General features: G+C 35.2%; 64 protein-coding genes and 1 riboswitch (2 of these 65 running past the window's edge). Of the genes, 44 read left to right on the forward strand and 20 right to left on the reverse strand.

The features are described from left to right. From metE to ABH959_RS06890, 3 genes are all read right to left on the reverse strand, one after another. Nucleotides 1-168, reverse strand: partial view of a 5-methyltetrahydropteroyltriglutamate--homocysteine S-methyltransferase gene (gene metE / locus ABH959_RS06880; RefSeq protein WP_113937170.1) — the 5' portion only. The gene continues 2,121 nt to the left of window position 1, outside the view; 168 of the gene's 2,289 nt are visible here — the first part of the coding sequence; it begins with the start codon at nt 166-168; its stop codon lies off the left edge, out of view. Nucleotides 169-298: 130 nt separating this feature from the next. After that, a riboswitch (cobalamin riboswitch) is annotated at nt 299-486 on the reverse strand. A 221-nt stretch (nt 487-707) separates the two neighbouring features. Next, nucleotides 708-1,265, reverse strand: coding sequence for a PadR family transcriptional regulator (locus tag ABH959_RS06885; protein ID WP_404492403.1), 558 nt, complete (start codon nt 1,263-1,265; stop codon nt 708-710). Between the two features lie 91 nt (nt 1,266-1,356). Then, nucleotides 1,357-2,898 carry an MDR family MFS transporter gene (locus ABH959_RS06890; protein ID WP_219303452.1) on the reverse strand — a complete coding sequence of 514 codons (1,542 nt, stop codon included), beginning with the start codon at nt 2,896-2,898 and terminating at the stop codon, nt 1,357-1,359. A gap of 550 nt (nt 2,899-3,448) precedes the next feature. On the opposite strand from ABH959_RS06890, the gene ABH959_RS06895 reads away from it, so the two are divergent. Beyond that, the gene (locus ABH959_RS06895; protein ID WP_002033821.1) at nt 3,449-3,949 is read left to right on the forward strand and encodes a hypothetical protein; all 501 of its coding nucleotides are present in this window, start codon (nt 3,449-3,451) and stop codon (nt 3,947-3,949) included. A gap of 31 nt (nt 3,950-3,980) precedes the next feature. On the opposite strand, the gene ABH959_RS06900 is transcribed toward ABH959_RS06895, so the two are convergent. Continuing rightward, nucleotides 3,981-4,214, reverse strand: coding sequence for a phage holin (locus tag ABH959_RS06900; RefSeq protein ID WP_002014824.1), 234 nt, complete (start codon nt 4,212-4,214; stop codon nt 3,981-3,983). Between the two features lie 162 nt (nt 4,215-4,376). Between ABH959_RS06900 and ABH959_RS06905 the strand changes: the two genes are divergently transcribed. Beyond that, nucleotides 4,377-5,030 (forward strand): diguanylate cyclase domain-containing protein, encoded by a 654-nt coding sequence (locus ABH959_RS06905; protein ID WP_404492404.1) that lies wholly within the window; start codon nt 4,377-4,379, stop codon nt 5,028-5,030. Nucleotides 5,031-5,582: 552 nt separating this feature from the next. Beyond that, nucleotides 5,583-6,245: a YkyA family protein gene (locus ABH959_RS06910; RefSeq protein ID WP_113937175.1), complete on the forward strand. Its 663-nt coding sequence runs from the start codon at nt 5,583-5,585 to the stop codon at nt 6,243-6,245. A 31-nt stretch (nt 6,246-6,276) separates the two neighbouring features. On the opposite strand, the gene ABH959_RS06915 is transcribed toward ABH959_RS06910, so the two are convergent. Continuing rightward, the gene (locus ABH959_RS06915) at nt 6,277-6,735 is read right to left on the reverse strand and encodes a YkyB family protein (protein WP_002066920.1); all 459 of its coding nucleotides are present in this window, start codon (nt 6,733-6,735) and stop codon (nt 6,277-6,279) included. Nucleotides 6,736-6,876: 141 nt separating this feature from the next. Here ABH959_RS06915 and ABH959_RS06920 point away from each other — a divergent pair, with 141 nt between their 5' ends. Continuing rightward, complete coding sequence (locus ABH959_RS06920; protein WP_113937176.1) at nt 6,877-8,451, forward strand: Ppx/GppA family phosphatase; 1,575 nt, start codon at nt 6,877-6,879, stop codon at nt 8,449-8,451. A 108-nt stretch (nt 8,452-8,559) separates the two neighbouring features. Beyond that, on the forward strand, nt 8,560-10,668 hold the full coding sequence (locus ABH959_RS06925; RefSeq protein ID WP_002014829.1) for a polyphosphate kinase: 2,109 nt from the start codon (nt 8,560-8,562) through the stop codon (nt 10,666-10,668). A 166-nt stretch (nt 10,669-10,834) separates the two neighbouring features. On the opposite strand, the gene ABH959_RS06930 is transcribed toward ABH959_RS06925, so the two are convergent. Then, nucleotides 10,835-11,071, reverse strand: a complete 237-nt coding sequence (locus tag ABH959_RS06930) for a hypothetical protein (protein ID WP_002014830.1) — start codon at nt 11,069-11,071, stop codon at nt 10,835-10,837. Nucleotides 11,072-11,168: 97 nt separating this feature from the next. Beyond that, entirely contained in the window at nt 11,169-12,026 is an 858-nt protein-coding gene (locus ABH959_RS06935; RefSeq protein ID WP_002014831.1) for a metallophosphoesterase, read from the reverse strand. A gap of 196 nt (nt 12,027-12,222) precedes the next feature. Between ABH959_RS06935 and fadH the strand changes: the two genes are divergently transcribed. From fadH to ABH959_RS06950, 3 genes are all read left to right on the forward strand, one after another. Next, nucleotides 12,223-12,987, forward strand: a complete 765-nt coding sequence (fadH, locus tag ABH959_RS06940) for a 2,4-dienoyl-CoA reductase (protein ID WP_002128892.1) — start codon at nt 12,223-12,225, stop codon at nt 12,985-12,987. 255 nt (nt 12,988-13,242) lie between these two features. After that, complete coding sequence (locus ABH959_RS06945; protein ID WP_002066923.1) at nt 13,243-14,460, forward strand: EAL domain-containing protein; 1,218 nt, start codon at nt 13,243-13,245, stop codon at nt 14,458-14,460. A 183-nt stretch (nt 14,461-14,643) separates the two neighbouring features. Next, nucleotides 14,644-15,132: a DUF3993 domain-containing protein gene (locus tag ABH959_RS06950; RefSeq protein ID WP_002014834.1), complete on the forward strand. Its 489-nt coding sequence runs from the start codon at nt 14,644-14,646 to the stop codon at nt 15,130-15,132. A 25-nt stretch (nt 15,133-15,157) separates the two neighbouring features. Here ABH959_RS06950 and ABH959_RS06955 read toward each other — a convergent pair whose 3' ends face one another. Beyond that, the gene (locus ABH959_RS06955) at nt 15,158-15,394 is read right to left on the reverse strand and encodes a glutaredoxin domain-containing protein (RefSeq protein WP_002014835.1); all 237 of its coding nucleotides are present in this window, start codon (nt 15,392-15,394) and stop codon (nt 15,158-15,160) included. 232 nt (nt 15,395-15,626) lie between these two features. Between ABH959_RS06955 and ABH959_RS06960 the strand changes: the two genes are divergently transcribed. The 10 genes from ABH959_RS06960 to ABH959_RS07005 all read left to right on the forward strand — a co-directional run bounded on the left by ABH959_RS06960 (nt 15,627) and on the right by ABH959_RS07005 (nt 22,658). Then, entirely contained in the window at nt 15,627-15,863 is a 237-nt protein-coding gene (locus ABH959_RS06960) for a YkuJ family protein (RefSeq protein WP_000055151.1), read from the forward strand. Between the two features lie 185 nt (nt 15,864-16,048). After that, complete coding sequence (locus ABH959_RS06965) at nt 16,049-16,198, forward strand: hypothetical protein (RefSeq protein ID WP_002033828.1); 150 nt, start codon at nt 16,049-16,051, stop codon at nt 16,196-16,198. Between the two features lie 74 nt (nt 16,199-16,272). After that, a complete protein-coding gene (locus tag ABH959_RS06970) occupies nt 16,273-16,791 on the forward strand; it encodes a ribonuclease H-like YkuK family protein (RefSeq protein WP_113937177.1) in 519 nt (172 codons plus the stop codon). A 125-nt stretch (nt 16,792-16,916) separates the two neighbouring features. Beyond that, on the forward strand, nt 16,917-17,108 hold the full coding sequence (gene abbA / locus ABH959_RS06975; RefSeq protein ID WP_002145987.1) for an antirepressor AbbA: 192 nt from the start codon (nt 16,917-16,919) through the stop codon (nt 17,106-17,108). 169 nt (nt 17,109-17,277) lie between these two features. Beyond that, complete coding sequence (gene cbpB, locus ABH959_RS06980; RefSeq protein ID WP_002066926.1) at nt 17,278-17,721, forward strand: cyclic-di-AMP-binding protein CbpB; 444 nt, start codon at nt 17,278-17,280, stop codon at nt 17,719-17,721. Nucleotides 17,722-17,898: 177 nt separating this feature from the next. Beyond that, nucleotides 17,899-18,783 carry a transcriptional regulator CcpC gene (locus tag ABH959_RS06985; protein WP_002014840.1) on the forward strand — a complete coding sequence of 295 codons (885 nt, stop codon included), beginning with the start codon at nt 17,899-17,901 and terminating at the stop codon, nt 18,781-18,783. Nucleotides 18,784-18,854: 71 nt separating this feature from the next. Beyond that, on the forward strand, nt 18,855-19,577 hold the full coding sequence (gene dapD, locus ABH959_RS06990; protein ID WP_002014841.1) for a 2,3,4,5-tetrahydropyridine-2,6-dicarboxylate N-acetyltransferase: 723 nt from the start codon (nt 18,855-18,857) through the stop codon (nt 19,575-19,577). 61 nt (nt 19,578-19,638) lie between these two features. Beyond that, nucleotides 19,639-20,769 carry an N-acetyldiaminopimelate deacetylase gene (locus ABH959_RS06995; protein WP_002033831.1) on the forward strand — a complete coding sequence of 377 codons (1,131 nt, stop codon included), beginning with the start codon at nt 19,639-19,641 and terminating at the stop codon, nt 20,767-20,769. Nucleotides 20,770-21,042: 273 nt separating this feature from the next. Continuing rightward, nucleotides 21,043-21,909 (forward strand): hypothetical protein, encoded by an 867-nt coding sequence (locus tag ABH959_RS07000; RefSeq protein WP_002014843.1) that lies wholly within the window; start codon nt 21,043-21,045, stop codon nt 21,907-21,909. A gap of 83 nt (nt 21,910-21,992) precedes the next feature. Then, the gene (locus ABH959_RS07005) at nt 21,993-22,658 is read left to right on the forward strand and encodes a potassium channel family protein (protein WP_000504033.1); all 666 of its coding nucleotides are present in this window, start codon (nt 21,993-21,995) and stop codon (nt 22,656-22,658) included. Between the two features lie 38 nt (nt 22,659-22,696). Here ABH959_RS07005 and rnjA read toward each other — a convergent pair whose 3' ends face one another. Further along, on the reverse strand, nt 22,697-24,364 hold the full coding sequence (gene rnjA, locus ABH959_RS07010; protein ID WP_002033834.1) for a ribonuclease J1: 1,668 nt from the start codon (nt 24,362-24,364) through the stop codon (nt 22,697-22,699). A 4-nt stretch (nt 24,365-24,368) separates the two neighbouring features. After that, nucleotides 24,369-24,581, reverse strand: coding sequence for a DNA-dependent RNA polymerase subunit epsilon (locus ABH959_RS07015; protein WP_000576436.1), 213 nt, complete (start codon nt 24,579-24,581; stop codon nt 24,369-24,371). Nucleotides 24,582-25,129: 548 nt separating this feature from the next. Between ABH959_RS07015 and ABH959_RS07020 the strand changes: the two genes are divergently transcribed. After that, a complete protein-coding gene (locus ABH959_RS07020) occupies nt 25,130-25,903 on the forward strand; it encodes a Cof-type HAD-IIB family hydrolase (protein ID WP_002014845.1) in 774 nt (257 codons plus the stop codon). A 62-nt stretch (nt 25,904-25,965) separates the two neighbouring features. Here the strand turns inward: ABH959_RS07020 and def are convergent, their stop codons facing one another. Both def and ABH959_RS07030 read right to left on the reverse strand, forming a co-directional pair. Further along, entirely contained in the window at nt 25,966-26,520 is a 555-nt protein-coding gene (def, locus tag ABH959_RS07025; RefSeq protein WP_002014846.1) for a peptide deformylase, read from the reverse strand. A 167-nt stretch (nt 26,521-26,687) separates the two neighbouring features. After that, entirely contained in the window at nt 26,688-26,837 is a 150-nt protein-coding gene (locus ABH959_RS07030) for a YjcZ family sporulation protein (RefSeq protein ID WP_002014847.1), read from the reverse strand. Between the two features lie 513 nt (nt 26,838-27,350). On the opposite strand from ABH959_RS07030, the gene pdhA reads away from it, so the two are divergent. The 5 genes from pdhA to ABH959_RS07055 all read left to right on the forward strand — a co-directional run bounded on the left by pdhA (nt 27,351) and on the right by ABH959_RS07055 (nt 32,688). Continuing rightward, entirely contained in the window at nt 27,351-28,466 is a 1,116-nt protein-coding gene (gene pdhA / locus ABH959_RS07035; protein ID WP_000536893.1) for a pyruvate dehydrogenase E1 component subunit alpha, read from the forward strand. A 3-nt stretch (nt 28,467-28,469) separates the two neighbouring features. Next, on the forward strand, nt 28,470-29,447 hold the full coding sequence (gene pdhB / locus ABH959_RS07040; protein ID WP_000068162.1) for a pyruvate dehydrogenase complex E1 component subunit beta: 978 nt from the start codon (nt 28,470-28,472) through the stop codon (nt 29,445-29,447). A gap of 93 nt (nt 29,448-29,540) precedes the next feature. After that, a complete protein-coding gene (gene pdhC / locus ABH959_RS07045) occupies nt 29,541-30,830 on the forward strand; it encodes a pyruvate dehydrogenase complex dihydrolipoyllysine-residue acetyltransferase (RefSeq protein WP_113937181.1) in 1,290 nt (429 codons plus the stop codon). 5 nt (nt 30,831-30,835) lie between these two features. Beyond that, entirely contained in the window at nt 30,836-32,248 is a 1,413-nt protein-coding gene (gene lpdA, locus ABH959_RS07050; protein ID WP_002014851.1) for a dihydrolipoyl dehydrogenase, read from the forward strand. 212 nt (nt 32,249-32,460) lie between these two features. Further along, the gene (locus ABH959_RS07055) at nt 32,461-32,688 is read left to right on the forward strand and encodes a hypothetical protein (RefSeq protein ID WP_002088334.1); all 228 of its coding nucleotides are present in this window, start codon (nt 32,461-32,463) and stop codon (nt 32,686-32,688) included. Nucleotide 32,689: 1 nt separating this feature from the next. Here the strand turns inward: ABH959_RS07055 and ABH959_RS07060 are convergent, their stop codons facing one another. Further along, entirely contained in the window at nt 32,690-33,082 is a 393-nt protein-coding gene (locus ABH959_RS07060) for a DUF1885 family protein (RefSeq protein ID WP_002014853.1), read from the reverse strand. Between the two features lie 134 nt (nt 33,083-33,216). Here ABH959_RS07060 and ABH959_RS07065 point away from each other — a divergent pair, with 134 nt between their 5' ends. From ABH959_RS07065 to ABH959_RS07080, 4 genes are all read left to right on the forward strand, one after another. Further along, nucleotides 33,217-33,513: a DUF3055 domain-containing protein gene (locus tag ABH959_RS07065; protein WP_000462037.1), complete on the forward strand. Its 297-nt coding sequence runs from the start codon at nt 33,217-33,219 to the stop codon at nt 33,511-33,513. A 195-nt stretch (nt 33,514-33,708) separates the two neighbouring features. Beyond that, entirely contained in the window at nt 33,709-33,837 is a 129-nt protein-coding gene (locus ABH959_RS07070) for a GapA-binding peptide SR1P (RefSeq protein ID WP_000536778.1), read from the forward strand. 59 nt (nt 33,838-33,896) lie between these two features. Then, complete coding sequence (locus ABH959_RS07075) at nt 33,897-34,025, forward strand: GapA-binding peptide SR1P (protein ID WP_404492405.1); 129 nt, start codon at nt 33,897-33,899, stop codon at nt 34,023-34,025. A gap of 44 nt (nt 34,026-34,069) precedes the next feature. Next, nucleotides 34,070-34,198: a GapA-binding peptide SR1P gene (locus ABH959_RS07080; RefSeq protein WP_000536785.1), complete on the forward strand. Its 129-nt coding sequence runs from the start codon at nt 34,070-34,072 to the stop codon at nt 34,196-34,198. A gap of 37 nt (nt 34,199-34,235) precedes the next feature. On the opposite strand, the gene ABH959_RS07085 is transcribed toward ABH959_RS07080, so the two are convergent. Together ABH959_RS07085 and speA are read right to left on the reverse strand one after the other, a co-directional pair. Beyond that, entirely contained in the window at nt 34,236-35,066 is an 831-nt protein-coding gene (locus ABH959_RS07085; protein WP_002066931.1) for a protein-glutamine gamma-glutamyltransferase, read from the reverse strand. A 629-nt stretch (nt 35,067-35,695) separates the two neighbouring features. Then, entirely contained in the window at nt 35,696-37,168 is a 1,473-nt protein-coding gene (gene speA, locus ABH959_RS07090) for an arginine decarboxylase (protein ID WP_002128878.1), read from the reverse strand. 383 nt (nt 37,169-37,551) lie between these two features. Here speA and ABH959_RS07095 point away from each other — a divergent pair, with 383 nt between their 5' ends. Further along, on the forward strand, nt 37,552-37,821 hold the full coding sequence (locus ABH959_RS07095; protein WP_113937184.1) for a UPF0223 family protein: 270 nt from the start codon (nt 37,552-37,554) through the stop codon (nt 37,819-37,821). Between the two features lie 80 nt (nt 37,822-37,901). Here ABH959_RS07095 and ABH959_RS07100 read toward each other — a convergent pair whose 3' ends face one another. Continuing rightward, nucleotides 37,902-38,528, reverse strand: coding sequence for a YktB family protein (locus tag ABH959_RS07100; protein WP_002014864.1), 627 nt, complete (start codon nt 38,526-38,528; stop codon nt 37,902-37,904). A gap of 205 nt (nt 38,529-38,733) precedes the next feature. Here ABH959_RS07100 and ABH959_RS07105 point away from each other — a divergent pair, with 205 nt between their 5' ends. Beyond that, complete coding sequence (locus tag ABH959_RS07105) at nt 38,734-38,922, forward strand: hypothetical protein (RefSeq protein ID WP_002121995.1); 189 nt, start codon at nt 38,734-38,736, stop codon at nt 38,920-38,922. Between the two features lie 88 nt (nt 38,923-39,010). Continuing rightward, nucleotides 39,011-39,802: an inositol monophosphatase family protein gene (locus tag ABH959_RS07110; protein ID WP_002138115.1), complete on the forward strand. Its 792-nt coding sequence runs from the start codon at nt 39,011-39,013 to the stop codon at nt 39,800-39,802. Between the two features lie 44 nt (nt 39,803-39,846). Here ABH959_RS07110 and ABH959_RS07115 read toward each other — a convergent pair whose 3' ends face one another. Then, complete coding sequence (locus ABH959_RS07115) at nt 39,847-40,026, reverse strand: DUF5325 family protein (protein WP_000400129.1); 180 nt, start codon at nt 40,024-40,026, stop codon at nt 39,847-39,849. 140 nt (nt 40,027-40,166) lie between these two features. Here ABH959_RS07115 and typA point away from each other — a divergent pair, with 140 nt between their 5' ends. From typA to ABH959_RS07130, 3 genes are all read left to right on the forward strand, one after another. After that, on the forward strand, nt 40,167-42,011 hold the full coding sequence (typA, locus tag ABH959_RS07120) for a translational GTPase TypA (RefSeq protein ID WP_002066916.1): 1,845 nt from the start codon (nt 40,167-40,169) through the stop codon (nt 42,009-42,011). 169 nt (nt 42,012-42,180) lie between these two features. Then, nucleotides 42,181-42,483, forward strand: coding sequence for a YlaH-like family protein (locus ABH959_RS07125; protein ID WP_002014795.1), 303 nt, complete (start codon nt 42,181-42,183; stop codon nt 42,481-42,483). A 17-nt stretch (nt 42,484-42,500) separates the two neighbouring features. After that, nucleotides 42,501-42,776: a hypothetical protein gene (locus ABH959_RS07130; RefSeq protein ID WP_002014793.1), complete on the forward strand. Its 276-nt coding sequence runs from the start codon at nt 42,501-42,503 to the stop codon at nt 42,774-42,776. Between the two features lie 35 nt (nt 42,777-42,811). On the opposite strand, the gene ABH959_RS07135 is transcribed toward ABH959_RS07130, so the two are convergent. Next, on the reverse strand, nt 42,812-43,012 hold the full coding sequence (locus tag ABH959_RS07135) for a YlaI family protein (protein WP_002088318.1): 201 nt from the start codon (nt 43,010-43,012) through the stop codon (nt 42,812-42,814). A 145-nt stretch (nt 43,013-43,157) separates the two neighbouring features. On the opposite strand from ABH959_RS07135, the gene ABH959_RS07140 reads away from it, so the two are divergent. Then, the gene (locus ABH959_RS07140; RefSeq protein WP_002014791.1) at nt 43,158-43,613 is read left to right on the forward strand and encodes a PNPOx family protein; all 456 of its coding nucleotides are present in this window, start codon (nt 43,158-43,160) and stop codon (nt 43,611-43,613) included. A 246-nt stretch (nt 43,614-43,859) separates the two neighbouring features. Further along, a complete protein-coding gene (locus ABH959_RS07145; RefSeq protein ID WP_002088317.1) occupies nt 43,860-45,188 on the forward strand; it encodes a PhoH family protein in 1,329 nt (442 codons plus the stop codon). 49 nt (nt 45,189-45,237) lie between these two features. Here ABH959_RS07145 and ABH959_RS07150 read toward each other — a convergent pair whose 3' ends face one another. Further along, nucleotides 45,238-45,735, reverse strand: a complete 498-nt coding sequence (locus tag ABH959_RS07150) for a peptidyl-prolyl cis-trans isomerase (protein WP_113937186.1) — start codon at nt 45,733-45,735, stop codon at nt 45,238-45,240. A 150-nt stretch (nt 45,736-45,885) separates the two neighbouring features. Here ABH959_RS07150 and ABH959_RS07155 point away from each other — a divergent pair, with 150 nt between their 5' ends. From ABH959_RS07155 to pyc, 3 genes are all read left to right on the forward strand, one after another. After that, entirely contained in the window at nt 45,886-46,173 is a 288-nt protein-coding gene (locus ABH959_RS07155; RefSeq protein ID WP_002088314.1) for an Fpa/YlaN family protein, read from the forward strand. A 125-nt stretch (nt 46,174-46,298) separates the two neighbouring features. Continuing rightward, nucleotides 46,299-47,477, forward strand: a complete 1,179-nt coding sequence (locus tag ABH959_RS07160) for an FtsW/RodA/SpoVE family cell cycle protein (protein WP_113937187.1) — start codon at nt 46,299-46,301, stop codon at nt 47,475-47,477. A gap of 333 nt (nt 47,478-47,810) precedes the next feature. Beyond that, complete coding sequence (gene pyc / locus ABH959_RS07165) at nt 47,811-51,257, forward strand: pyruvate carboxylase (protein WP_404492406.1); 3,447 nt, start codon at nt 47,811-47,813, stop codon at nt 51,255-51,257. An 86-nt stretch (nt 51,258-51,343) separates the two neighbouring features. On the opposite strand, the gene ctaA is transcribed toward pyc, so the two are convergent. After that, nucleotides 51,344-52,279 (reverse strand): heme A synthase, encoded by a 936-nt coding sequence (gene ctaA, locus ABH959_RS07170; RefSeq protein WP_002014781.1) that lies wholly within the window; start codon nt 52,277-52,279, stop codon nt 51,344-51,346. 497 nt (nt 52,280-52,776) lie between these two features. On the opposite strand from ctaA, the gene cyoE reads away from it, so the two are divergent. The 5 genes from cyoE to ctaF all read left to right on the forward strand — a co-directional run. Continuing rightward, complete coding sequence (gene cyoE / locus ABH959_RS07175) at nt 52,777-53,700, forward strand: heme o synthase (RefSeq protein WP_002066903.1); 924 nt, start codon at nt 52,777-52,779, stop codon at nt 53,698-53,700. A gap of 93 nt (nt 53,701-53,793) precedes the next feature. Continuing rightward, complete coding sequence (coxB, locus tag ABH959_RS07180) at nt 53,794-54,843, forward strand: cytochrome c oxidase subunit II (protein WP_002088304.1); 1,050 nt, start codon at nt 53,794-53,796, stop codon at nt 54,841-54,843. Between the two features lie 60 nt (nt 54,844-54,903). Further along, the gene (ctaD, locus tag ABH959_RS07185) at nt 54,904-56,739 is read left to right on the forward strand and encodes a cytochrome c oxidase subunit I (protein WP_181777920.1); all 1,836 of its coding nucleotides are present in this window, start codon (nt 54,904-54,906) and stop codon (nt 56,737-56,739) included. Further along, entirely contained in the window at nt 56,739-57,362 is a 624-nt protein-coding gene (gene ctaE, locus ABH959_RS07190) for a cytochrome c oxidase subunit III (RefSeq protein WP_002121963.1), read from the forward strand. The genes ctaD and ctaE overlap by 1 nt, the downstream gene beginning before the upstream one ends. A gap of 3 nt (nt 57,363-57,365) precedes the next feature. Further along, a protein-coding gene (gene ctaF / locus ABH959_RS07195; protein ID WP_002014776.1) for a cytochrome c oxidase subunit IVB crosses the window boundary here: on the forward strand, nt 57,366-57,538 show its 5' portion. It continues 160 nt past the right edge of the window; 173 of the gene's 333 nt are visible here — the first part of the coding sequence; its start codon is at nt 57,366-57,368; the stop codon falls past the right edge of the window.

The raw sequence follows: 57,538 nt of genomic DNA on the forward strand, positions 1-57,538 counted from the left end.
AATTCCCTTTTCTTGCTGTACTTTGACGTGTTGAAGGCGAATTTCTTTCATTGTCGTTAAAAATTGTTCTTCATCAATTTTATTGGACCAAAAAGCTTCCAATGTTTTTTTCCACTCTCGTTGTAGTCCGATACGTGGATAACCTAAGTTACTTGTTTGAATTGCCATTTTAAATTCCTCCCTAATTGAAAGTAAGCATTTCCGTTTACTCGGAAATACCTATAACAAAAAGCATAAAGGCATAGAAAAATAAGCCTTCCTTTTTGTTCTTAACACCTCATCATCATCCGTGAGTCTATCAGTGTTGTTAAAATAGGCAGGTATCCTGACTTATGCTTCATATAATTTCTTTCACCTTCCCGTTTTCACAGTGGCACAAAAAAGAAATCTCAGCATTTACAGTGGCGGGACCGTGTTGGAGTTTCACCAAACTTCCCTTTTAAACACGAAGTGAAATATTCGTGTACCTATTTTCCTTTTGAAAGGAATTTAACAAGCGATATGATATTGAAACAAATTCTAACACAATTTTCGGAATTTTGTCCACTGTTTTAAAATAAGAAAATTCTAAAGTTTTTATTTCTTTTTATTCGGAAGATTAAGTTTTTTGGTGTTTATTTATTATTAAAATGAGGGTATTTTGAGTTGCGAGGAATAATTATAGTGTTAAGTTTTTCTAGAAGAGGAGGCACCTCTTCTAGAAAAACTTAATCATTATCTACACCTATTTCTGAAAGACGACCTACAGCAGCATCTTGTAAGAGTGTGTTTAGCCAACGTAACTCAACGTTAATATGCTCAATTACGCTTTGTAGAATATATAGTTGAGCACGAGGGACTAGTTGTTTGTTATGATCGTATATCGTTTGCATTGTATGTAAATATAGCATTGTATCATCTCTCTTTTTTTCCAAAATAGGAACTAGTTCTTGTTCGTCGCTAAAGTGAGCGAAAGAGAGCGCAGAATAAATAGGTTTATATATTTGATTTTTCGCTTCAAATTGTTTTAATAATAAAGTGTGGAAAAGGGATTTTCCTTCTCCTGTTATATGGAAGATTTTTTTATCTGGTCTATTCGTATCTCGAACAATATGGGTAACGCTAATCGCACCTTGTTTTTCTAATTGCTCGAAGGCATAGTATAGCGATCCTTTGGCATATTTAATATAACAATCCATTTGTCGTTCTTTCATTATATGTTGAACTTCATATGGATGCTTATCTCCTTCGAGTAACAAGCCGAGAATGACTAACTTCATGCTCATGCTGTCTCAACTCCTGTATATAGAAACTTTATATATATTATAAACGGTATATCCTCTTTCATAAAGGGATATACCGTTTCATTTTTCTGTATTAGCTTACTTGTTTTTGTTTTTGCTTCGTTTTCGGACCTGTTAAAAGACGTTCATTTCCCATAAATAAAATACAAATTATACTTAGTACAGCTGGGATAAGTGCCCAGAAAAATGTATTGGCAATAGATGTTGCAAGAGCATCCTTAATACCACTCAGTACTTCAGGAGGTAGTTTGTCAGCGGCATTTGGTGATAATAAAAAGCTTGTGTCTCCACCTTTAGGAGCCATTTTTGCTAGTTCAGGTGGGAAGACTGCTTTTAATTTATCAGTGAAAACATGATTTTGAATTGTACCGAAAATCGTTACACCAAGGGTCATTCCAAGTGAACGGAAGAATGAGTTCGTTGATGTAGCAGAACCGCGATCTCTCATTTCTAGTTTGTGGATAGATGCCATACTTAAAACTGAGAAGGAGAATCCAACTCCAAGTCCAGCAAGCACCATAAACGTTGTTACAAGTGTACGAGGTGTTTCCATTGTTAAAGTACTTAGTAAATAAATACCAAGAACGAAGAACACTCCGGATGCTATCATGATGTTACGATAACTTGTTCGTGAAGCTAATTGTCCGCCAGCTTGACTTCCGATTACAGATCCTACCATCATAGGTGTCAAAATCAATCCAGCATTTGAGGCTGAACCACCGAGAACACCTTGAACGAAGATTGGAATATAAACTGTACAGATGATAAAAGCGGCACCATAGAAAAAGGCAACACCTTGGCTAGCTGCAAATAAAGGTTTTTTAAATAAATGGAAAGAAATAATAGGCTCTGTTGCGTTTCTTTCTACGAAGAAGAAGATAATAAGCGTAGTAACAACAGTTGAAAATAAACCAATAATCACATTAGAGTCCCATGCATATTCTTTACCGCCAAGTTCCAGGGCAAACATTAAGCAAACGATACTAACGACAAGTGTAATAGCACCAGCCCAGTCAATTTTTTGTTTTCGGTATTCTAGAGACTCGTTGTAGTATTTAGTAATGAAGAAGAAGGAAATAAGTCCTAATGGAATATTAATATAGAAGACCCAGTGCCAGCTTATATAATCTGTAATGTAAGCACCTAATAAAGGCCCGAAAACACTGGATGTTCCGAAAACAGCACCAAATAGACCTGTCATTTTCCCTCGTTTTTCAGGTGGGAATATATCATACATAATTGTAAATGCGATAGGCATCAGAGCGCCACCGCCAATTCCTTGAATGGCTCTATAAATACTTAGTTGTTCAATACTTGTTGCTGTCCCGCAAAGTGCAGAACCGAATAAGAAAAGAATTAGTCCACCAATAAAAAAGCGTTTCCGTCCGTACATATCAGATAGCTTACCGAAAATAGGCATACCGGCCATTGTTGCTACCATATATGCAGATGTGACCCAAACGAATTTGTCGAACCCTCCTAAGTCTCCAACGATTGTTGCCATCGCAGTTGCGACTATTGTGTTATCCATTGCTGCCATGAGAATACCAAGTAGTAAACCAGCAACAACAAATTTTGTTTTACTTGCTTCGTTTTTTGATAGTTGTGCTTCCAAAAGTAGCCCTCCTTTAATAAAAATTACACTAACTTAAGTTTTTAGATGCAGTGCATGAAAAATCTTTGTGTGTAGTTTGTTTCATTTCCTCTTTATTTATAAAAATTGAGCCTACATGATATAAAGAATGGAAATCATAGATTATATTATAGTCAAATTTGACTAAAAGGCAAATGTTTTCTATCGCCAAATTATTTTATCCCGCTTTAACTGCCCGTTAAAGCTCGATTGGTGAAAGCTAATAATCAGTGGGGGATGGACACCCCACTGATTAAAGTTTCACTTTATTATATTGACCAAAAGAGAGAGGTAAGACTTTATTTTGTTATGTAGTCAAGGAAGGAAATTGTAAAAAAATATTTAATAAAGTATAACCTGTGTCAACCTATTAAAAATGGTTTTTTCTTTATATTGTCGAATAGGATAAAAGGAAAAGAAAAATTTAATATGGTTTGTAACAAGCTAAATATTTTTTCTAAGTGTAGTTTATTGCATCGAGAGGCAGAATACAGTTGTATAGATGATATATCTGGAATGAGGTGAATATATTATGAAAATATGGAAACGAATTTCGGATCAAGGAAGGTATTCTATACCGTTACAGCCAGTTTTGTGGATTGATGGTTCTAAAAAGGACACGGAAGCATCCGATGTAGCAGTCACATTGCAAATCCGTAGTATGTATAAAGAAAAATTTTCGTATGAGATGATCTATGATGTTAATGACATACTAATTATTCGACTTGAAGTTGAAAATAAAGGCGTTGAAATGATTTCGCGAGTAGTTGTAAGTCATATGATTCGTGATTATTTCGCGTATATCCCAAACTCTTTAAAAGCAGATAAGGGAATAAGTGAGTTTTTATTTCAGCTTGTAAGGTGGCGAATCGATAATTTATCACCGAATGAAAAGGTAGAATTAATTTGTCAAATAAAAGCAAATAAAGATAAAGCTCCTCCCAATTCATTATTTCAGGCTACATATACATTTCAATATAAAGGTGTATCATATGGACCGCTACAAACAAATGAAGTGGTTGTGAGAAAATGATAAGAAGGAACCTGTGCGAAAGGTTCCTTCTTTAATGAAGATTGTGCTTCTTGAGTAATTTCTTTTGTTCCACTCCCTTTTTTCCAATATAGTTATTTTTGTATCCAAAATATAGAATGAATAGAAATGAAATAACATTTACTATAGCGTCAATTTGATCGTTTGTAATGAAGTTTATTCCGAAAGAGTTAAATAGTAATTTTAATGATAACAAAAAGCCAGCTAGTAAGCGCATAATATCTAATAGATTTTCTTTTTGAGGCATATAGGTCACTCCTTCCTAAAAACGATATATAGTATATATATGAAATAAAATAGAAAAGGTATACAAGCTTAAGTAGAAATGTACATTAAATATGTACATTTTTTATTTTATAGAAAAACATTATTGTTATAGAAACATATATTGGTATAAAAGGGGGAGAGTATGAAACATAAAGGGAAAATTAGTGGATTATTACTTGGGAACACAGTTGCGGTTACAGAATGGATTGCACTTCAGGATGTAATTGCTAAGCTAGATTCGCGATCATTTTTAACCGTCTTTATTATTTATATATTGCAAATGATACTAAGCTATTATTTTGGACATTGGTACGATAAAAGAACGAATACGCGTGTAAATATTGAAATAGGAGGAATGACAAATAACGATTTTGTCGTTGATTTTTTTGGAAAAGTAGCTGCTTTATCAGAAAGAGATTCTCGTAATATTACAGTGTATATTCTTTCCGTAAAAGAATGGGATGTATTAAAAGACACAGTGCAAGAAAAAAAGTTAGATGAGCTAGTCCAAAGAGTAGAACGTACAATTGTAAAGACAGTTCGAAAAGGTGATGTAGTTACGAGGTGGGATGAAAATAAATATGTTATCGTAGCTGTTGATAATGGCTATGAAAAGTCAACAATAACAAGTCGATTGATCAAAAATATTCAAAATGCAATAGCGAATGATTTATTAAGTGTCACACTATTATTTGGGGCTGCAAGTTATCCTATAGAAGGGAAAACTTTTGAAGATTTGTTTAGAAAGGCACAAAATCAATTGTATAATTATAGAAACTTGCAAAGTCATGAATGAAACTTTGATTTGAAGAAGTATGATATAAAGAATTTTTTGTAACATTTTTTTGTCTTTTGTTACAAGAAAACTTTTTTTTGTAACAAAAGTCTTTAAAAATATATGAAATCAGCATATAATTGTGTGTGGATGTGTCAATGCATTTTGCACAATGTTTTCAGTTTAAAAGTGTAGAGGAAAACATGCTCTACACTTTTCCTTTTTAAGAAATTAAAAGAATCTTTGTAAGAGTTGCGAGGTCCCCTTTGCAATATGTAAAATGGACAAAGAGGTTATTTGATAGAAAGTGAGAAAGGGAATGATAGACGTGAGAGGTCAACGATCATCTTTTATCAGGTGAAACATTATAGTGTTTCTTGCAGTAGGTAAGATTAAGGTAAATACCTTTATGTTTTAAGACATTACATAATTTCAAGTGCGAAAATTGTACAAGCAGTATAAATAATTATTGATGATCTTCGTAAAAAAGATGCGAGCGTGAAATAGATAAAGAAGTTACATGTTTTTCATGGGATTTTTGGCACGATGGTCGTTTATTAATAGGAGGAAAAGATGTTGAAATATAATAAATTAGCAATTGTAACTGCATTATCAATGACTTTACTAGCTGGTTGTTTCGGCCCAAAACCAGAAGAGGAGCTATATGTTGCATTTGAAAATGCTGCCAAGCAAGAAAAAACAATGTTTGAAGATGCGAAAAAATTAGAGTCATTAGAGAAAGAGGGGCAAGTATTATATAATCAAATTGTCCAAGAAGGAAAAGATAATAATCAGGCTGTTAAGGATAAGCTTGATCAAGCGGTGAAAAATACAGCTGAGCGAGAAAAAGTTATTATTAAAGAAAAAGAGGCGTTAAATAAAGCGCAAGAAGAAGTGAAGTCAGCTGATAAGCATGTGAAGAAAATTGAAGATAATAAATTAAAAGACCAGGCGGATAAAGTAAAGAGTACTTATGAGAAACGACATGATTCATTCCAAAAGATGTACGATAGCTATAATAAATCTTTAAAGCAAGAAAAAGAATTATATACAATGCTACAAGATAAAGGTACAAAATTAAAAGATATTAGCGAGAAAGTAAAGTTAGTAAACCAAGCATATAAAGATATTGAGACAGAAAAAGATAAGTTTAATGAATATACGAAATCATATAATACAGAAAAAGTTGCATTCTATAAACAAGCGAATATTAAAATTAAGGAAGATAAAAAATAAAACAGTTTGGCCTAATATGGGCCAAACTGTTTTATTTTTTTGTATAGGTACGGCTATACCATGGAACTGCTTCGCTTAATTTTTTTTCTTGTTTTAATGCTTCAGGACCAATATAATCTTGAAGTGTTTTTTTTGCTATTGTTAAAGATAAGGTTGTTTTCGGATTTCGATAGGAGGATTCAAGGTGACCAAGATGCGGTAGGGTGCGAAAATCATCTTTCGTAGGAGGGATATGGAAAAAATAATCACCTAAACGTATAAGAACATCGGATTGTTGTTGACTAAAACGTGGATTTCTAGAAAAATGTAATCCTTCTTTGATAGCCTTTTTTTCAGTAATTAAGCGTTCTAAAGCAGTCTTTTTTAACCAATATAAGTACTTAGGGTTAGTTGCAGCTTTAGCATGACGATTCACAACGAAAATAGATTGAGCTAGTCTATTAATAGAATGTTGATTATGTAATTGAGATTGGGGTTGTGAAGGTTTCATATTGAATCTCCTTTCAATTTTTCCTTATTATAGCATAAATAAAATGGGTTTTTATTATATGCAAAAAGTAATTGTATATATTTTCAATATTAAAGCAATATTGTTATAAAAAACAACTATTTTGTATAATAGTGATAGAATATGTTTCAGAAATTTGATAATGAAAGAGTGAGAAGTTTGAAAGAAATATTAAAACTACAATATGCCATTATAGACATTGGTTCTAATACAATGCGCTTAGTTATTTATGAAAAACAAAGCGGGGGTTTTTATAAAGAGATTGAAAATACGAAAGTGGTCGCTAGGTTAAGAAATTATTTAGTAAATGGTGTATTAAGTGAAGAAGGAATAGAAGTATTATTACAAACATTATTTCAATTTCAAGAAAGTACACGATTCCATAAGCTGCATCATGTACTTTGTGTTGCAACGGCAACAATTAGACAGGCTGAGAATCAAGAGGAAATTAAAAAACTTGTTGAAGGGCAAACAGATTTTACTCTTAGAGTTTTATCAGAATATGAAGAAGCACGTTACGGTTATTTAGCAGTTATGAATTCCACTTCATTTTCAGAAGGAATTACAGTTGATATTGGTGGGGGGAGTACAGAAGTTACATACTTTCGAAATAGAGAAATTTTAGAATACTATAGCTTTCCTTTTGGAGCACTTTCTTTAAAGCAACAATTTATTCAAGATGATATTCCTACTACAGAGGAGTTAGATGAGATTAGAAGGTATTTATGGTATCAATTCCGAACGCTACCATGGTTAATTGATAAAAAATTGCCTCTTATCGCAATTGGGGGTAGTGCGAGGAACATGGCGAAAATCCACCAAAATTTAATTTGTTATCCTATAGCTGGATTACACTTATACAAAATGAAAGAAGACGATATTAAAAATGTAAAAGATGAATTAAAACAATTATCATTCATAGACCTTCAAAAATTAGAAGGGTTAGCAAAAGATCGAGCAGACACAATTATCCCAGCGGTCGAAGTATTTCATATGCTTGTTAACGTTATAGAGGCATCGGCTTTTGTATTGAGTAAAAAAGGATTAAGAGAAGGTGTTTTCTATGAAGAATTAACGAAAGATTTGGGGATCTCATATTATCCGAACGTAGTAGAAGAGAGTTTGCATTTATTGTCATATGAATACGAATTAGACATGGGATTTGTCATTCAACTTATTAAACAAGGGACATTAATCTGCAAACAACTTGAAGGAGCTGGACTTATTTCTATGTCAGCGAAAGACTGGAGAATATTCCATCAAGCAGCGAAAGTATTTAATATTGGAAAATATATAGATGAAGAAGCGAGCCGCTTACATACATTTTACTTACTAGCGAACAAAACAATTGATGGTATGATGCATAAAGATCGAGTTAGATTAGCGCTTATAGCTTCTTATAAATCAAAAATGTTATTTAAACAACATTTGGCACTGTTTGAAGGATGGTTTGATAAAAGTGAACAAAAGAAAATTCGATTATTAGGGGCTGTATTACAATTTTCGGCTGCTTTAAATATACGACAAAGATCGCTTGTTGAAACAATATATATAACGGAAAGTAAAGAAGGTTTAACATTCAGGATTTTATGTGAAGAATCGGCATTGGCGGAAAAAGTTCAAGCGGAAAAACAAAAAAAACAACTTGAAAGAGTATTAAAAACGAATATTAACTTAGTATTCGAATTGAAATGTTAGGTTGTACGGATGTCTTTACAAAAAATTAACACTTTGGAATATTGTAATTTGATAAAATAAAAGTAATTAAATTATATTAAAAAAGTTTCAAAGGGAAGTGTGAAGCGAATGGAATTACTAAAGGGGAATTTAGTAAATTTAAATGATACAGCGTATTATAATAATCGTGAATTAAGCTGGCTAGCATTTAATGAACGTGTACTACAAGAAGCGCAAGATGAAAATAATCCACTATTAGAAAGACTAAAGTTTATTAGTATTTTTAGTTCGAATTTAGATGAATTTTTTATGGTGCGCGTAGCAGGTTTGAAAGATCAAGTAAGTGCGGGATTTAATCAGCCAGAAAATAAAGCAGGTTTAACACCAAAGAAACAGTTAAATAAGATTGCGATAAAATCGCATGAGTTGATGACTGTGCAGTATGAAACGTTTAAAAATTATGTATTGCCAGCGCTTGAACTAGAGGGGATTGAGCGTTTAACATTCCATGATTTGACGAAAGAGCAAAGGGAATTTATCGAGGAGTATTTTGATGAACAAATATTTCCGGTTTTAACCCCTGTATCTATTGATGCGTATCGTCCATTTCCAATGTTATTAAATAAAAGTTTGAATTTAGCTACTATTTTATATGATGAGCAACAGGCTGAGGAAGAAAATCGTACGAAGTTAGGAATTGTACAAGTGCCTTCATTACTGGAGCGTTTCATATTTTTACCGAGTGAAGGGCAAAAACATAAATTTATTTTATTAGAAGATGTAATTAGTGGTTTTACTCATAAACTATTCACAGGATATAACGTATCACCTGTTACTCGTTTCCGTATTACACGTAATGCGGATTTAACGATCCATGAAGAAGGTGCACGCGATTTATTAAAAGTAATTGAAAAAGAATTGAAAAAGCGTAAGTGGGGAGCTGCCGTTCGTTTAGAAGTTGGTAAAGAACACATTGATGAAAGAGTGTTAGCGTTATTGTATGATGTGTTAGAAGTAAAAGATGAAGATGTGTACATGATGGATGGACCGTTAGATTTAACATGTTTATTCTCCTTATATAAAAAATTAGCGCCTTTATATGAACATCTAGTATATCCGGCTCTTATTCCTCAACCTCCTCAAGATTTAGGTGATGAGGAAGATGTATTTGAAAAAGCGATAGAACATGATATTTTATTACACCATCCCTTTGAGTCGTTTCAGCCAGTCGTTGATTTTGTCCGTGATGCGGCAGATGACTCGAATGTACTTGCGATCAAACAAACATTATATCGTGTAAGTGGAGATTCTCCAATAATTCAGGCGCTGAAGGTAGCAGCTGAAAAAGGAAAACAAGTGACGGTATTGGTTGAGTTAAAGGCAAGGTTTGATGAAGAGAATAATGTTCATTGGGCTAAAGAATTGGAACAGGCCGGATGTCACGTTATTTACGGAGTAAGTCACTTGAAAACGCATAGTAAAATTACGTTAGTTGTAAGAAGAAGAAACGGAAAAATTGAAAGGTTTGTACATCTTGGAACCGGAAATTATAATGATGCAACAGCGAAGTTGTATACCGATTTTGGATATATTACATCGCGAAAAGACTTTGGTGTAGATGCAACAAATTTCTTTAATTATTTGAGTGGTTATACAAAAAAACCGCATTTTCATCATTTATCTGTTGCTCCGTTTGATATAAGAGAGCAGTTTATGGAGTTAATAGATGAGGAAATCCGTTATCATAGACAATATGGAAATGGATATATTATCGCTAAAATGAATTCGTTAACAGATAAACCGTTAATAAAAAAAATGTATGAAGCATCACAAGCTGGGGTAAGGGTAGAGCTCATCGTTAGAGGGACATGTTGTTTAAGACCTGGGATTCCGAATGTAAGTGAAAATATCCGTGTAGTTAGTGTTGTTGGAAGATATTTAGAACATAGTCGTATTTATTATTTCCATCATAATGGAGATGAAAAAATATATTTATCTTCAGCTGATTTGATGACGCGAAATATGGAAAAACGAGTAGAAATATCTTTCCCAATTTTAGATATTGAAATGAAAGCGAGAATAAAGGCAATTTTACAGCTGGTTTTAGCTGATAATGTGAAAACACGTGAACAAAATAAAGATGGTGACTATTATTATATAATTAATAGTAGTATAGAAGAAATTGATAGCCAAGTGAATTTATTTAAGATGGCGTATCAAAATACAGACGCTGAATAGTGTGAAAAAAGTAAAAACCTCTTATTGAATTTAAGAGGTTTTTACTTTTTTTCTCTACTCATATATTCTCAAAATGGAAGGATGAGTAGAGAGAATAGTTTTTATTATAGGCGTGTGATGAGTCGGTTCGTTGAGAGAAAAACGTTAGAAGAATGGTTGGTTTAAATTAATAATAGTATGGTTGTTGACAAGGCCCTCCGTAACAAGGAAAAGGTGCTGGTGGTGGGAAAGGCGGTGGATAAGGCGGATAAAACGGTCTAGGCCCGAAAGCTAATGCTCCGCCTAGCAATCCTCCAGCAATTCCAGCTAGAAATGGAACACCGAAAAATGGAAAGAAGCGTGAGTCGCCTGCTGGGCCAAAAGGTGCTGAACGAACTGGGATCGGTTGATAATATGGATACATGAACAAACCTCCTTTACTGGACTCATTTTTATCATATGGTGGACCAAGCGTGGATGAGCGCGTACAAGGAAGGATATGTAAGGAAATAGGCGAATTGTTACGAATGTTGTAGGATGAAGAGTGTAATTTCAGGTTTTGACATAAAGCGGAATGGGACACGTGTTCTTCCAATACCTCGATTGACATAGAGAGTCAAACCTTGAATGTTATAGAAACCTTCAATGTATTCTTTTGCAAGCGACGGGGTAATAATAGCACCTAAAAAAGGAATTTGTACTTGTCCGCCATGGCTATGACCAGAAAGTTGAAGATTGATTGGATATGTAGCGATTTGTGGCGCGATATCTGGTTCGTGAACGAGAACAATTGTATAAATATTTTGTTTTGCATGTTGTAAAGTTTCCGCTATTTTTGGTTTACCCAGTAGCATATCATCGAGTCCGAAAATAGAAATTTCACTATTATCCAGTAAACGAATTCGCTTTTCGCTATTTTGCAAAAGTTCAAATCCAGATTCGCGCATGATGTGATCATAGTATTCAGTTCCATATCCGCCATGGTCGTGGTTACCATAAATAGAAAATTTACCGAAGGGTGCCTGTATATTCTTTAAAATGGATGCAACAAAAGAAGCCTCGGTATATGTTTGGTAATCATCAATGAGATCACCAGTAAAAAGGACAATATCTGGCTTTTCAGCATTAATCTTGGAAACGATTTGAGATAAATGTTGGAGAGAGAAATAGTATCCTAGATGTAAATCGCTAAATTGAAGGATCTTCATACCATGAAAACCTTTTGGTATGAGCGGTGATTTAAGTGTGTGTTGCGTAAAAGAAAGCAAATAGGGCTCTATATATTTAGCATAATAATAGCCGATACTTGCGGTTATAAATGAATATAGACAAGTGCGTATTCCAGATTTCAAAAAATTTCTTCTTGTAATTTTCTTCATATACAGGTTACTCAAATCTCCCTTCAGTTTTTTTAAAATATATTTTAAATACTAAAAAAGTAGTATAGATTACGAAAAAAATGAACGAAAAGAAACCCCTTTACGTTAAAATATCAGAAAAATTGAAAAATATAAAGATTTCTATCAAATAAAGTGATAAAATGAATGTGTATTCATTTTTTTGGAGGGGATGTATGTGAAAGAGAAGGTAGTTATTATAACAGGTGGATCAAGTGGAATGGGAAAAGGGATGGCGATTCGTTTTGCGAAAGAAGGGGCACGTGTTGTTATTACAGGGCGTACAAAAGAAAAGCTAGAAGAAGCAAAGTTAGAAATTGAACAGTTTCCAGGGCAAGTATTATCTGTACAAATGGATGTACGAAATACTGATGATATTCAAAAAATGATTGAACATATTGATGAGAAGTTTGGAAGAATTGATATTTTAATAAATAATGCAGCTGGAAACTTTATTTGTCCAGCAGAGGACTTATCTGTGAATGGCTGGAATTCGGTAATTAATATTGTATTAAATGGTACATTTTATTGTAGTCAGGCTATTGGGAAATATTGGATTGAAAAAGGTATAAAAGGAAATATTATTAACATGGTGGCAACATATGCATGGGATGCAGGCCCAGGGGTTATCCATTCGGCAGCAGCTAAAGCTGGTGTATTAGCGATGACAAAAACTCTTGCTGTTGAATGGGGACGTAAATATGGAATACGAGTTAACGCTATCGCACCAGGACCAATTGAACGTACAGGTGGTGCCGATAAATTATGGATTTCAGAAGAAATGGCTAAGCGTACATTGCAAAGTGTTCCACTTGGTAGAATGGGTACACCAGAAGAAATTGCGGGTCTAGCTTATTATTTATGTTCAGATGAAGCTGCATACATAAATGGAACTTGTATGACAATGGATGGTGGCCAGCATTTGCATCAATATCCATTTTAAAAGGGATGAAAAAACGAATGATTTATTCATTTCTTTGTGGTAAAATATGACGAAATTGTGACACTTAAAAGAAATGTGTTTACAAGAGGGGATATATACGTTATATTTAAGACCTCTTTTTTCTTCATAGTAGAATTGCTAATTCCCCTTAGCATTTTACCCCTCTAATCCCTTCAGGAAAACTGAAGGGATTTTTTATTATTTTTCCGTAAATATCGTGTTATAATTTTTGAAAAGTAAAGGGAGGGAAGCACGTTGATAGATGCATTAGATGTAATGAGTAACTTGGATAAAGTCCTTCCTTATTATCAAGCTATTTTTAGTGCTGATGAGCATACAGTAATTGGATATGAAGTTGTAGGACGTATTCAAACAGAAGAGGGCATACAAAGTTTAGCATCTTTCTTCCATGATGATTCTATTCCGAGTGAGTTCCAACTTGAAGCGGATAACATCATCGTAGAAAAAGCGTTAAATAGGTATTTAGAAACGGATCAAAAATTATTATTATTTATACATCGGAATGCTAATGTATTAATGAATGATGAAGATGAAAGTTTACTTCAACTTTTGCTGATGTATGAAGAACAAGGTTTGAACTTACAACGCATTGTTCTGGAAATAACAGAACATGAATGTAAAGAAGATATAGAACAATTTAATCATTTACTCATGTATTATCGTACATATGGTATTCAAATTTCGATTAATAAAGTCGGAACGGGTACAAGTAATTTAGAGCGTATTAGCGTGTTAGCACCGGATATTTTAAAAGTAGATTTAACAAATTTAAGGCAAACTGCACTTTTACAATCTTATCAAGATATTTTATATTCCTTATCTTTACTTGCTAGAAGAATTGGTGCGACATTGTTATATGAAGAAATTGATGCTTTTTATCAACTACAATATGCTTGGAAAAACGGTGGTAGATATTATCAAGGTAATTATTTGAAAGAATGTTTACCTGATTTTATTGAAACGAATGTTTTAAAAGAGCGACTTGGTAATGAATGTCATCAATTTATTCTGCATGAGAAGAAGAAGTTGCAAAAAATTTATAATTTAACAGAGATGTTACGTGATCGAATTGGTGATGTTCTGTCAAAACAAAAAAAGAATGAAGATATAAATGATTGGTTATTACAATTTAGCCAAAGCATATCACAATATAGTTTTCGGATATTTATTTGTAATGAAGATGGTTTTCAACAATCGGGTAATGTTATGAAAAAAGATGGTGGATGGATCATTATGCCAGAGTATTATATGAAGAACTGGAGCTGGCGCCCGTATTTTCTAGAAAATATAATGAAAATGCGTTTTGAGAATAAGGCAAGACTTTCAGATTTATATGCTGATATCGAAACTGGTGAAATGGTACGAACATTTTCATTCCCGATTGATGATGAAAACTTTTTATTTATAGATTTATCGTACGAATATTTATATGAAGAAGATGTTTTATTTTAATGCACGAAGAGATTCGTGTATTTTTTTGTTTGTTTTTATCATAAATTGGTAATAGTGAAAATGATGATGAAAATGCTGTCTATCGTTGTAAAGATTTTACGAACGAAATGATCCCTTTCTTTGCATAATCATTGTTACAATGAATACTACAAAGACAAGCTCTTTTAAAAGGAAGGTGAAAAAATGAAGAAATATGGAATATGGTTTGTTCTATTTATATGTGTTGCCTTTCTAGTTGGCTATAGTGTCACAACTGTTTTAGGAAAAGAAGAAGTGAAGGTGGATCGGAAAGAAGTGTTTACAACGATACAAAAAGGTTATGAGACGCAATTTTCAATCCGCGGGAAGCAAATACCTATGAATAAGATGATAGAGACGTTATCACCATATTTTACAAATAATTTCCTTCAAGTTTTTACAGATGAAAACAGTAGAAATGAAAAACAAAGTGGTGAATATTTACTTCCAGCAAAAGAAGCTCCGTTTTCTTTTAATTCAGAAACAAAAATGTCTTATGATGAAGAACATAAAAATTTATATGTCTATGAGCGGACAAAGAGTGGACAATATCAAATTGTGACATTGCAAAAGGATAATGGAAAATGGAAATTAGCAGGGTATCATGAAAGTCAGGAACTGTTGACTGAAATAAAAAGGTTACAACAATTATGAGAATAGGAATAGGTGTCGCCTATTCCTATTCTATACCGAGTAGCTGTTGTAATTTTTCAATTTGAAAACCTGCCACAACTTCTTCGTCAATTACAACTGTTGGAGTTGAATAGGATTCATAGTCATATAAAAGACGATTGCGTGCAGCAGCGTCTTTTTTTATGTCAAATTCTTCATATACAACGTTATTATGTTTTAAAAATTCTTTTACAATGGTACAAGGTGGACAATCAGGTTGTGTATAAACCTCAATTTTTTTCATTGTAATTCCTCCCTTTTTCTGTTGTTTATTATATTCTGCCAGTATAAAAAGCGCAATAAAGAAGTAAAAAGATGCTCTTTCATCTTTTTACTTCTTATTTCGACAAATTTTAGTTGAGTTTCTTGCCAAGAACCTTTATCCTAGATTGTGGAACGTTTTTTCTGTTATGACGGATAGAATGAGTATAGCTGTAAAACCTATTGGTAGGAAGATCAGAGAAAGGAGAGATTTCATGTCTCTACTCCAAGGAATTTTAACTCGACTTGTTAGTCTACAAGAACAAGCTGAAAGCGGTGAAGTAGCACAACGCTATTTTGAAGTGAACGGTGAGCGCAAATGTAGCGTGAAATTTTTCGATAAAAGTGAAATGTATGAGTTAGAAGTGTATCAACAAGGTGAAAAACCTCAAGTGTATCAATTCGATAACATCGATATGGTTGCAATTGAGATTTACGATATCATTTCTTGATACATATAAAAAAGGTACTGCCAAATGGCGGTACCTTTTTTAGTTATATTAATTAATGGGCTATATAGGTAGTAGAAGTTGTAATTTAAGTCGCGATTAAATAAAAGAGTTTTTACAAATGTATATGTATAGGAATTTTTTATTTTTCCTACAATGATAGTAAATATTAATAGGAGGTGCAAAGGATGGAACGCTTACCGATTGTTATTTGTCCTAATTGTCACAGTCATGCTGAAATTAATCACGTATTAACCGCCCAGTCTAATCAAAATGTAATTTATACATGTAGGTTTTGTAATTATGTAATTCGAAATATTGAAACGAATAAAGGGTAGTAAGTTATAATTTTTGTTTTTGTCCCATACAATGAGAATACGAAAAGTCTGTCTAATTGAAAGGACGTGACTATGTGGACGGTGAGTATACATTTTATAATGTTTCAGAGAGACATTTGAATTTTGATATGGTATTTAACCGTATTTGTAGTTTCATTGAAAAGGATCCGCGAAATTTATATCGATTATCTATTGGGACAGACTCACAAGCGCATCAAAAGGATACGAGGTTTATTACAGCGATACATATTCATCGTGTTGGAAAAGGAGCATGGGGATGTTTGCATCATAAATCAGTGAAAAATAAGCCAGCAACGTTGCGAGAGAAAATATATTTAGAAACACAGTTTAGTCAAGAAATCGCCTATCTATTTACTCCCAATCATATACAATCGATATGGGATTTATTGCACCCATACGCTCAAGATGGAGCAGGATTCATAATGGAAATTCATTTAGATATCGGGAATGATGGTTTAACAAAAGAATTTATTTTAGATATGACGATGAAAATTCAAGCAATGGGATTAACAGCAAAAATTAAACCAGATGCTTATGCGGCATTTAGTTACGCAAACAGATATACAAAATAATGTGAAATGATGTCTATATTCGCAGTCGTTAAGTATTTCTAACAAAAACTGAATATTACATCTGTTAAATAGACTGAAAAATTTATATAATGAGAGTGATGATGCGAGTGCAAGGAGAGGAGCATATGGAAAAGGAATTTGTTTTAACAAGAGAAGAAGAAAATTTATTGTTGGATATTCTGTTTCAGCAAAATTACGCGAGCGAAATTTTAGCGGTGGAGCTTACAGACATTGAGAATGGTTTAAAACAGACAGATGTGACGCAATATAAAAAAATCACAAGATTGTTTTACCGATTAAAAAATAAAGGGTATTAAGCACTACCGGAATGGTAGTCTTTTTTTTATGTTATATGCTAAAATAGTTATGTATTTTTATTTTTATTAGAAGAATGTCAGGACAAAATAATAATATGAAAACGCTATCATAAAATGTGAATAGGATCGGAGAATATTAGCAGGAAAAAGGGAAAATGGGGGATGTAACATGATTAGTATTCCGAAAGACGAGTTTCAACAAATTCTTGTGAAGGATTTAATGATTTCATCAGATAAAGTAGCACATGTACAAATAGGGAATGGTCTAGAACATGCTTTACTCGTTCTTGTGAAATCTGGATATTCGGCGATTCCTGTTTTAGACCCTATGTATAAACTACATGGGTTAATTAGTACTGCTATGATTTTAGATGGTATTTTAGGATTAGAGCGCATTGAGTTTGAAAGACTTGAGAATATGAAAGTGGAACAAGTGATGAAGGAAGAGATTCCAGTTCTTATGTTAGAAGATTCTTTTGCAAAAGCTTTAGAAATGACAATTGATCATCCTTTTATTTGCGCTGTCAATGAAGAAGGTTACTTCGAGGGTATTTTAACACGGCGGGCTATTTTAAAATTGTTGAATAAAAAAGTGAGACAGCATAATCGATAACGTAGGGAAAGTGACTTCACAGAAAAGGCGAAGTCACTTTTTTTCGTGCATATCAGTTGTGTATGTATTATATTTAAAAAGACATAAAGCATAAGAAAAGTTTGAACTAACAAACCGTTCTAATGTATAAAAGTATGCAATTAAATTAAGGATGAAATGCTTATTAAAATTAGGTGTATGGAAGCTAAGGAAAGAGGGAGAAAGTTGCAAATTGATGATTTTCAAATGATGGTTGTGTTAGCTCAGGAATCAAATATGAGAAAAGCGGCGGAACGTTTATTTGTTTCCCAACCTGCGCTTAGTCAACGATTACAATCTATGGAGAAACAATGGGGAATGAAATTTTTTATTCGTTCACAAAAAGGATTAACAATTACACCTGAAGGGGAAAAAGTTGCAAATTATGCAAAAGAAATGTTACAACGGGAAGAGGGTATTAAAAGTGAACTGGCTCTTTTTAGAACCGAAACATACGGTACGTTAAAAATAGCTGTTGCATCAGTCATTGGGCAATATTGGCTTCCACCTGTTTTGAAAAAATTTGTGCATAAGTATCCTTCTGTGAAGATATCTCTGTTTACTGGCTGGAGTAGTGAAGTGCAAAAGCAATTTTATGAAGGAGACGTTCATGTTGCTATACTGAGAGGATCACAAGAATACAAAGGGCAGAAACAACAATTATTTGAAGATGAATTATATTTAGTCGATAAAGAAATAAAAGATATTTCGATGTTAAAAGAGACAAATAGACCATTTATTCAATTTAAAAGTGATTCGACCTACTATGGACAAATACAAAATTGGTGGTATGGATTATTTTCAAATCCACCTAAGCGAACGATTGTAGTTGACCAAATTGAAACGTGCAAACAGCTTGTTTTAAATGGAATAGGTTATGCTCTTTTACCTTCGACTGTTTTAAAAGAAGTGCAGGAAAATATGTATAAAACACCTGTTCAATTAACGAGAGAAACATGGTTATTGACGAGTGACTCGGCAAGGCAGTTGAAGCAAGTACAAGCATTTTTAGAAATTATAGAAGAAATTCAAATGGAAAAATAAGATTATTGTCTTGCTACTGGCTCTATCGTTTGGTAGAGTAACATTATAAATGGATTTAGGAGGCAACAAGAATGAAAATGATGGACGCTAACGAAATTATTTCGTTTATTCAAAACAGTGAAAAGAAAACTCCTGTAAAGGTATACATAAAAGGGGATTTAAAAGAGGTAACATTCCCTGAAACAGTACAAGCATTTGTAAATAAAAAATCTGGTGTATTATTCGGAGAATGGTCTGAAATTAAGACAATTCTTGATGAAAATAACAAGCACATTGTTGACTATGTAGTTGAGAATGACCGTCGTAATTCTGCAATTCCAATGCTTGATTTAAAAGGTATTAAAGCTCGTATTGAGCCAGGCGCGATTATTCGTGACCATGTAGAAATTGGTGACAACGCTGTTATCATGATGAATGCAACAATTAACATCGGTGCTGTAATTGGTGAAGGTACTATGATCGACATGAATGCAGTGCTTGGTGGACGTGCAACAGTTGGTAAGAACTGTCACGTAGGTGCAGGTGCTGTACTTGCCGGTGTTATTGAGCCACCTTCTGCAAAACCAGTTATCGTTGAAGATGATGTTGTAATTGGTGCAAATGTAGTTGTTCTAGAAGGCGTTACAGTAGGTAAAGGTGCAGTTGTAGCAGCAGGAGCTGTTGTAACAGAAGATGTACCTCCATATACAGTTGTTGCGGGGACTCCGGCACGTGTAATTAAAGAAATTGATGAGAAGACAAAAGCAAAAACTGAAATTAAACAAGAGCTTCGTCAATTAAACCCAGAGAAATAAAAAATAAAAAGCGTAAGAGCATGAATGTGCTCTTACGCTTTTTATAGATAGAGGTGCAAAAATGACAGTAAGCAAATTTGTCCAAGTTCGTAGAGATTTACATAAAATTCCGGAGATCGGATTTAAAGAGTGGAAAACACAACAGTATATTTTAGATTATATAGGAACGCTTCCTAATGAATATTTGGAAGTGAAAACATGGAAAACAGGTGTAATTGTTAAAGTAAATGGAAAAAATCCAGAAAAAATAATAGGTTATCGTGCAGATATAGACGGCCTACCAATTACAGAGGAAACTGGATATGAATTCTCTTCTGTCCATGAAGGAATGATGCATGCATGTGGACATGATTTGCATGCAACAATCGGTTTAGGACTTCTAACAGCGGCTGTAAGCGAAAGAATAGATGATGATCTTGTGTTTATATTCCAACCAGCTGAAGAAGGTCCAGGTGGTGCACTTCCTATGTTAGAAAGCGATGAGTTAAAAGAATGGAAGCCGAATATGATTCTTGGACTTCATATTGCGCCTGAATACTCTGTGGGAACAATTGCGACAAAAGAAGGTTTATTATTTGCGAATACATCAGAGCTATACGTTGATTTAAAAGGAAAAGGTGGACATGCTGCATATCCGCATACAGCAAATGATATGATTGTTGCAGCGAGTCATCTCGTTACACAACTTCAATCAGTTATTAGTCGTAATGTGAACCCTCTTGACAGTGCGGTAATTACAATTGGGAAAATTACAGGCGGTACAGTTCAAAACATTATCGCAGAAAAGTCTCGTTTAGAAGGAACAATTCGAACGCTATCAGTGGAATCAATGAAACGTGTTAAAAGCCGAATTGAGGCAATTGTTGCGGGAATAGAAGCTTCTTTTCAATGTGAAGCTGTTATTGACTACGGAGCGATGTATCATCAAGTGTATAACCATGAGGAGCTAACGAGAGAGTTTATGCAATTTACACGTGAACAAACGACTATGGACGTAATTACGTGTACGGAGGCAATGACAGGTGAAGACTTTGGTTATATGCTTCGAGAGATACCTGGATTTATGTTTTGGCTTGGAGTAAATTCAGAATATGGTTTACATCATGCGAAATTAAAACCAGACGAAGAGGTTATTGAGAAAGCAATTGTATTTTTAAATCAATATGTGAAGTGGAAGGGAAATAGAAAGTGAACTTACTCGCTAATTGTGCAATAGTTTAGAGTGGGGACTTCTTAGTTCAGAGACGAAAACATCTTTCGTATTCGTTAGTGTTAGACATCTTCATACAAATGAGTAAAGTTAAATTTGACGTCTTAATAATGAGCAGGGGGTTTTTAGCCACTGCTCATTATTAATTATTGCTAATAGGGAAGATAATTATTTAACTACCCTATATATGTTTACTTTTAGTATGAAAAGTGTGTAAAATCAATGTGATACATAGAAAAAAGGGTGGGGAATTACGTGCAAATTAGCAGTGCGATTTTATGTTTCGTCTTATATGCATATGTTATTATTGCGGCGGTTTATTTTGGGATAAGTTTTTACGCCTATCGTTTAGCAAATAATAGTGAATATGAAGAAACATACAAATGGGTGAAAAGATATTTGTCACCTGTACTAGAAATTATGAATGGATTTGTTCTTTTTTTATTTATTGGATTAATTGCTTTCTCAACGAGTTTAGTAGGGAATAAGACTACGTTATTTGTACTAGGTATCATTATTTTTATGCTATTAGGAATTCGGATTGGTAATACGGTGTTTTGGAACGAAAGAAAAATAGATGGTTGGACAGGGATGTTTATTCCATGTATGTTAGCTGCAATTGTGACGAATATAGAACATGAATATTATCAATTACATTTTTGGCTTATCATTGTTTTAACAATCCTCTCTGTTTTGTATATAAGTACTGTCGTGCTAACATACATCGCAAATGAAAAAGGAGATGCAAAAGGTGCGCACTTCTTTAGAGGGCGTGCATTATTATGGAGTGTGCCGACGATGGCAGTTATAGGAATTATTGCGATATTAGTAAATGGATATCAATTTACTAATTGGCAATTGTTTTTAGAAACTTGGTGGATCTTCATTGTTTCGCTTGTAGCTTTTTTAGGCGCAACACATTACTTATTCCATCAACATCATTACATATTGGCACTGTTATTCGCATTTACACAACTTTTATTTGCTTTTTTCGGACAAGAAACGCTATTGTTCGTTTTTGAAACATTTAGTTCATTTGGAAATATATTTGTATTTGGTATGTTAATTTTCGGTATCGCGTTTTATTTACAACAGTATTTTTATATGCAAAAACAAAAATAAGAAGTATATACAGGTTTTTGTAGCGAATTTAAAGTATGTTACAATAAAAGTACATAGTATTTGATGTTATTGGAGGAATTCCTGTGGGCGAAAAAGAGAAAGAATTTGCTGTTATTGGGCTTGGCCGTTTTGGTGGAAGTATTTGCCGTGAATTAGCTCAATTAGGTATGGAAGTAATGGCAATTGACTCAGATGAGGATAAAATTAATGAGTTTGCAAATATAGCTTCGCATGCTGTAATTGCAGATTCAACAGATGAGATGGTATTAAAAAGTCTTGGTATTCGTAATTTTGATCATGTAGTCGTTGCTATTGGAGATAATTTGAATTCAAGTATTTTAACAACGTTAATTTTGAAAGAATTAGGTGTGAAAAATATTACTGTAAAAGCTCAAAATGACTATCATGAAAAAGTGTTAAGTAAAATAGGGGCAGATCATATTGTGCATCCAGAACGAGATATGGGAAAAAGGATTGCTAATAATATCGCATCAAGTAATGTGTTAGATTACCTAGAGCTTTCAGATGAGCATAGTATTGTAGAGATTATCGCAAATAAAAAAATTGATGGGCACTCTTTAATTGAATTAGATATTCGTGCGAAGTTTGGTTTGAACATTGTAGCAATTAAACGTGGAAAAGAAGTTATCGTATCTCCTCGAGCTACAGAAAACGTTCAGGCGGGAGATATATTAATTGTAATTGGTCATGACGATGAAGTAGATCGTTTTAAGCATTTTTTAAGATAAGAGAAAAGGACAATGCCGAGGAGGCATTGTCCTTTTTCTTATATTTCCATAATGATTGGTAAAATCATTGGACGACGTTTCGTTTTTTCGTATAGGAATGGTGCTAATGTGTCTGTAATCTCATTTTTAATTTCAGACCATTGTGTTGTTTTTCGCTCCATTACTTTTTCTAAATGTGTTGTAATTAATGTTTGAGCATCGTTGATTAAATCGCTGCTTTCACGCATATAAACGAAACCACGCGAGATGATATCAGGTCCTGCTGCAACTTTAAATTCTTTCATATCAATGCTTACAACTACAATAACAAGTCCTTCTTCAGAAAGAATGCGACGATCACGTAATACGATATTACCGATATCTCCAATACCATTTCCATCGATATAGACAGAGCCAGATGGGATTTTCCCAGCTACACTTGCTTCATCAGAACGTAAAGCAAGAACATCTCCATTATCCATAATGAAACAATTTTCTTCTGGAATACCACAATCATTCGCTAATTTCATATGCATACGTTGCATACGATATTCACCATGAATTGGCATGAAATATTTCGGCTTAATAAGACGTAGCATTAACTTTTGTTCTTCTTGTCCACCGTGTCCGCTCGTATGAATATTTGAGAGTTTACCATGGATTACATCAGCACCAGCGCGGTACAACATGTTAATTGTACGACTTACACTAATTGTATTGCCTGGGATTGGTGAAGAAGAGAAAACAACTGTATCGCCAGGGATAATTTGAATTTGACGATGTGTACCATTGGCAATACGTGAAAGTGCTGCCATCGGCTCCCCTTGACTACCTGTACATAACATAACAACTTTATTAGCTGGTAGGCGGTTTAGCTGAGCTGTGTCTATGAATGTATCCTTTGGACACCGGATATAACCAAGGTTTTGTCCGATTTCAATAGCCGCTTCCATACTTCGACCGAATACAGCTACTTTACGATTGTTTTCAACAGCAGCCTCAACAACTTGTTGTAAGCGATGGATATTCGATGCAAAGGTTGCGAATATAATACGACCGTCTACTTTGCGGAATATATCTTGAATACTATCACCAACGCGGCGCTCAGACATCGTAAAGTTTGGCACTTCACTGTTTGTACTATCAGATAAGAGACAAAGTACACCGTCTTTTCCGATTTCGGCCATTTTTGTTAAATCTGCTGGCTCACCTACTGGTGTGAAATCAAATTTGAAATCACCTGTATGAACGACTTGTCCTTGAGGTGTTTTCACAACAACTCCGTATGAATCCGGAATACTGTGAGTTGTACGGAAGAAGGAAACAGATGTCTTTTTAAATTTAATAACATCATCTTCTTGAATTTCATAAAGTTTTGCTTTACGAAGTAATCCGTGCTCTTCTAATTTGTTTTTTATTAGGGCAATTGCTAATTTTCCGCCGTAAATTGGAATGTTTACTTGACGTAATAGATAGGGAATTCCACCGATATGATCTTCGTGACCATGTGTAATGAATAACCCTTTAATTTTATCTTCGTTTCGCACAAAATAAGTGTAATCTGGTATTACATAATCGATCCCTAGGAGTTCGTCTTCTGGAAATTTAATTCCAGCATCAATTATAATAATTTCATCTTGAAATTGAACAGCATATGTATTTTTACCGATTTCACCAAGACCACCGAGGGCAAAAACGGCAGCTTGATCATTTTTTAGGAATTTCATATGACTATACGATCTCCGCTAATATTAAATCAGCGTTTTGTTTTTCATATTCAAGATGAGCACCAGTAACAGACTGAACGAACTCGATATTATATGCGAACTTATTTAATTTTTTACGAACATCCTTTTGAGACGTAGCCTCTAAATATAAAACTTTTGTATTTTCACGTACTGGGACCTCAGTTAATTTTTCTTGATAAAATACTTTAAAAATCATTGGGAAAACCTCTCCTTGTCTATGTTTTGCATTATCTGTTACTTATTATAAAGCAAACAGTCATGATTTTCATGTTTTTTCGAATGAGAATGAAGAAAAAGCCCGAAATGGGCACAATTTAAGCGATTGTCTTCTTACGGACTAAATCGTTTAAATAACGCTTGAGCTTTTTCTTCAGCTTCTTCAGCATGATTACTCCTTCCTTTCCTTATTTTAAACATGCATATTACTAATGATAACTCCGTCTCTCATACAAGAAAGAAGATTAGAAGTGAATAGTGAATCTTGTTCTTTTTAGTATAGTGTAAGTTATCTTGTAGTAACGATTAGTAGCCGTTAGTTATAGATATAGTATGAGGAAGAATAGAAAAGAAAATTCATCCGAACAAGTATTCACATTTTTTCACTAATAGTATATGCACATTTCATAAATAAGGTCAGAAAGTGAACGCTTTCTTCACAGATGTTTAATATGTTATACTTTTTTTTGAAATTTGAAAAGTGATAATCAAAATAGGAATATAGAGTGCCAGAAAGGATTTTGACAAATGAATGATAAAATTGTCTTTTTTGATATTGATGGAACATTATTAGATCATGATAAGAAAATTCCGCAATCTACAAGAGATGCAGTAAGAGATTTACAAGAAAAAGGTGTGCATGTAGCGATTGCGACAGGGCGTGCGCCATTTATGTTTGAAGATATTCGTGAGGAACTCAATATACATAATTATGTTAGTTTTAACGGGCAGTATGTTGTATTTGAGGATGAGGTATTATTTAATAATCCATTACATCCGGATGCTCTACATAAGTTTACTCAGTTTGCAAAACAAGAAGGATATCCACTTGTATATCTTGACCATCAAGAAATGAGAGCGTCAGTGGAATATCATGATTATGTAAAAGAAGGTTTTGGAAGCTTACAATTCGAGCATCCGGCATATGAACCTGATTTTTATGAGAAACGCGATATTTATCAAACGCTTCTTTTTTGTGAAGTAAACGAAGAAGAAAAGTTTATTCATCATTATCCAGATTTTCATTTTATACGCTGGCATGCATATTCAATGGATATTATTCCTAATGGTGGTTCTAAGGCAAAAGGGATTGAGAAGTTTATTGAGAAAATAGGATTTAATCGTGAACAAGTATATGCATTTGGGGACGGATTAAATGATTTAGAAATGATTGAAGCAGTAGGAACGGGCATTGTGATGGGGAATGGTCATGAGGATTTGAAAAAACTTGCTAATTATGTGACAAAAGATGTTAATGAAGACGGTATTTATCACGGATTAAAGTGGGCTGGCTTGTTATAAGTAAGTGTGGAACCCATTTCATATAATAAAAAGGCGGAAGGTTAACTTCCGCCTTTTTACTATTATCGCTCGAGAGGTTTTGAATCATCGGGAGCCACAAATGGATTGTCTTTATTAATATGGTCATAGAACATAACACCGTTTAAATGGTCGATTTCATGTTGGAATACAATTGCTGGTAAACCTTTTAATCGCAGTTTTACGTCTTCACCGTTAATCGTTGTTGCCTTTACTGTAATTCTTGTGTAACGAGGGACATAACCAGGTACTTCACGGTCTACAGATAGACAGCCTTCACCATTTTGTAAATATGTACGTTCAACAGAATGACTAATGATTTTTGGGTTAAATAATGCGTAGCTATATAACGTATCGTTCGTATCAGTTACATGAACCGCAATCATTTTCTTTGAAATACCGATTTGCGGAGCCGCTAATCCGATTCCGGGGCGTAAATTATATTTTTCAGCCATTTCAGGGTCCTGGCTATTTATTACAAATTCAATCATTTCTTTAAGAGTATTTGTATCTTCCTCGCTAGCAGGTAAGGAGACCTCTTCTGCGACGTCGCGCAAAATAGGATTTCCTTCACGAATTACCTCATTCATTGTAAGCATATGTAATCTCTCCTTTCTCCTTTAGTCTACCAAAGGAGATAAAAAAAGTCATCGGCAAGTAAGGAAGAGCTACTTGGAAACAAATCTTCTACAGATAAGTTATGTAATAAAAAGAAAAGACGGCAAAGCCGTCTGTTTCTTTCCATAGTTGTTTCATTTTACATTAATTAGCGAATGCAAGCAGCGCCAACGATAATTAAAAGGATAAACAACACAACGATTAAGGCGAAGCCGCTTCCAGATCCGCCACAAGAACCGCCATAACCGTAGGAAGGATATGAACAAGTTGTTGGATAGCAATATGAGTATCCGTACATGAGATGACCTCCTTTATCATTTCCCGCTAATACTGCGGTTACTATAATGTATGGAGGAATGATCAGAAATGTATAGGTATTTACCTATAAAAGGAAGAAGTGTTTGTATAATTTTCTTGAGAAGAGAGAAAAACTAAGGAGAATTAAATCGTTTACATATTATTCTAAGAGAAAAAATAAGTTAAAAAGGGAATAATATAACAGCAGGTTATTGCTTACTAATACAGATGTGAAAAATAAAAACACGTTTGTGTAGAGGAAACCGGCATATTATTTATAAAAAAACGTATTCAAAGTAATTGACATCGTAATTAGAATAGTTGTAAACTAAAAAACGTGATCAAGATTGTATTAATATGTTTTTGAAAAAACATTAGTACAGATTGTTAGGTACACAAAATTATTCTCAACCGACAAACAAATTTGTTGGTTTACATTGTTGCGCTTTCAGTCTAGCTAATAGATAGTGAAAGCGTTTCAGAATATGGTTCAAGAGAGGAAGAGGTGAACGGAATGGGTACTAAAACAAAAAAGACCCTATTTAATGTTGATGAGCAAATGAAAGCTATCGCAGCTCAATTTGAAACATTACAAATTTTAAATGAAAAAGGCGAAGTTGTGAATGAAGCAGCTATGCCTGAATTATCTGATGATCAATTAAAAGAATTAATGCGCCGTATGGTGTATACTCGCGTACTAGATCAACGTTCTATTTCTTTAAACCGTCAAGGACGTTTAGGTTTCTACGCACCAACTGCTGGACAAGAGGCTTCTCAATTAGCAAGTCATTTCGCACTTGAAGCAGAAGATTTCATCTTACCAGGATATCGTGACGTTCCACAATTAGTGTGGCACGGTCTACCATTATACCAAGCATTCTTATTCTCTCGTGGACATTTCATGGGTAACCAAATGCCTGAGAATGTAAATGCACTTGCTCCACAAATCATTATCGGTGCGCAAATCATCCAAACTGCTGGTGTTGCGTTAGGTATGAAATTACGTGGTAAAAAATCTGTTGCAATTACTTACACTGGTGACGGTGGTGCTTCACAAGGTGACTTCTACGAAGGTATGAACTTTGCGGGTGCATTCAAAGCTCCAGCAATCTTCGTTGTACAAAACAACCGTTATGCAATCTCTACTCCAGTAGAAAAGCAATCTGCAGCTAAAACTGTAGCACAAAAAGCAGTAGCAGCAGGTATTTACGGAATTCAAGTAGACGGTATGGATCCATTAGCTGTATACGCAGCAACTGCTTTCGCTCGTGAGCGCGCAGTAAATGGCGAAGGTCCTACTTTAATCGAGACTTTAACATTCCGTTATGGTCCACATACAATGGCTGGTGATGACCCAACTCGTTACCGTACAAAAGATATCGAAAACGAATGGGAACAAAAAGATCCAATCGTACGCTTCCGTGCATTCTTAGAAAACAAAGGCCTATGGTCTCAAGAAGTTGAAGAGAAAGTTATCGAAGAAGCAAAAGAAGATATCAAACAAGCAATTGCTAAGGCTGACCAAGCTCCAAAACAAAAAGTTACTGATTTAATGGAAATCATGTACGAAAAAATGCCTTACAACTTAGCTGAACAATATGAAATTTACAAAGAAAAGGAGTCGAAGTAAGCCATGGCTCAAATGACAATGATTCAAGCAATCACTGATGCTTTACGCGTTGAAATGAAAAATGATCCTAACGTACTTGTGTTTGGTGAAGACGTTGGTGTAAACGGCGGAGTATTCCGTGCTACTGAAGGTTTACAAGCTGAATTCGGTGAAGATCGTGTAATGGATACTCCACTTGCAGAGTCTGGTATTGGTGGACTTGCAGTTGGACTTGCACTTGAAGGCTTCCGTCCAGTTCCAGAAATCCAATTCTTCGGTTTCATTTATGAAGTAATGGATTCAGTTTCTGGTCAATTAGCTCGTATGCGTTACCGTTCTGGTGGACGTTGGACTGCTCCAGTAACAATTCGTTCTCCATTCGGTGGTGGTGTTCATACTCCTGAACTACATGCTGATAGCTTAGAAGGATTAGTGGCACAACAACCTGGTCTAAAAGTTGTTATTCCATCTACTCCATACGATGCAAAAGGTCTTTTAATCTCTGCGATTCGTGACAACGATCCAGTTATCTACTTAGAGCATATGAAATTGTACCGTTCATTCCGTCAAGATGTACCAGAAGGTGATTACACAATTGATTTAGGCAAAGCTGACATCAAACGTGAAGGTACAGATGTATCTGTTATCGCTTATGGTGCTATGGTTCATGCTGCATTAAAAGCTGCTGAAGAACTTGAAAAAGAAGGTATCTCTTTAGAGGTTGTTGACTTACGTACAGTTCAACCATTAGATATCGAAACAATCATCGCTTCTGTTGAAAAAACAGGCCGCGTAGTTGTAGTTCAAGAAGCTCAAAAACAAGCTGGTATTGCAGCTAACGTTGTAGCGGAAATTAACGACCGTGCAATCTTAAACTTAGAAGCTCCAGTTGTACGTGTTGCAGCTGCTGATACAGTATTCCCATTCTCTCAAGCTGAGAGCGTATGGTTACCAAACCATAAAGATATTGTTGAAGCTGTTAACAAAGTAATGAACTTCTAATTTTTAGTTTTTCATGTGCAAAAGAAATCAGCACATGCTGGTTTCTTTTGTACATATTCCATAATAATGAAATGAATCAGGGGGCTGAATTCCGTGGCATTTGAATTTAAACTACCAGATATCGGTGAAGGTATCCACGAAGGTGAAATCGTAAAATGGTTTATTAAACCAGGCGATGAAGTAAATGAAGACGATGTACTTCTTGAAGTACAAAATGATAAAGCAGTAGTAGAAATCCCTTCTCCTGTTAAAGGTAAAGTACTTGAAGTACTTGTAGAAGAAGGAACAGTTGCAATTGTAGGAGATACATTAATTAAATTTGATGCTCCTGGATACGAAAACCTTAAATTTAAAGGTGACGATCATGATGAAGCTCCAAAAGCTGAAGAAGCAGCAGTAGAAGCTCCAGCAGCGGAAACTACTCCAGCAGCAACTGCAGAAGTAGTAAATGAGCGTGTAATCGCTATGCCATCTGTTCGTAAATATGCTCGTGAAAAAGGTGTAGATATTCATAAAGTAGCTGGTTCTGGTAAGAACGGCCGTGTTGTGAAAACTGACATCGAGGCATTTGCAAATGGTGGACAAACTGTAGCAGCAACTGAGGCTCCAGCAGCAGTAGAAGCTACGCCAGCAGCAGCGAAAGAAGAAGCACCAAAAGCACAACCAATCCCAGCTGGTGAATATCCAGAAACTCGTGAGAAAATGAGTGGTATCCGTAAAGCGATTGCGAAAGCAATGGTTAACTCTAAGCATACAGCTCCTCACGTAACATTAATGGATGAAGTAGATGTAACAGAACTTGTTGCTCACCGTAAGAAGTTCAAAGCTGTTGCAGCTGACAAAGGTATTAAATTAACTTACCTTCCATACGTTGTAAAAGCTTTAACATCTGCATTACGTGAATTCCCAATGTTGAATACTGCTTTAGACGATGCTTCTCAAGAAATCGTTCATAAACATTACTTCAACATCGGTATCGCAGCTGATACAGACAAAGGTCTATTAGTACCAGTTGTTAAAGATACAGATCGTAAATCTATCTTTACTATCTCTAACGAGATCAATGAACTTGCTGGTAAAGCACGTGATGGTCGTTTAGCTCCAACTGAAATGAAAGGTGCTTCTTGCACAATTACAAACATTGGTTCTGCAGGTGGACAATGGTTCACTCCAGTTATCAATCACCCAGAAGTAGCAATCCTTGGTATCGGCCGTATCGCTGAGAAACCAGTTGTGAAAAACGGTGAAATCGTTGCAGCTCCAGTATTAGCATTATCTCTAAGCTTTGACCATCGTTTAATTGACGGCGCAACTGCTCAAAAAGCATTAAACCAAATTAAACGTCTATTGAATGACCCACAATTATTAGTAATGGAGGCGTAATAACAATGGTAGTAGGAGATTTCCCAATTGAATTAGATACAGTCGTTGTTGGTGCAGGTCCTGGTGGATACGTTGCGGCAATTCGTGCAGCACAATTAGGTCAAAAGGTAGCGATTATTGAAAAATCTAACCTTGGTGGCGTATGCTTAAACGTTGGATGTATTCCTTCAAAAGCGTTAATCAATGCAGGTCATCGTTATGAGAATGCAATGCATTCTGATGATATGGGTATCACTGCAGAGAACGTAAAAGTTGACTTTACAAAAGTTCAAGAATGGAAAAACGGCGTAGTTAAGAAATTAACTGGCGGTGTTGAAGGCCTTCTTAAAGGTAACAAAGTTGAAATCATTCGCGGTGAAGCTTACTTCGTAGATGCTAACACATTACGCGTAATGACTGAAGATGCAGCACAAACTTATACGTTTAAAAATGCTGTTCTTGCAACTGGTTCTACACCAATCGAAATTCCAGGATTCAAATACTCTAAACGTGTTATCAACTCTACAGGCGCTTTAAGCTTACCTGAAATTCCTAAAAAACTTGTTGTAATCGGCGGCGGTTACATCGGTATGGAATTAGGTACTGCATATGCTAACTTCGGTACAGAAGTTACTGTAGTAGAAGCTGGCGACGAAATCTTAGCTGGTTTCGAAAAAGCTATGAGCTCTGTTGTTAAACGTGCTCTACAGAAAAAAGGTAACGTAAATATCCATACAAAAGCTATGGCTAAAGGCGTTGAAGAAACAGAAACTGGCGTAAAAGTTAGCTTTGAAGTTAACGGTGAAATCCAAACTGTAGAAGCAGATTACGTATTAGTAACTGTAGGTCGTCGTCCAAACACTCAAGAAATCGGTCTTGAGCAAGTTGGAATTAAAATGACTGACCGTGGCATTATCGAAATTGATGAGCAATGCCGTACAAATATTTCAAACATCTATGCAATCGGTGATATCGTTCCTGGACCACCATTAGCTCACAAAGCTTCTTACGAAGGTAAAGTAGCTGTTGAAGTAATTAGTGGCCATGCATCAGCAATCGATTACATCGGAATTCCTGCAGTATGCTTCACTGATCCAGAATTAGCATCTGTTGGTTACACTAAGAAACAAGCTGAAGAAGCAGGAATGACAGTAGCTGTATCTAAGTTCCCATTCGCTGCAAACGGTCGTGCGTTATCATTAAACAGCACTGACGGTTTCTTACAACTTGTAACGCGTAAAGAAGATGGTCTTCTTGTAGGTGCACAAGTTGCAGGTGCAGGTGCTTCTGATATTATCTCTGAGATTGGTTTAGCTATCGAAGCTGGAATGACAGCTGAAGATATCGCTCAAACAATCCATGCTCACCCAACATTAGGTGAGATCACAATGGAAGCAGCTGAAGTTGCTCTTGGAATGCCAATTCACATTGTAAAATAATTTAAGTAATGTAAATACCCCATCTCTTATTTAAAGAGATGGGGTATTTTTATTTTCATGAAATGACTTGCAAGGTCTTTATATGTACTTGTCGAATGAATATATAATACTTTAAATGAACCGTTAGCATATATGCCGTTATATAATATGTAATTGATTCAAACTTAATCCCATATATTAATAAAATAGAGCATGTCAAAGGAGAAGGTTCCATGAGAATATTACATGTTATATTTTATCATTTTCTATTATGGAGTGGTTTTTCCATTGTATTAACATTATCGAATGGTGATAAGTTTCATTATAAAGTAATTCTCTTTTTTGTATTTCTTTATTTGGCATATGTGATTGCATGTTTTGTATTACACGTAAGAAAGCAGGCGTTATTCCTTACGTGTTCAAATTGCATACTTTTTTTAATCATATTCTCTATTTTTTAAATTAACGTTTATAGAAATACATTGTTCTTCCATTAAATAGTTGTAACTCTCCTTCTAATTTCTTCGCTAGAAAACGGCTAAATTCATTTGCTTTTCCTTTATCACCAAATGTTGCTGTAGTAGGCAAAGAAACCTGAATAAAAGATTGTTCCTTTTCTATTCCAATCCCAACATAAATAGAATCATATCGATCGTGACTCGATTGGAGTTTTAATGTTGTTGCTGATGTATCTAATATTTCATAAGGAAAAGCTGTATTTGTATAAGCATAATTAATTTGATCACCAGTCTTGGAAGTAACGGTTTTATAGTTATGAAAAAGGTGTTTAACATCTTCTATTGAAACAGATTGTTGATTGGATTTAGGTACAAGTGTGATAAAGGCGTGTTGCATACAAATTCCCCCTTAACTTAGTAGAATAATATCATTCTACATCCTACTGAATTTTTTGACAATTAAAAGGAGTATTACTTTTTTTGTTTAATATATTAATGAGTAGGAAGTGTTATTTAGAAAGGTGGAAACTCATGTTTGAAAAATTGTATGATGAGCATGAAAGTGTGAAGGTACGATTTTTAGGATTTATGACGCATGATACACGTTATGATTTTGGAGTTATTTATACAAATATGTTTTTTGGAAAGCCACTTATTGTTTGTATGCAAACAGGGAGATCTACTTTGCTTGGGAGAGATGATGTAGAAAATGTTCCATATATACAGGAAACTTTTAAGTTAGGATCGGAAGAGGAGGCGGAGGAGTTAGCTCAGTTTTTTAAATTTCTTGTTCCGTCTACTTCTTTGCATGCGGAGTATGAAGAATAATTAACAAGAAACAGTCGTACGTATGAGATATGGCTGTTTTTTTGTGTTAATATCGCATACTAATTTAATTTTAAAATATTTAATGTGTTATACTAAAAACCTATTGACGTAAAAAGTATAACATATTAAAATAAAGACAGAAAGTTAAGCGGTTACAAAAGTTTTTGGGATTATAAACTTAGGGGGAAATGAAAAATGGGAACAATCGTATGTCAAGATTGTGAAGGTACAATTGCACACTTCGAGGATGAGAAAGTAACGGTACTTTACGGGAAATGTGGATCTTGCGGATGTGATCACACAGAACATACAAAAGCCCAATAATTGATAGGAAATTGACAGCTAAAAGTTTTTAGGACCATAAACTTAGGGGGAAATGAAAAATGGGAACAATCGTATGTCAAGTTTGCGAAGGAACAATCGGACATTTTGAGGATGAGAAAACGACAGTACTTTATGGGAAATGTGGTTCCAATTGTGACTGTGCTAATAGAGACAATGCGAAAGCTTAATCATATATAAGTAGATTATTCTTAAAAATCAGGGGGAAATGAAGATGGGAACAATCGTATGCCAAGTTTGTGAAGGAACAATCGCACATTTTGAAGATGAAAAATCAACAGTACTTTATGGGAAATGTGGATCTCATTGCGAATGTGACCATAAAGAACATACAAAAGCTTAATAATTAAGAAAAAACGCCTACACATGTAGGCGTTTTTTTAATAGATTGTAGTTGTATGTCCGACTGTTGCAACAATTGCATCATCTCTAATAGGAATAAATCCTATTGATGTTTGTGGCGTGTTAGGAGGGGCATATTGGCTCATCATACGGCTATCAATACGAGTAATAAAATCGGTTAAATAAGCTGAAATAAAAGCATAAGGAATCCTTCGTTCATTTAATGAATAAATAATTTCCTCTTTCGTTTTTACGCCTACGCCATGTCCGTAAAAAAAGAAGTTTCCTAGATAGATTGTATTTTCTCCTTGCCACTCAATCGTAGCTGGATTAACTTGTGGGTTTTTAAAGTAAACGAGGTCACCTGGAACGATATCGCCACTCGTTTTTGTTATGAGCTTTAAGTCGCGATCGTAGTCCCATGTATAAAGTAAGAGGTTTGCGAATAGACGGTTGAAAGTTTTTTCCTCATATAATGATAGTAATGCTTTGTAAAAAATGATAATCATTGCGGTGGCACATTCAGTTCCATATAGTTTTCCGTTTTTAAAAATATCTTGGATGGCAATAGAAGGGGCTATGTTTGGGAGTAGTTGAAATCCGCCAAGTGATGTTCTTTCCCAAAACTGAGGGTTGCAAAAAGATTGTTGAAACGTACGAAACTGAAATCCACTTTGAAAAAGTTCTAGCGCGGAAGTAATAATATTAACTCGTAAATTAAGATCAAAGCTGAGTTCATCGGCTGTTCGGAAGGAATAAACTTCTTGATTTCCCGCCATTATGGATAAAATCTGTTGTTTTTCAGCTGCAAATGGCTCATATTCATTTGTGATATAAGGGTGTACAATAGAACGGCCTATCACAATCATAATGGTATCCCCACCTATACGTTACAGATTTCGCGATACGGGAAAGTCTATATTGGACTTTAGTCCGCCTTTAGACATAGGATGAAAGTATCGCTTTTTCATAGAAAAACATTTATCCCGCTATTTGCGGGCAGTAAGAATTCCGCCTCAAAATTCGGCTGGAGCCCTGCTGCCCGTAAACGCCCGATTGGTGAAGGCTAATAATCAGTGGGGATGAACAAAACCCCACTGATTAAAGTTTCACTTTATATTTTGGTAGACTTTAACTACAGACAAGTACAAGTCTTTAAAACGCCAATGTGTTCTTTGAATAAAGATAGCATAGGGAGTTCGATAGCCGAATTCAAGCTATCGGTAAAATGATATGTGTCGTCAAGAACAAGACGCTAAAACACCTGAACACGAATCTGTACGGTATGGTATAGTACCGTAGCTCACGAACCTATACGATCTGTTGTGAGAGTGGTGATGGCACACCGCAATCTTGCACGTCAGCGATACCAGAAATGGATTTCGCCTTAGGTAGCAAGAATCCCACTGATGTTAGTCAGCTTGCCCCATTAGGGTGGGAATGTCAAATTCTTTAGTATCGTATGAAAAAAAGAGAAAAAAGGTGAAAGAAAAGCCTATCAACTGATAGGCTTGTACTCTTTAATAACACGTAATGTTTGTAATGTCATATCTTCAGGACCTTGTACAGGTAACCCAGCTTCTAAATTTTTAAGAATATACTCTAAGTTATCTTGTGTAATAATTTCCCCCGGAGTAAAGATTGGAATCCCTGGCGGATAAACCATAACAAAATCAGCTATAATACGACCTGCTGCGTTTTCAAATGGAATGACTTCTGTTTCTGAATAAAAAGCATCTCTAGGAGAAAGTGCTAGCACAGGTATTTCTGGTATTTCTACTTGTACTTGCACACCTTTGTCTGCTCTATTTCTATATGTTGCTGCTAAATCTTGTAATGCTGTGATAAGTGTATCTGTTTCACTTTCTGTATCTCCAAATGTGATAAGACAAAGTATGTTATATAAATCAGAGAGTTCTACTTCAATGTTGTAATGTTCTCTAAGCCATACTTCAGCCTGATGGCCTGTAATACCTAAATCTTTTACAGATACAATTATCTTTGTAGGATCATAGTTAAAAGTAGCATCTGTTCCTAGCATTTCTTTTCCGGGACAATAAAGATGCTCAATAGCATTAATAGCATCACGAACATGCTCAGCTAATTGTATTGTTTGTTCTATGAGAGCTGTTCCTTCGGTAGCAAGACGTTTTCTGGCAACATCAAGAGATGCTAACAAAATGTAAGAAGTTGATGTAGTCGTAAGCATGCTAATAATGGATTGAACATGTTTTACGTTAACAAGACCCTCTTTTACATTAAGAATAGAGCTTTGGGTTAAAGACCCTCCTAATTTGTGAACACTTGTTGCTGCCATATCTGCACCCGCTTGCATAGCTGATATCGGCAGTTCATCATGAAAATGGATATGAACACCGTGAGCTTCATCAACAAGTACAGGAATATCGTAAGAATGAGCTAATTCTACAATTTGCTCTAAGTCTGCAGCAAACCCAAAATATGTCGGATTTATAACAAGTAAGCCTTTCGCATCTGAGTGCTCTTCAAGAGCCTTTTTGACAGATTGAATTGTGATTCCATGTGAAATACCGAGCTTCGGATCAATCTCAGGATGCATGAAAATTGGTTTTGCACCTGAGAAAATAATAGCGGACATTACTGATTTATGCACATTCCGTGGCACAAGGATTTTATCCCCAGGACCGCAAACGCTCATCACCATTGTCATAATTGCACCACTTGTACCTTGAATAGAAAAGAACGTATGATCTGCACCGAAAGCAGCGGCTGCTAAATCCTGTGCTTCTTTAATCATACCCTTTGGATGATGTAAATCATCGAGCGGCGCAATATTAATTAAATCAATTGCTAATGCATTATGCCCAATAAACTCGCGAAATGTAGGATCCATGCCCTGTCCTTTTTTATGACCAGGAATATGGAATTGAACTGGATTTCGCTTACTGTGCTCAACTAAAGCGGTAAACAATGGTGTTTCGTATTGGGACAATCTATACACCCCTTCTTCTTCGTAATATTTATTAGAGTTTGTTTTATATGATTTCATCTCATTCTAAAAGCAAATTAAGATGGCAAACTTTTAGAACGTGACTTGTTTTTCTGCCATTCGCAAAAGCCTTTTTGGGGATGGTAGTCTCACTTTATTCTCTATAAAACAAAAGCATTATATCACCAATAATTATAGATGTATAGAAAAATCGCATTTTCAAGGTGAGTATGTTTAATAGTTATATTTTAAATACTGCAAAGAGGAAGACAATTCCATTGAAATGGATAAATGGTGTATAATGCAGAGTGGCTATAGTGAAGAATAAAAGGTTGTCTTAAAGGTAGCATAATGGAAAAAGAAAGAATACTGAATGAGGTGCAAAAATGGAATATCAATATCCACTTGATTACAATTGGTCAAATGAAGAAATGGTAGCAGTTGTAAAGTTTTATGAAGCGATTGAAAAGGTATATGAAAAAGGAGTTTTGAGAGAAGATTTGATGGAATCATATCGTCGTTTTAAAGAGATTGTGCCATCGAAGGCAGCGGAGAAAAAAATTGATAAAGAATTTCAAGAAGTAAGTGGATATTCTATATATCGTACGATTCAAAAAGCAAAGGAAGTAGCAGAAAAAAAGATTGTTAAAATGTAAAAATATTTTGAAAAATAAAATATGAAGTGCTATAATGTGATAACAACTAAAAACGGACAATATAAATTGTCCGTTTTCTACTATCGATTACAAAGTGCATATAAAGGAAGGAGTGGTTGCATCGTAGATTCAATCTTAGCAAGGAATTGTTCGTTGGTCATTGCTGAAAACTCCTCTGGTGATATATGAATACCGACTAATAACTCTGCTTTTTTCACAGTAGCTAAACGTTCAATCATCTTTTGTAAGTCTTCCGTTTCAAGCGTTTTATGTAGTTTTACACCTGGTTTAGTATGGTCAATGGACCAAACGAAGTCATTTGGAATATTTGTTTTTAAATCATTTAAATGTTCTAAGAAGGCGTGAGCCGTCTCCACTTTTTGTGGACACTCATAGATTAAACCAAAGTATATGAAGGCGTGAGTACCCCATAAACCAATTTGAAAGTGTGGTAACATTTTATATCCACGTTTATTTGTTGAAAAAGCAACCCAAGTATCGTTTGGTGGATTGACTTTGCGGCGTGCATGTTTTGCTACATGGTAGAAAAAGTTTTCATCAGTTTGTTGTGATAAATATTCTGCAAATTGTTCCCCTAAAGCTTCTAGCTTAGGATGAATATTCGTTTTAATTGCGCTCATTCGTTCTTCAAGACCATCAACAGTAAAGACTTCAAAATCAGTTGATGTGAATGTTTGTAGTGTCATGATTGTTCCTCCAACTCCTATTTTGTTTTAATTTTAGCATAGCTTGTACTATTCATAAAAAAAACAGCACAAAAAAATTTAAATAAAAAAATATAATTTTGTTGCATAGATGATTTATCCAACATAGTATAGTATAAAACAAAAAATCAGAAAATTGAATCAATTCTAGTCCGAGGGCAGACGAATATTGGGAGGAGGCAAAAAAATGAGACAGGTGATTAATGCGTTAAAGAGAACAGATGCTGAAAAGAGAATTCCGGTGCTACGTTTGGAGCTAGATTATGAATTAGCAACTTTATATGATGCGATGATGGATAACGACAAACAGAAAAAAGAAGAGTGCGTACAAAAATTAGAAGTGTTAAGACTTGAAATGATCCGTTTAGAAGCGTAATAATAGTATATGTATAAATAATTAGTTGGTGCGAACCTTATAAAGGGTTCGTTTTTTCTGTGAACAGTATAGATCGGAGTGTTTAAACATGCAAGAAGTATGGAAAGACATCGATACACACGCGAAACAGTGGATTCGAGAAGCTGGAGAACATTTAATGGCGTCACTGAAAAAAACACTTATTATAGAAACAAAGTCAAATGCAGCTGATCTAGTAACAAATATGGATCGAGAAACGGAGCAGTTTTTAATTGGGAAAATTAAAGAAACATTCCCACATCATAATATTTTAGGAGAAGAAGGCTACGGAGATGAGATTACCTCTTCTAATGGGGTTGTTTGGTTAATTGATCCAATTGACGGCACGATGAACTTTGTTCATCAAAAAAGAAATTTCGCAATCTCAATCGGGATTTATGAGAACGGTATCGGAAAGATTGGTCTTATTTATGATCCAGTTCATGACGAACTATATCATGCGGTAAAGGGAGAAGGGGCTTTTTGCAATGATTTAGCTATTCCCATGTTGGAAAAAGGAACGGTAGAGCATGGAGTTATAGCTTTGAATGCGATATGGCTTACTGATAATCCATTGCTTAATATGGAAAAAATGATGATGCTCGTTAAGAAGGCGAGAGGTACGAGGTCATATGGTTGTGCAGCGTTAGAAATGGTATATGTTGCAACCGGAAGATTAGATGCATATGTGACACCGCGCTTATCACCATGGGACTTTGGCGGGGGACAGATTATTGTAGAAGAAGTTGGCGGTAAAGTGACAACGTTCTTGGGAACGCCTCTTTCTATTGTAGAGAAAAGCAGTGTGTTAGTTGCAAAACCAGGAGTATACGAAGAATTATTACCATTTGTATCGCAATAATGAAAAAAAGTAAGAGGCATAAAGAAGCTTCTTACTTTTTAATGTTATTGCGATTTACGCATTTTTCTTTTTGTTACAAAACCGTATCCAACTGTAACAAATGTGCCGATAATGCAAATAATAATGCCGATGGGACTATTTTCAGCAACCATAATTCCGATACCAATTAAGAAGATAACACCGATAATTGCTGTTAATAAAAAGCGATATTGAATGTGTTCCATTTCTTCACCCTCCAATCTTATTTTACTTTCACAAAAGTAAGAATACAACTATATTTTCATTCTTGATTTTATTTTGATTGCCATTGTATCCCCTTCGCTCTTATAATAGAGAAGGATTAAAAAGACATTAGGAGTTGGACATGTTGAAAAAACGACAAGATTTACGAAATATAGCAATTATTGCCCACGTTGACCATGGTAAAACAACACTTGTTGACCAGTTATTACGTCAAGCGGGGACGTTCCGTGCGAATGAACATATTGAAGAACGCGCAATGGACTCAAATGATCTAGAAAGAGAACGTGGTATTACAATTTTAGCGAAGAATACTGCGATTCACTATGAAGATAAAAGAATTAACATTTTAGATACACCTGGTCACGCTGACTTCGGTGGAGAAGTAGAACGTATCATGAAAATGGTTGATGGTGTTCTACTTGTTGTTGATGCATATGAAGGTTGTATGCCACAAACACGATTTGTTTTAAAGAAAGCTCTTGAGCAAAACTTAACTCCAATCGTTGTTGTAAACAAAATTGACCGTGACTTCGCTCGCCCTGATGAAGTAGTTGATGAAGTAGTCGACTTATTCATCGAACTTGGTGCAAACGAAGATCAATTAGAGTTCCCAGTTGTATTTGCATCAGCAATGAACGGAACAGCAAGCTTAGATTCAAATCCAGCAAATCAAGAAGAGAATATGAAATCATTGTTTGACACAATTATTGAACATATTCCAGCACCAATTGATAACAGCGAAGAGCCACTTCAATTCCAAGTAGCACTTCTTGATTACAATGACTATGTTGGTCGTATCGGAGTTGGACGCATATTCCGTGGTACAATGAAAGTAGGACAACAAGTTGCATTAATGAAAGTTGACGGAAGTGTAAAACAATTCCGTGTAACTAAATTATTTGGTTACATTGGATTAAAACGTCAAGAAATTGAAGAAGCAAAAGCTGGAGATTTAGTAGCTGTTTCAGGTATGGAAGACATTAACGTAGGTGAAACGGTATGTCCGGTTGAGCATGAAGAGGCTTTACCATTATTACGTATTGATGAGCCAACACTACAAATGACATTCCTTGTAAATAATAGCCCGTTTGCAGGTCGTGAAGGTAAATTCATTACTTCTCGTAAAATTGAAGAGCGTCTTCGTTCACAATTAGAGACAGATGTAAGTTTACGTGTAGATAATACAGATTCTCCTGATGCATGGATCGTATCTGGACGCGGAGAGTTACATTTATCTATCTTAATTGAAAACATGCGTCGTGAAGGTTATGAACTACAAGTATCTAAGCCAGAAGTAATTATTAAAGATGTTGATGGCGTAAGAAGCGAGCCTGTAGAGCGCGTACAAATCGATGTGCCTGAAGAATACACTGGTTCTATTATGGAATCAATGGGCGCACGTAAAGGTGAAATGTTAGATATGGTGAATAACGGAAATGGTCAAGTTCGCCTTACTTTCATGGTTCCGGCACGTGGTTTAATTGGTTACACAACAGAATTCCTAACATTAACTCGTGGTTACGGTATTTTAAACCATACATTTGATTGCTACCAACCAGTACATGCTGGACAAGTGGGTGGACGTCGCCAAGGTGTTCTAGTTTCACTTGACACAGGAAAAGCATCACAATATGGTATTATGCAAGTTGAAGATCGCGGTGTAATCTTCGTTGAACCAGGTACAGAAGTATATGCTGGTATGATCGTTGGAGAACATACACGTGAGAATGATTTAACAGTTAACGTTGTAAAAATGAAACAACAAACTAACATTCGTTCTGCGACGAAAGATCAAACTTCATCAATGAAAAAACCACGCTTAATGACTTTAGAAGAGTCATTAGAGTACTTAAACGATGATGAGTTCTGTGAAGTAACTCCAGAATCAATTCGTCTACGTAAAAAGATTCTTGATAAGAGTGAGCGCGAAAGAGCTGCTAAGAAAAAGAAATCTGTTGAAGCATAAAATAATAAAACAGCTACCTTTTATAAAGGTAGCTGTTTTTTTGTTTTTTTGTTTTTTTGTTTATTTTTTTAGAATATTTACTCTTTTTTGTGGACAGTATTTTTTTTGCGAGTTACTCTTGTATTAAGTACATAAAGAGAATTTGTTTCATGAGAAGGGGTGAAAGATAGTGTTAGAAAGAATGTCATTTTTCGCGAAACTTTGTAAAGTTGATGAAAATCCAGAGTTAGGGATGTGGTTGCTTTATGGAACAATAATTTTATTAAGTGCACTTGTATATAATTTAGGATTTGCAAGGAAGCTATCGGTACTAAAAAATATAGTGATATATATTTCTTTAGCAATTGGATGCACGGTATTAACTTTTTTTGCAGTTTTTTTACCCGTTGGAGAGGGACTCGTTGTAGCGGCAATTGTACTTGGAATTTATAGACTGCGTTTACGTCAAGCTAAACAACAAAAAACAGGGTGAAAAAAGGAGGGGTTTTCATGCGCTCAGTACAAGATGCATTATATAATTGGTTAACAATTAAAACGGTTGCGGAAGCACGTCCAGATGATAGAGCTGCACAAGAAACGTATGTATTATTTCAAAATATGATATATGAAGAGCATAAATTACGAAATGTAGAAGTTGAAAAGAACGAGGAAATGTATTTGATTACATATGAAATTGATGGAGAAATAAGGTGTGCAAGATTTCCGGTAGAAGCCATTGATTGTTTTTTGGATCAGATGAATCGTGAACCAGAAAAATACAAATAAGTCCTTATCTATATGATTAAGGACTTATTTCCGGTTTACCAATCGTCTTCTACTTTTTTATCACGATATAATCGGAAATTACCACTCGCATGGCGTTCCGTAGTACGCTCTGCAATTCGTTCCGTACATTCCATGCACATATATGTATGAATAGGGCGATTACGCAGTTTTTTTGCCATAGGATTTTCGTCATCTAACATATCTTTTTTATCACAAATCATACATTTGACTCTCATTTCGTCACCTCAATACGAATTCTATCAGTATAAGTATATCATGGAAGTATAATGTTTTTGAATAATAGCGGGAAAAAATAATATTTTCGCAATTCGAAAAATAGGTTATGATAAGGATATATAAATAATATTTGGAGGTGGAAATATGGCGAATGTAGTTGAGCCTACATTGACAGGTGATTTAGTACAATCTTTGCGTAAAGAGTGTATCGTTATGATAGCAACAACAGATTTCGAAAAACAAATTCCTAACGTAAGTGCTATTTCTTGGGTATATGCAGTGAGTGAAACTAGTATTCGATTTGCGGTAGATCAACGCTCACGTATTGTGGGGAATATACGGCATAGTGCAGGGGTTGTATTGACTATAATGGCGAATGAATCCGTATTTTCCATAAGTGGTGAAAGTGAAATTTTAACAGATAGAATGGAAGGGATTCCTCTAAAATTAACGGTAGTAGAAGTGAATGTACAAGAAGTTCGTGATGTTATGTTTTATGGTGCGAAACTTGCTACTGAACCAACATATGAAAAAACATATGATCTTCGAGCTGCTAAAAAGCTTGATAACCAAGTATTAGTAGGAATGAAAGAATTATAAAGAAGATGAATAGGAACATCGTTCATAAACTTTTACAAGTGAGTATTGTGATTTAATGTGAAAAATTATAATAAAAAGTAATATATTGAATAGAAATGAATAAAAAATAAAGAAAAGGTTTAATTTCTATGAATTTCGATTCTACCTCGTTTTTACGGTACATATAATTATAACAATGGTTCGTCCATATTTTATGGATGAAACCCTTGTTCTACAAATTTAAAAGTGGAGTCAGGGGGTAACAGGTTGGATAAAATTTATGTGTTAGATACGAATGTACTTTTGCAGGATCCTTTATCTATTTTTTCATTTGCAACAAATGAAGTAGTGATTCCAGCAGTTGTATTAGAAGAGGTTGATTCGAAAAAACGTTATATGGATGAAGTAGGACGAAATGCTCGCTATGTATCTAAGTTAATCGACAAATTTCGCGAAATAGGAAAGCTGCATGAAAGTATTCCGTTAGAAAACGGCGGTACATTTCGTATTGAATTAAATCATCGCTCATTTGTTCAACTGCAAGATATTTTTGTAGAAAAAACAAATGATAATCGAATTTTAGCGGTAGCGAAAAACCTCTCTTTAGAAGAACAAGAAAAAGAGGACGGGAAATCAGTTATTTTAGTAAGTAAAGATGTACTCGTAAGGGTAAAAGCTGATGCAATCGGATTGCAGGCCGAAGATTATTTAAGTGACCGAGTAATCGAAGTGGAAAATATATATTCAGGATTTTTAGAAGGGTATATATCAAAAGAACAGTTAGATTATTTTTATGAAAAAGGTGAACTACCTTTATCTGAAATCGCAAATCATCCTTTTTATCCAAATCAGTTTGTTGTAATGAAAGATGCACTAGGGGGTTCTAGTTCTGCACTTGGGATTGTGGATCATTTAGGTAAGAAGGTAAAAAAACTTATTTTTCACAATGAACAAGTGTGGGGGATACGCCCACGAAACGTGCAGCAAATTATGGGATTAGAATTGCTACTTCGGGAAGATATTCCACTTGTAACGTTAACCGGAAAAGCCGGTACAGGAAAAACGTTACTTGCATTAGCTTCGGGACTAATGCAAACGGAAGATTTAGGTTTATATAAAAAACTACTTGTCGCGAGACCAATTGTACCGGTAGGAAAAGATATAGGTTATTTACCAGGAGAGAAAGAGGAAAAATTAAGACCGTGGATGCAGCCGATTTTTGATAATCTAGAGTATTTATTCAACACGAAAAAGCCTGGGGAGCTAGATGCTATTTTAGCTGGGATGGGTTCGATTGAAGTAGAAGCGCTTACCTATATACGCGGGAGAAGTATTCCAGACCAGTTCATTATAATTGACGAGGCACAAAATTTAACGAAGCATGAAGTGAAGACGATATTAACAAGGGTAGGCGAAAAAAGTAAGATTGTATTAATGGGGGATCCTCAGCAAATTGATCATCCGTATTTAGATGAATATAATAACGGTTTAACATATGTCGTAGAGAAGTTTAAAGAACAACGTATTAGTGGTCATGTAAAGTTTGTTAAAGGAGAGCGTTCTAATTTAGCACAACTAGCAGCGGATTTATTATAAAAAGGAGTGAGCTTAAGCTCACTCCTTTTTTGCCTTTTAATTATACAATTTAAATGATTGTAAATTTACGGATGTTACGAATCGGATTTTGTCTATTAGATCCATCATGGAAATATAGATGAACAGGCCCGTCTTCTCGTAATGGTTTACCTTCTTTTGAAAAACCGAGAATAGCTTTATGGGCTGTTTCTAACGGAAGTGTAATTGTATTGTCTGTTGTTTCAATTTCGACTTGAGTAGCATCTTCTAAAATTTCAGCATTTTTTAGAAATGGATGAAGTGGTATGCCAAATGTCCCGTTAATAAGCTGTTCTTTTTTATATTTCTTTACACTTTGTTGTATTGGCGGGAAGGCAGCACCATCACGGATTTCGCGATCCCAATGCTCTGAAGTATGCTTTAAGTATGTTTCTAATTCGGATGAGTCTTCTCTAGTTTCATCAAAGTAAGTTGTCAAATCTATTTTTCGATCATCGAAAATCCATACAGTTGGATCGATAGTGATTGGAAAACGAACTTTTCCATTAATAAATAAAATTTCGCTCATTGTTGTTCCCCCATTTGTGTTATACTCCCACTTTTCAGTATAATAGTATTAGGCACTGTTGTCACAAAAAATGTTTCTATTGCAATTTATTAAAACTATCGCTAATATTAATAGATATGAGAGAGTAGGACGGAAACGGAGGGAATCAATTTGGCGTCTGAGACAGTATCAAATCATCAGGAAAAGGCACTAGCCCTTCTACAAGCGGATGCAGAGAAGATTTTAAGACTTATTAAGGTACAAATGGACAATCTTACAATGCCGCAATGTCCATTATATGAAGAAGTTTTAGACACACAAATGTTTGGACTATCCCGCGAGGTCGATTTTGCGGTTCGCCTTGGTCTTATTGGAGAAGAACAAGGGAAAGCAATGTTAGGAGAGCTCGAACGTGAGTTGTCTGCGCTTCATGAAGCATTTACAAACAAACAACAATAACGGGTTCAAATAAGGGGGCTCAAACTGAAATAGTTTGGGCTTTTTATTTGTATAATAAAGAAGGAAGAACCTATATACATATGGAATACAACAATAATTAAATTGAAACAGAAAGAGGAAATGAAATGAAAAAAGTATGGAAATCGATGGATTATTCCTTATTACTTCCTCTTGTTATCTTATGTGTGCTGGGAGTTATAATGGTATATAGTTCTAGTTCCATTGTTGCGATTTCGAGGTTTGATAAACCAGCAAATTTCTTTTTTAAAAGACAATTAATGACTTTGGCTGCTGGGACAATCATATTAATAATTATCGCTACTATCCCATATAAAGTGTGGAGGAAACGAATTTTTTTATTAGGGAGTTATGGTATTAGCATTGCATTATTAGCGGCAGCTGCATTTTTCACTAAGACAGTAAACGGCGCAAATGGATGGATATTTGGAATACAGCCTGCAGAATTTGTGAAGATAACTGTTATCCTCGTATTGGCTCATTTTTTTGCGAAAAGGCAAGAAACGAATACGCCTGTTTTGAAAGGATCGGGACCGGTACTTTTTGGTGTTGGTTTAATCATGGTTTTAATTTTAAAGCAAAATGATTTAGGTACCGATTTGTTAATTGCAGGAACAGTAGGAATTATGTTTCTTTGTTCGGGAGTGCGGATTAATTTATGGATTAAACGAATTGTTTTAACTTCTATAGTATGGGTTCCGGCACTATATATTCTCGGTAATTATGCATTAAATCCATACCAAAAGGCACGGTTTTCAGTTTTTCTTGATCCATTTAACGATCCTCAAAATGATGGGTTCCAATTAATAAATTCTTTTATTGGAATTGCTTCAGGAGGGTTAAATGGTCGAGGGTTAGGGAACAGTGTCCAAAAATATGGATACTTACCAGAGCCGCAAACAGATTTTATTATGGCAATTATATCTGAGGAGCTTGGTTTTATAGGTGTAGCTGTCATTTTAATCTGTTTGTTACTTATTATTGTTCGAGCATTTAGGATTGCACAAAAGTGCAAAGATCCGTTTGGAAGTTTAATAGCAATTGGAATTGCAAGTTTGTTTGGAGTTCAAACTTTTATAAATGTTGGTGGTATGTCTGGGTTAATACCGCTTACAGGGGTACCATTACCGTTTGTAAGTTATGGTGGTAGTTCTTTATTGGCTAATTTACTTGCAATGGGTATACTGTTAAATATTGCTAGTTATGTAAAACGACAAGAGAAACAACAAAACGAATTGACTAATGAAATAGAACAAGGTGGACCGCATCTTGTTGTTGTAAAATAAAAAACGCATTGAGCTCTAGAGTTCAATGTGTTTTTTATTTTTTTAGGTTTTAAATGTGATACAATATTAATTCTCTTGAAACAAAAAGTATATTACATTTAAGTAAATGTGATATACAATATTGTTGTTAGAAAAGGAAGAGGTATGCTATACTATTTTTGTGAAACAAATTGAACAGAAAACTTATCATTTGTTGAAAAATAAGGTATGATGGATAAAAATAAAGTGAAGCTTTCTAAGTATAATATAATGTAGAAAGTGAAGAACTTCACGCTCTGTAGAGTGTGTATGTATTTTATCTCTAGAGTGGTAGGAAAATAGAGGGGGAAAATCATGACAAAGCTGCAACGTATTCAAAAAGTATTGGTAGCTAACCGTGGAGAGATAGCAATTCGTGTGTTCCGAGCATGTTCAGAACTTGGACTAAACACAGTTGCGATCTATTCTAAAGAGGATAGCGGTTCTTATCATCGCTATAAAGCCGATGAGTCCTATTTAGTTGGGGAAGGGAAAAAGCCAATTGATGCTTATCTAGATATTGAAGGCATTATTGAGATTGCGAAAAGTAATCATGTAGATGCAATCCACCCTGGATATGGTTTCTTGTCAGAGAATATTCAATTTGCAAAACGTTGTGAAGAAGAAGAGATTATCTTTATCGGTCCAAAAAGTAAGCATTTAGACATGTTTGGAGATAAAGTTAAAGCAAGAACACAAGCGCAGCTAGCACAAATTCCAATTATTCCTGGTAGTGATGGTCCAGTAAATTCAATAGAAGAAGTTGAAGAGTTTGCTGAAAAGTATGATTACCCGATTATTATTAAAGCATCCCTTGGTGGCGGCGGTCGCGGTATGCGTATTGTACGTGCTAGTGAAGAATTAAGAGAATCGTATAATCGCGCGAAATCAGAAGCAAAAGCAGCCTTTGGTAATGATGAAGTGTACGTTGAAAAATTCGTTGAAAAACCTAAACATATAGAAGTACAAATTTTAGCAGATGAAGAAGGTAATGTTGTTCATTTGTATGAGCGTGATTGCTCTGTACAACGACGCCATCAAAAAGTAGTTGAAATTGCACCGAGCGTGTCGCTTTCAGATGATTTGCGTCAGCGTATTTGTGATGCTGCAGTAAAGTTAACGAAAAATGTAAATTATTTAAATGCTGGAACGGTAGAATTCCTTGTAAAAGGTGATGAGTTTTACTTCATTGAAGTAAACCCACGTGTTCAAGTTGAACATACGATTACAGAGATGATTACAGGAGTGGATATCGTTCAATCGCAAATTTTAATAGCTGATGGACATGCATTACATAGCAAAATGGTAGGTGTTCCTAAGCAAGAGGAAGTGGTTGTGCATGGATTTGCAATCCAATCTCGTGTAACGACTGAAGACCCACTAAATAATTTCATGCCGGATACAGGGAAAATTATGGCGTACCGATCAGGCGGTGGTTTTGGTGTTCGTCTTGATACAGGTAATAGTTTCCAAGGTGCAGTTATTACACCGTACTACGATTCTTTACTTGTAAAAGTTACTACTTGGGCACTTACTTTTGAACAAGCCGCTGCAAAAATGGAACGTAACTTAAAAGAATTCCGTATTCGTGGTATTAAAACAAATATTCCATTCTTAGAGAATGTAGTAAAACATAGAAACTTCTTATCGGGAGAGTATGATACTTCATTTATTGACGCGTCACCTGAACTATTCTTGTTCCCGAAACGTAAAGACCGCGGAACAAAAATGTTAAATTATATTGGTACAGTAACAGTAAATGGCTTCCCAGGAGTAGGGAAAAAAGAGAAACCAATTTTCCCAGATGCTCGTATACCAAATGTGATACACTCAGAGCCAATGCAAAATGGAACGAAACAAATTTTGGATGAGCGTGGAGCGGATGGATTAGTAAAGTGGGTACAAGATCAAAAGCGTGTACTTTTAACTGATACAACATTCCGTGATGCACATCAGTCATTACTTGCAACTCGTGTTCGTACAAAAGATTTACATCACATTGCAGAGCCGACAGCGAGAATGTTACCAAACTTATTCTCAGCGGAAATGTGGGGCGGTGCAACGTTTGATGTTGCATATCGTTTCTTGAAAGAAGATCCATGGGAACGATTACTAGATCTTCGTGAAAAAATGCCAAACGTTTTATTCCAAATGTTACTTCGCTCTTCAAACGCAGTAGGTTACAAAAACTATCCAGATAATTTAATTCAAAAATTTGTGGAATGTTCTGCTCAAGCTGGAATTGATGTGTTCCGTATTTTTGATAGCTTAAACTGGGTAGAAGGCATGAGAGTTGCAATTGATGCTGTACGAGATACTGGTAAAATTGCAGAAGCGACAATGTGTTACACAGGAGATATTCATGACCCGTTACGTAGTAAATACGATTTAAATTATTATAAAAACTTAGCAAAAGAGTTGGAAGCATCAGGAGCTCACATTTTAGGAATTAAAGATATGGCGGGCTTACTAAAGCCAAACGCAGCATATGATTTAGTTTCAGCATTAAAAGAGACGGTGTCGATTCCAATTCACCTGCATACACACGATACGAGCGGAAATGGTATTTTAACGTATACAAAGGCAATTGAAGCAGGTGTTGATATTGTCGATGTAGCGGTGAGTTCAATGGCTGGTCAAACGTCACAACCAAGTGCGAATACACTATACTATGCGTTGGGTGGAAAGGAAAGACAGCCAGATGTTAATATAGACTCATTAGAAAAACTATCTCATTATTGGGAAGATGTACGTAAATACTATGCTCCATTTGAAAGTGGTATGAATGCTCCTCACACAGAGGTATATATGCATGAAATGCCGGGTGGACAGTATAGTAATCTTCAACAACAAGCAAAAGCAGTTGGCTTAGGAGATCGCTTTGATGAAGTTAAAGTGATGTATCGCCGTGTTAATGATATGTTTGGCGATATTGTAAAAGTAACACCATCATCTAAAGTTGTCGGTGATATGGCATTATTTATGGTTCAAAATCACCTAACAGAACAAGATATTTTAGAACGTGGACATGCTATGGACTTCCCAGGATCTGTTGTTGAAATGTTCTCTGGAGATTTAGGACAACCATATGGTGGTTTCCCGAAAGAATTACAAAAAATTATTTTAAAAGGGAAAGAGCCATTAACAGTAAGACCGGGTGAATTATTAGAACCAGTAGATTTCGATGCTTTAAAAGAAGAGTTATTCCACAAACTTGGACGCGAAGTAACAATTTTTGATGTAGTCGCATATGCATTGTATCCAAAAGTATTTATGGACTACGAAAAAGTTGCCGGGATTTATGGAAATGTATCTGTGCTTGATACACCGACATTCTTCTATGGTATGAGACTTGGTGAAGAAATTGATGTGGAAATCGAGCAAGGTAAAACATTGATGGTTAAACTAGTTTCCATTGGGGAGCCACAGCCAGATGGAAATCGTGTGCTTTACCTGGAGTTTAATGGACAACCGCGTGAAATCGTAGTGAAAGATGAAAGCGTGAAATCAACTGTTGCACAGCGTGTGAAGGGGAATCGTGAAAATCCAAATCATATTAGCGCAACGATGCCGGGAACTGTTATTAAAGTAGTTGTAAAAGAAGGCGATGAAGTGAAAAAAGGTGATTCCATGGCAATTACAGAAGCTATGAAAATGGAAACGACGGTTCAAGCGCCATTTAGTGGTAAAGTGAAAAAAGTATATGTAAATGATGGGGATGCAATTCAAACGGGAGATTTACTCATTGAATTAGATCATTAAAATAAAGAAAAAGAGCTGTGCGAAAGCAGCTCTTTTTTGTGTGTAAATAATACCTTGCCGAATTGGCAAGGTATTATAGTTTTACTTTATTTTGTTTGCTTAGAAGTTGATTCAGTTTCTTTTGCATTGACTGTACTTCTTGTACCTATCATAACTAAATAGCATAGTACAGCAAACAGGCAAGAAATGAAGAGCGAATGTAATAATGCCATTGCTAAACTAGCATTTGTAAATACGACCAAAATCCCTACTATAGCTTGAAGTGTAACAAGGATAAATGAAATAATCCATCCCCAGTATACTACACGCTGCTGCTTGTAATGGCGAATAGCGATAATCATCGCATATAGTATCCAAGCGAAAATTAACATCGCTGCAACTCTATGCCCCATTTGAACCCACTCATGTAGTTGAGTTGGCATAGGTCTATTTTTGCTACATAAAGGGAAGTCTGGACAGGCTAAGGTAGCTCGTTCGTGACGTACTAAAGCTCCTGTGTAGACAACGATATAACTGTAAATTGTTACACCATAAATATGAAATTTCATTTTTTTGTCCATAATAAGTGAACGTGCATCAAATTTCTGATCAATTTCAAAAATAAGACACGTTAACAAGATGACAGAAGCAAATGAAATTAAGGAAATACCGAAATGAATAGCTAATACAGCAGGCATTTGACCCCAAACAACCGCCGCCGCCCCCATTAATGCTTGTGCAACTAAAAATACGAAGGATAAAATTGCTAACGTCTTTGTTTCGCGCACATGTTTATAATATTTCCAGGACAAGATACAAAGAAGAGTAACAAGGATTCCTGCTGATCCAGATGTTAAGCGGTGACTTAGCTCAATAATAGTCTCCATTGATAAATTAGATGGAACAAATTCACCGTTACAAAGAGGCCATGATTTGCCGCATCCTTGGCCTGAACCCGTTTTTGTAACTAAAGCGCCTCCTAGTAAAACTACTAATAAATCGAGACTTGTAATGACTGCTAACCATTTAATAAAGCGTTGCAATCTCTTTCACCATCTTTCTGCTATGAAGTTATTGCGAAATATTTTCATTCCATTATGTATAGAATAAAACGTGCTACAGTCCTATGATATATAAAAAATAATAAAATAGCAAAGAAATGGAGGGCGAGGACAACGTACGTATTATAAAGAAAAAAATGGGATTTAAAATACATATTTTAGGAGGAATTCGGGCTATTTTGAAAAGAAATGGGGAGAATACATGCTAAATATGACAAAATAGTTTATTATAGAAGATAACATCATGTTATGATAAGGATAAATTAGAATAAAGTTTTTTAACGTTCGACACAAAAAGTTCATGTTTTCTTCACAAAATGTTCGGGAAATGTGATTTAATATATTGGAGTATGGGCGTAGATTAGTAGTAGAATGGGTTAACAATATTTCTACTGTAATAATATTGCTATATAGAAGCGGAATATTTCACATGAAATATATGCTTAGAAAGATGATAGGTTTAAGAGGGGGTTAAAGTGATGAACCATGCAACAAGTGAGCTGCATGATGAGTCAGCTGTTTCAATTGTACCGGAAACAACTCGGTTACAAGATTTATCAGCGCTCGTTAAAATGGGGATTGTAAACTCAAATACACTTACTGTATTTACAGGATTTTGGTTGGCTTTACATTTTAATGGATTGAGTGTTATGGACAATCTAGATAAGCTATTTTTCACAATCGTTGGTTCTGCATTAATTATGGCAGGGGTATGTTGTTTAAATAACTACATTGACCGAGATATCGATCCATTAATGGAAAGAACAAAAAACCGTCCAACGGTAACAGGTAAATATAAACCTGGCTTTGCACTTGCATTTGGACTTGTAATTTTACTTCTTGGCTTTGCATTTTTATTACTTACTACACCGATGGCAGTGTTAATCTCATTTATTGGTGCCTTCACATATGTTGTTTTATATACGTTATGGACGAAGAGAAAATATACGTTAAATACTGTTGTAGGTAGTATATCAGGAGCAGTTCCACCTTTAATTGGATGGGCGGCAATTGATCCGTCTTTAAATCATCCAATTGCTTGGATGTTATTTTTAATTATGTTTATTTGGCAAATCCCACATTTCCTCGCATTAGCGATGAAGCGTGTTGATGAATATCGAAATGCAGGAATCCCAATGCTTCCTGTTGTACAGGGATTTGATATTACGAAACGTCAGATTATGATTTGGACAGTATGTTTATTACCACTACCATTTTATATGAGTGGGCTTGGAATAACATTCATGGTAATTGCAACATTGCTTAACATCGGATGGATCGCATTAGGGCTTTATGGCTTCCGTAAGCAAGATGACATCAAATGGTCCGTAAAAATGTTTGTTTATTCCTTGAATTACTTAACAATCTTATTTGTGTCAATGATTGTAGTTACATTCTTCTAAGACAACGACATGATTGGATTTCTTTACGTTGAGATTTACTTTACTTAACTATAAAGTACAATCTAATTCACAAAGAAAGTGGGGGTTGTTTGTATGAAGAAACAGTGGCGACTGCTTTCGTTCGTTTCACTGCTGGCTTTACTGTTAGGGGGATGCGGTAAAGCTTTTCAGTCTACTTTAATTCCGCAAGGGGAAGTAGCAAAAATGCAATATGATTTGCTCTTACTAGCGAGTGCAATCATGGTAGGAGTAGTACTTGTAGTTACTATTATTTTCTTATATGTAATTGTGCGTTTCCGACAAAAAAAGGGTGAGGAAGATTATATTCCAGAGCAAGTTGAAGGAAATCACAAACTAGAAATTATATGGACAGTCATTCCGATTATTCTTTTGTTAATCTTGGCTGTTCCGACTGTTACATATACATTCAAGCTTGCTGATGTAAGTGCGATGGAGAAAAAGAATATTGATAAAGATACTATCGTTGTTGATGTAACAGCGAATCTTTATTGGTGGGAATTTTCTTATAAATCAGAAAAAATAGTAACTTCTCAAGATTTAGTTATCCCCACAGGTAAGAAAGTGTATTTGAATTTGAAGGGTGCCGATATTAAACATTCGTTTTGGGTTCCATCTTTAGCTGGGAAAATGGATACAAATACAGATAATGTAAACAAAATGTGGTTAAAGGCAGATAAATCGGGCACTTATAATGGTTTTTGTACAGAATTTTGTGGCCCATCACATTCTTTAATGCAGTTCAAAGTGAAAGCTCTGGATGAAAGCGAGTACAAAAAGTGGCTTGCTGACATGAAGAAGATTGATGGAAAAAAAGAAGTAGCTTCTACAAAGGCGCAAGAGGGTCAAGAAATATTTAATAAAAGCTGTATTGGTTGTCATGCAGTTGGATCAAATGATAGTAGACCACCTTCTGCTCGTATCGCACCGAACTTAGCAAACTTTGCAGATCGCGATATGGTTGCTGGTATTGCCGAAAATAATGAAGAGAACTTAAAAAAATGGCTCAAAGATCCTGAAAATATGAAACCAGGTAATAAAATGACTGGTAAATATGGCAACTTAACGGATGATCAAATTAATGCATTAAATGCATATTTACAAACGTTAAAGATTGAAAAATAAAGAGGGATCATTTGCGAAGGGGAGGTTGAAAACGTGAGTTCTGTAGCAAAAAAACAGGGGATGGGTGCTGTCATATGGGATTATTTAACGACAGTAGACCATAAAAAGATTGCCATTCTCTATTTAATTGCAGGTGGATTGTTTTTTGTAATAGGTGGAATAGAAGCACTATTTATTCGCCTGCAGTTAGCGATTCCTAACAATGCTTTTCTTGTTGGGGATGCTTATAATCAAGTATTAACGATGCACGGTACAACAATGATTTTCCTCGCAGCTATGCCACTCGTGTTTGCATTTATGAACGCCGCTGTACCACTTCAAATTGGAGCACGTGATGTGGCGTTCCCGTTTTTGAATTCGCTCGGATTTTGGTTATTTTTCTTTGGTGGATTATTTTTAAATTTAAGTTGGTTTTTAGGAGGAGCGCCTGATGCAGGGTGGACATCATATGCATCTTTAGCTTTAGCCTCTAAAGGACATGGTGTTGATTTTTATGTACTCGGCTTGCAAATATCAGGTATTGGTACATTAATTGGAGGTATTAACTTCCTTGTTACAATTATTAATATGCGCGCGCCAGGGATGACGTACATGCGCATGCCGATGTTTACATGGACAACATTTGTAACATCTTCACTTATTTTATTTGCATTTCCACCATTAACTGTAGGATTAGGACTTTTAATGTTAGATCGTTTATTTGGCACAAGTTTCTTTAATCCGGCACTAGGTGGGAACACGATTATATGGGAGCATTTATTCTGGATCTTCGGTCATCCGGAAGTATACATTCTTATACTCCCAGCTTTCGGAATATTCTCAGAAATCTTCGCCACATTTTCGAAAAAACGATTATTCGGTTATTCTTCTATGGTGTTCGCGACAGTATTAATAGGGTTTTTAGGATTTATGGTATGGGCGCATCATATGTTTACTGTTGGTCTTGGGCCTGTTGCAAATGCTATCTTCTCGGTTGCAACAATGGCGATTGCAGTTCCAACGGGTATTAAAATATTTAACTGGCTCTTTACAATGTGGGGTGGAAGTATTAGGTTTACAACACCAATGATGTGGGCGGTAGCTTTTATTCCATCCTTCGTTATGGGTGGAGTTACAGGTGTTATGCTTGCTTCTGCACCAGCTGATTATCAGTTTCATGATAATTATTTCGTAGTAGCACACTTTCATTATGTAATTGTTGGTGGTGTTGTATTTGGTTTACTTGCAGGTGCGCATTATTATTGGCCACTTATGTTTAATAAAGTATTAAATGAAACGTTAGGAAAGATAACATTTTGGTTATTCTTTATCGGTTTCCATTTAACGTTCTTTATTCAGCATTTCCTAGGTCTAATCGGTATGCCGCGTCGTTACTACACATATCTAGAGGGGCAAGGATTGGAAATGGGGAATATGATTAGTTCTATTGGAGCAGTGTTTATGGCTCTTGGAACGATTGTTCTTTTATTCAATGTAATAAAAACAACGGTATCAAAAGAGAAGGCTGGTCGTGATCCGTGGGATGGACGTACATTAGAGTGGACAATGCCAGCACCTACACCGGAATATAATTTCAAACAGTTACCATTTGTTCGTGGATTAGATCCGTTTTGGATTGAAAAGCGTGAGGGTAATAAAGAGATGACAGCAGCGGAACCGGTCGGTGATATCCATATGCCAAATTCTTCATTTTCACCGTTTATTATTTCTCTAGGTCTATTTATAGCTGCTTTTGGTGCGATGTATATGCAGGGTGGCAAAGATAAATTTTGGTTATTAGTAGCGATTATCGGTTTAATCATTACGTTTGGTACAATGTTCCTTCGTTCAGTAATTGATGATCATGGATATCATATTCATAAGGAAGATTTAGATGATAAGGGGGGCAAGGCGTAATGCATGTAGATGAGAAATTAACGAATGAAACATTTCCAGCAGAGCCTGAAAAAGCAACCCTTGAGGGGAAAAATAAGTTTGTTGGTTTTTGGTTATTTCTTGGAGGCGAAACAGTGTTGTTCGCTTCCTTATTTGGCACATATTTAGCGTTAAAGAACTCTACAAATGGTGGACCAACATCTCAAGAGATGTTTCAAATGCCACTCGTTTTCATTATGACGATGCTTTTGTTAACAAGTAGTTTAACGAGTGTATACGCAATGTATCATATGAAAAATTTTAACTTTAAGAAAATGCAACTTTGGTTACTTATAACAGTGTTGCTTGGCTTAGGATTTTTGGGGTTTGAAATATATGAGTTTTATCATTATACGCATGAATTTAAGCATACTATGAGAAGTAGTGCGTTTGGTTCTGCATTTTATGCTCTTGTTGGTACACACGGGCTCCACGTGTTGTTTGGATTATGTTGGATTTTAACATTAATCTTTAGAAACGCGAAGAGAGGCTTGAATTTATACAACGCACCAAAGTTTTATGTTGCATCAATTTATTGGCACTTTATTGACGTAGTTTGGGTGTTTATTTTCACTGTAGTATATTTGATGGGAATGGTGGGATAAACAATGGCGGTTAAGCAAACGAATAATCCTAAGGTGGATCTTGTTTATCGGAAGAGAAAAAGTGCAGAGGAAATGAAGCACCAAGTTGTTACATTTTCACTAATGATTTTTTTAACATTAGTTGCATTTGCAGCGGTGGCATATCCGAAAACATTTAGCCCGATTTTTTCGGTTCC

Origin of the sequence: Bacillus sp. RC51, assembly GCF_044908115.1 — a bacterium.
GTDB lineage: Bacteria > Bacillota > Bacilli > Bacillales > Bacillaceae_G > Bacillus_A > Bacillus_A mycoides.

Excerpts from the sequence above, each read along its gene's own strand:
- ABH959_RS06885 (WP_404492403.1), bottom strand. The coding sequence starts at position 1,265 with ATGAGCATGAAGTTAGTCATTCTCGGCTTGTTACTCGAAGGAGATAAG.
- ABH959_RS06895 (WP_002033821.1), top strand. The coding sequence starts at position 3,449 with ATGAAAATATGGAAACGAATTTCGGATCAAGGAAGGTATTCTATACCG.
- ABH959_RS06900 (WP_002014824.1), bottom strand. The coding sequence starts at position 4,214 with ATGCCTCAAAAAGAAAATCTATTAGATATTATGCGCTTACTAGCTGGC.
- ABH959_RS06905 (WP_404492404.1), top strand. The coding sequence starts at position 4,377 with ATGAAACATAAAGGGAAAATTAGTGGATTATTACTTGGGAACACAGTT.
- ABH959_RS06910 (WP_113937175.1), top strand. The coding sequence starts at position 5,583 with ATGTTGAAATATAATAAATTAGCAATTGTAACTGCATTATCAATGACT.
- ABH959_RS06915 (WP_002066920.1), bottom strand. The coding sequence starts at position 6,735 with ATGAAACCTTCACAACCCCAATCTCAATTACATAATCAACATTCTATT.
- ABH959_RS06920 (WP_113937176.1), top strand. The coding sequence starts at position 6,877 with ATGTTTCAGAAATTTGATAATGAAAGAGTGAGAAGTTTGAAAGAAATA.
- ABH959_RS06925 (WP_002014829.1), top strand. The coding sequence starts at position 8,560 with ATGGAATTACTAAAGGGGAATTTAGTAAATTTAAATGATACAGCGTAT.
- ABH959_RS06930 (WP_002014830.1), bottom strand. The coding sequence starts at position 11,071 with ATGTATCCATATTATCAACCGATCCCAGTTCGTTCAGCACCTTTTGGC.
- ABH959_RS06935 (WP_002014831.1), bottom strand. The coding sequence starts at position 12,026 with ATGAAGAAAATTACAAGAAGAAATTTTTTGAAATCTGGAATACGCACT.
- ABH959_RS06950 (WP_002014834.1), top strand. The coding sequence starts at position 14,644 with ATGAAGAAATATGGAATATGGTTTGTTCTATTTATATGTGTTGCCTTT.
- ABH959_RS06955 (WP_002014835.1), bottom strand. The coding sequence starts at position 15,394 with ATGAAAAAAATTGAGGTTTATACACAACCTGATTGTCCACCTTGTACC.
- ABH959_RS06960 (WP_000055151.1), top strand. The coding sequence starts at position 15,627 with ATGTCTCTACTCCAAGGAATTTTAACTCGACTTGTTAGTCTACAAGAA.
- ABH959_RS06965 (WP_002033828.1), top strand. The coding sequence starts at position 16,049 with ATGGAACGCTTACCGATTGTTATTTGTCCTAATTGTCACAGTCATGCT.
- abbA (WP_002145987.1), top strand. The coding sequence starts at position 16,917 with ATGGAAAAGGAATTTGTTTTAACAAGAGAAGAAGAAAATTTATTGTTG.
- cbpB (WP_002066926.1), top strand. The coding sequence starts at position 17,278 with ATGATTAGTATTCCGAAAGACGAGTTTCAACAAATTCTTGTGAAGGAT.
- ABH959_RS06985 (WP_002014840.1), top strand. The coding sequence starts at position 17,899 with ATGGAAGCTAAGGAAAGAGGGAGAAAGTTGCAAATTGATGATTTTCAA.
- dapD (WP_002014841.1), top strand. The coding sequence starts at position 18,855 with ATGAAAATGATGGACGCTAACGAAATTATTTCGTTTATTCAAAACAGT.
- ABH959_RS06995 (WP_002033831.1), top strand. The coding sequence starts at position 19,639 with ATGACAGTAAGCAAATTTGTCCAAGTTCGTAGAGATTTACATAAAATT.
- rnjA (WP_002033834.1), bottom strand. The coding sequence starts at position 24,364 with ATGAAATTCCTAAAAAATGATCAAGCTGCCGTTTTTGCCCTCGGTGGT.
- ABH959_RS07015 (WP_000576436.1), bottom strand. The coding sequence starts at position 24,581 with ATGATTTTTAAAGTATTTTATCAAGAAAAATTAACTGAGGTCCCAGTA.
- ABH959_RS07020 (WP_002014845.1), top strand. The coding sequence starts at position 25,130 with ATGAATGATAAAATTGTCTTTTTTGATATTGATGGAACATTATTAGAT.
- def (WP_002014846.1), bottom strand. The coding sequence starts at position 26,520 with ATGCTTACAATGAATGAGGTAATTCGTGAAGGAAATCCTATTTTGCGC.
- ABH959_RS07030 (WP_002014847.1), bottom strand. The coding sequence starts at position 26,837 with ATGTACGGATACTCATATTGCTATCCAACAACTTGTTCATATCCTTCC.
- pdhA (WP_000536893.1), top strand. The coding sequence starts at position 27,351 with ATGGGTACTAAAACAAAAAAGACCCTATTTAATGTTGATGAGCAAATG.
- pdhB (WP_000068162.1), top strand. The coding sequence starts at position 28,470 with ATGGCTCAAATGACAATGATTCAAGCAATCACTGATGCTTTACGCGTT.
- lpdA (WP_002014851.1), top strand. The coding sequence starts at position 30,836 with ATGGTAGTAGGAGATTTCCCAATTGAATTAGATACAGTCGTTGTTGGT.
- ABH959_RS07055 (WP_002088334.1), top strand. The coding sequence starts at position 32,461 with ATGAGAATATTACATGTTATATTTTATCATTTTCTATTATGGAGTGGT.
- ABH959_RS07060 (WP_002014853.1), bottom strand. The coding sequence starts at position 33,082 with ATGCAACACGCCTTTATCACACTTGTACCTAAATCCAATCAACAATCT.
- ABH959_RS07065 (WP_000462037.1), top strand. The coding sequence starts at position 33,217 with ATGTTTGAAAAATTGTATGATGAGCATGAAAGTGTGAAGGTACGATTT.
- ABH959_RS07070 (WP_000536778.1), top strand. The coding sequence starts at position 33,709 with ATGGGAACAATCGTATGTCAAGATTGTGAAGGTACAATTGCACACTTC.
- ABH959_RS07075 (WP_404492405.1), top strand. The coding sequence starts at position 33,897 with ATGGGAACAATCGTATGTCAAGTTTGCGAAGGAACAATCGGACATTTT.
- ABH959_RS07080 (WP_000536785.1), top strand. The coding sequence starts at position 34,070 with ATGGGAACAATCGTATGCCAAGTTTGTGAAGGAACAATCGCACATTTT.
- ABH959_RS07085 (WP_002066931.1), bottom strand. The coding sequence starts at position 35,066 with ATGATTGTGATAGGCCGTTCTATTGTACACCCTTATATCACAAATGAA.
- ABH959_RS07095 (WP_113937184.1), top strand. The coding sequence starts at position 37,552 with ATGGAATATCAATATCCACTTGATTACAATTGGTCAAATGAAGAAATG.
- ABH959_RS07100 (WP_002014864.1), bottom strand. The coding sequence starts at position 38,528 with ATGACACTACAAACATTCACATCAACTGATTTTGAAGTCTTTACTGTT.
- ABH959_RS07105 (WP_002121995.1), top strand. The coding sequence starts at position 38,734 with ATGAGACAGGTGATTAATGCGTTAAAGAGAACAGATGCTGAAAAGAGA.
- ABH959_RS07110 (WP_002138115.1), top strand. The coding sequence starts at position 39,011 with ATGCAAGAAGTATGGAAAGACATCGATACACACGCGAAACAGTGGATT.
- ABH959_RS07115 (WP_000400129.1), bottom strand. The coding sequence starts at position 40,026 with ATGGAACACATTCAATATCGCTTTTTATTAACAGCAATTATCGGTGTT.
- typA (WP_002066916.1), top strand. The coding sequence starts at position 40,167 with ATGTTGAAAAAACGACAAGATTTACGAAATATAGCAATTATTGCCCAC.
- ABH959_RS07130 (WP_002014793.1), top strand. The coding sequence starts at position 42,501 with ATGCGCTCAGTACAAGATGCATTATATAATTGGTTAACAATTAAAACG.
- ABH959_RS07135 (WP_002088318.1), bottom strand. The coding sequence starts at position 43,012 with ATGAGAGTCAAATGTATGATTTGTGATAAAAAAGATATGTTAGATGAC.
- ABH959_RS07140 (WP_002014791.1), top strand. The coding sequence starts at position 43,158 with ATGGCGAATGTAGTTGAGCCTACATTGACAGGTGATTTAGTACAATCT.
- ABH959_RS07150 (WP_113937186.1), bottom strand. The coding sequence starts at position 45,735 with ATGAGCGAAATTTTATTTATTAATGGAAAAGTTCGTTTTCCAATCACT.
- ABH959_RS07160 (WP_113937187.1), top strand. The coding sequence starts at position 46,299 with ATGAAAAAAGTATGGAAATCGATGGATTATTCCTTATTACTTCCTCTT.
- pyc (WP_404492406.1), top strand. The coding sequence starts at position 47,811 with ATGACAAAGCTGCAACGTATTCAAAAAGTATTGGTAGCTAACCGTGGA.
- cyoE (WP_002066903.1), top strand. The coding sequence starts at position 52,777 with ATGAACCATGCAACAAGTGAGCTGCATGATGAGTCAGCTGTTTCAATT.
- coxB (WP_002088304.1), top strand. The coding sequence starts at position 53,794 with ATGAAGAAACAGTGGCGACTGCTTTCGTTCGTTTCACTGCTGGCTTTA.
- ctaD (WP_181777920.1), top strand. The coding sequence starts at position 54,904 with ATGGGTGCTGTCATATGGGATTATTTAACGACAGTAGACCATAAAAAG.
- ctaE (WP_002121963.1), top strand. The coding sequence starts at position 56,739 with ATGCATGTAGATGAGAAATTAACGAATGAAACATTTCCAGCAGAGCCT.